This window comes from Limnobacter parvus (assembly GCF_024623725.1).
In the GTDB taxonomy this organism is placed as follows: domain Bacteria; phylum Pseudomonadota; class Gammaproteobacteria; order Burkholderiales; family Burkholderiaceae_B; genus Limnobacter; species Limnobacter parvus.
Map to the genome: position 1 here is coordinate 57,672 of NZ_JANKHG010000014.1, position 57,671 is coordinate 115,342.

Below are 57,671 nucleotides of genomic sequence, written 5' to 3' on the forward strand. Positions count from 1 at the left end.
ACGCAGCCACCGCTGCCAGTGAAAACAACAGCAAAGCCAGCGACATGACATGGGCAGCCCGCATGTCGAAGCTTTGTACGCTGTCGTATATCGAAATGGCCAGGGTTCGAGTTTCCCCCGGAATGCTGCCACCGATCATTAACACCACGCCAAATTCACCCAAGGTGTGAACAAAGGTCAACACCATGGCCGACAAAATACCAGGCCAAGCCAACGGCAATTCAACTTTCAGGAAAATGGCCCAGGTGCTTAAACCGCTGACCTCTGCAGCCTCGTTTAAGTTATGGGGAATGGATTCAAACGCACGCTGTATGGGCTGAAACATGAAGGGTATGTTGAACAGCACAGAAGCCAGCAATAAACCGGAAAAATTAAAGGTCAACGACACACCCCAGTTATTCTGCAACCATTGCCCAATCGGCGAGCCACCACCCACCGCCACCAGCAGGTAGTACCCCATCACCGTGGGCGGCAACACCAATGGCAGTAAAATCGCTGCTTCAAGCCATGCGCGGCCTTTGAATTCGGTTCGGGCCAGCCAACGCCCTGCCCACAAACCCAGCGGAAGCAACACAAGCAAGGTGCTCACCGCGAGTTGTATCGAGAGGGAAAAAGCAGACCAGTCCATCATGGGCCCCCTGGTTTGTCATAGCCATACCGCTTCAGAACTGCCCGCGCTGCGTCGGTTTTCAGGTAATCAAGGAATGCGATCGCTGCTACGTTTTCAGGCTTAATCAAAACCATGCCTTGAATTAAAGGCTGATGCCATTCACGGGAAATCAAGGTGTACTGGGTTCTCGCAACCAGTTCAGGTGCCAAAGCCAGTGACAAGGCCACCAAACCACCCTGAGCCGCCCCGGAGCTTGCAAATTGTGCCGCTTGCCCCACGTTTTCACCAATCACCAGATGTGCTTGAAGCACCCGCCACAAACCCGCATGAATAAGTACTTCTTTGGCGCGCATGCCGTAGGGCGCCATGCTGGGGTTGGCAATCGAAAATTTTCGTATACGCCCATCTTGCAGGGCTGCAGACAAGTCTTTCAACGTGCCGTCAGGTTTTAATTTGCTTCCATGAGGGACAAGCAACACCAGGCGACCCTCAGCGTACGCGTGCACTGGTGGCGTGGCGAATTTTTCATCCACCAGCTTTTGTGGGAAATCCATGTCAGCAGACAAAAACAAATCAAAAGGCGCGCCTTGTTTGATTTGGCTGTAGAAGTTGCCTGATGAGCCATAGGCCACTTTCAATGTGTGGCCGGTGGCTTGCGAAAACTGGGGAATGATTTCAGCCAGGGCATGGCGCAAAGTGGCTGCAGCGGCCACGGTGGCACTGCTGGCTTGCGCGATGCCCGCCCAGGCCAGAAAGAATATACACGCGACGGTTCGAACCATGGCGGAATTCCGGAACTTTAAATGCTGCGTTGATTCACACGTTTTGACAATTCTTCCGCCGACTCTACACGCTCGGAATAACGGTCCACCAAATATTGAGCATGGCCGCGGGTCAGGAAGGTGAACTTCATCAACTCTTCCATCACGTCCACCAGCCGGTTGTAATAGGCTGAGGGTTTCATGCGGTTATTCTCGTCAAACTCCATGAAAGCTTTGGCGATTGAAGACTGATTGGGAATGGTGATCATGCGCATCCAGCGACCCAATACACGCAGCTGATTCACCACGTTGAACGATTGGGAGCCGCCACAAACCTGCATCACCGCCAGTGTTTTTCCCTGTGTGGGTCGCTTTGCACCGCCCGTTAGGGGCAACCAGTCGATTTGGGTTTTCATCACACCAGTCATTGCACCATGGCGCTCAGGTGAACTCCACACCTGCCCTTCGGACCAGTCTGCAAGCTCACGAAGTTCCTGCACCTTGGGGTGCTGCTCATTGGCTTCGTCCACCAAGGGCAAACCTTCCGGATTAAAAAACTTCACTTCGGCCCCCATTAACTCCAGCAAACGCCCGGCTTCTTCGGCGGCGAGACGGCTGAAGGAACGAGCACGCAATGAACCGTACAAAATCAGGATTCGCGGTGGATGCTCCAAGCCATCACCCATCAAAGCACGGTCAGGTTGCTTGAAACAATTCAAATCGAGATTGGGTAAATCTAATGAGTTCATAAAATTCAAATTTCCTTGAAGCATGAAGAACCACTTAAAACCATGCGACCGACATTTCCGAAAAATAGATCACCGCCACATAACGCAGGGTTTTACCAATACCCACCAGCAGGATAAACAGCCACAGGTTCACACGCATGATACCGGCAACCAGGGTTAGTGGGTCGCCACCGATCGGCATCCAGGCCAACAGCAGACTCCACACGCCGTACTTTTGAAACCAGGCCTGCATTTTTTCAATTTGCTCTGGTTTGAAATAGAACCATTTTTTGTGTTGAAAGTGCAGCAGGTAGCGCCCCAAGTACCAATTAACCACCGAGCCCAGAGTATTGCCAACCGACGCCACCAATAACAACAGGCCAGCAGGTTCGCCTGCACGGATCATGGCAAACAACACCACTTCCGAATAAAAAGGCAATATGGTAGCGGCCAAAAACGCTGAAATGAACAACAGGGAATACGACATAGAGCTAAAACGCTTTAAGTGGGTTGCCTGCATTGTTGCACAAGCCATTTGAACAGGCGCAGGTGCTGCGGGCGGTACAACAAGTATTCGGGATGCCATTGCACGCCCAGCCAGTGGCAATTTTGGCTGGGTTCTACACCTTGCACAAACCCGTCCAGATCGCGGGCCACAGTTGAAATGTCGACGCCCAGGGTATCTATGGCTTGATGATGCAAACTGTTAATTCGCAAACGGCTGGCTTTCAGCACACGGGCCAAACAGCTATTTGCGCGCAACACTGCGGTTTTTCTGGGCAACACAGTACCCCGGTTAGAGGTCAGTTGTCGACGCAACCGAATGTCCTGGTGCAGGCTGCCGCCACGGCTTACATTAATTAGCTGGGTTCCACGACAAATGCCCAACATGGGTAGCTTGTGGGCCATTGCCCATTCAATGTGAACCTGCTCCAAAGCATCTCGCGCTGGGTCGTAATGCGCTTTGGGCACTTCATCTTCACCGTACAGCGAGGGGTGTATGTCATCTCCGCCGCTGACCACCAGTGCGTCAATCTGCTCGATCGGCCAATGGTGCTTTACGCTGATTCGACGTGCTGTGCCACCGGCAAGCCACACAGCCAGCCTGATACAGAACCAGGAAGGCGACCACCACTTGGCGTTGCCGGTTACACCGACAACAGGTTTTCGTAAATATGCGCCAGTTCCTGGTGCCAAGGCTCTTCCTTTAAATTAATCAGATTGTCGTTGTAAACAGTCCATTGCTTGCACATGGACGTCAATAAGACCGGGTCAGCAGCGAGGTGTTCAACCACACACCAAATATTCCAGCAATGGGACAATTCCCAATCCGGATTCTCAATTTCACAGTTGGGTAAACGGTAATGAAATGTCGGTCTGGCATTCACGCGCTCATCGGTTACCGCAGCGGAAACGCGCGCATCGTCGATGTACTTGAACAAGGGCAGCAAATCCATGCCACGGTTTCGCGTTGGATTGTGTTCAAGATAATCATCAATGATTTGGGACACGCTCACTGCTTCCGTGTAAGCCATGACAGCTTGCACATAACGCTTTGGATACGAGTCGATGTAAGGCGTAAGGCGGCGCACCGGATCGACTTCGTGCGCTTTGATCAACCAGTTTTGCGCCAGGCAGTAGGCCTGGATATAGGCAACAAGGGTTTCGGAATCAAAGGCGGGCAACTCGGCGTTGATGTGCACCCCAAACGCATAAATCAGAGAATCCGAGGTACCCAACGCACCCGCTTTTTGCAGGCTTTCCACCATGATATCCAGCACTTGCAAATCGCTGACCGGAATGGGTGGACATACAATTTCCAGCGGAACGATTTGACGTGCAAGGTCAGTCATCAGGCTCATGACCATGTCTTCGCTGGCACCCTGCTCCTGAAGGCGCCGCCGCGCCATATTTTTGGCAAAGCTCCAATCGAGCTCAATCTTGAAATGACCAAACTGGGGGTGCCGAACTTTGCACTCTGCCTGCGTGTCCAATTCAATTTCGCCGCTCAACGCGTTGGCCAAGGCGTTGGATGCTGTTTTCAAATCCAGCCCAGCAAACTCGAGTTCAAAGCCGACTGTACGTGGCTCGCCTTTTTCATTCAAAGGCCAGGCGGTTTTGGCGTACTTGCTGTGCATAGTTCAACCTTCAATATAAAAATAAAAAGCGGCAGGCCAGTGAAGCCTACCGCTTTGAGAACGGCTTGGTTGCAGTAGTTGCTTACACCACAGTCAACTTTACATCCACATTGTTACGGGTTGCATTGGAATAGGGACAGACCTGGTGTGCTTTTTCGACCAGCGCATTGGCGGCAGCTTTGTCCATTCCATCCAGCTTAATACTCATGTCGACGGTAATTGCAAAGCCAACACCTTTGGGATTGCCACCAATACCAACAGTCGCGGTTATTTCAGGCTCGGAAGGCAAATTAATTTTATCTTGACCGGCCACGAATTTGATTGCACCGATAAAACAGGCTGAATACCCGGCTGCGAACAATTGCTCGGGGTTCGTGCCGTTACCACCGGCCCCACCCAGTTCTTTGGGAGTGCTTAACTGCACACTTAAGCGTCCGTCTTCAGTGGCTGTGCGACCTTCGCGGCCACCTGTTGACGTGGCTTTGGTTGAATAAACAATTTCCATAATGAGCTCCTGAATGTCGGTAAAACAAATGGAATGCAATAGTTACTGCAATAACGATTAATGCCCATGTTACCTGATCAAGAATGCAGGTACAAGCGGTCAGGGTTTTAACAAGCGATCGCGCAGCGAATCAAGTTCGCCTTTCAGGCGGTGCATTTCCTCAATGGGCATGCCGCATTTTTCGAATACACAGGCATACACACTCAGCGCTTTTTCGCGGATCTGCTTGCCTTCTTCGGTCAGGTAAATTTGCAACTGGCGTTCATCGTCGACGCTTCGGTTGCGGGTCAGCAAACCTTGTTCCGCCATGCGTTTGATCACAGGTGTGAGCGCGCCGGGCTGCTGCCCAAGCTGACGAGCCACATTGATCAAACTAACCCCATCTTCTTTCCACAAGATCATCATGACCAAATATTGAGGAAAGGTCAGCCCCAAGGGTTGCAACAAAGGTTTGTATACCTGGGTGATCGCCAACGACGCGGAATAAAGGGAAAAACAAAGTTGATTGTCCAGCGCAAGAGGGTTTTCAATTTTCATGGTGTGGGCATTTTGACCAGTCAGTGCAAGTTACCCAAGTGTAAGCTTTCAAACGCTTTGAGTTATCCTTGTCTAGGTCAATTCAAGACATTTAATCAAAGCAAATCAACTACTTTGGCAATGGAAAAGGCGCGGTCTTGCGGATTTTTAATTTTCAGTGCGGCCTGAAAACCTGGGCTGTACTGCAATTTGAGTAGTTCTTTGTAAAAATCATAGTCTTTTTGAATGCCCAAAGCAGCACGGCGCATGTTCAATTGGGCTTCCTGAAAAGCTTTGCGGTTTTTGGGAAAATAACGCTCTACATGCGACAAAGCAAATACATCCGCATACAATTCCTCACGGTGGCGTCGCTGAACAGGGCCGAAATCAATGTTTTCTTTCATTTGCACACAGTGGCCCGATTCATGTGCAAAAAAGGCTTCGTACACCACTTGCTTGGGCAAACCTTCGAAAAACTTGAGGTACTGCTCGAAGCTGTGCCAGGTTTTGTCGCGGGTACTGATCATGAAAGTACAACGCTTCAAGGGCGCATTGTATTGAACCATCAAGGGTGACTGGTGCGGTATTTCCTTGCCGATCAACTTGAATTCGACTTCGTAACCATGCATGCGGCCATAACCGCGCGCCACGCTGCCGGCAATGTGATCGATTAATTCAGCATCGTCAAAGTCTTCAAACCCATTGCCCTGAACCGGGCTTGAACACAAGGCAAGGGCACAGGCTAAGGCTGCGCAAGCTTGCTTGAATCGCAATGAACTTCCCACCAGCCTGTCTCCTGCTTGTACTCGTACCCGAGCTGATTTTATTTTTTCATCATGGCTTTGAATGCTTCGCAGGGGTCTTCACGGTCGAAATTGGGCACCTTGTGCGTCACATCAAATTCCGAATCACCACTGCTTTGCTGTTGTTCCAAAAAGCCATGCACTGTTGTTGTTTTTTGAAGTGTAACGGGTAACCATTGAAATACGCCGACATCTTTTTGAACATGGCCATTGCCGGCAATCAGAACCACATCGCGTGCGCTGACCTGTTGTTTGATTACATTGGCCATCCACACGTCGCGCGCAACTTGGGCCGGCACCATTTTCTCGGCCACGCCAGCAGGCAACATATTGCAGTGACCCTGCACAATGTTGTTCAGGTGTTGGCTTTGAAGCGGGTCGGGCAAAGGCTTGTCGAGTTGATAATAGGCAATGGTGTCGGGGTCGAGTGCCGCGGCATAACCACCTTGAACAATCCGGTTGGCATCACTGCGCGACACATTGGCCGCCAGCAAAGGCAGCTGGTAATCTATCGCCAGTTGAATTAAAGGTTCAAACAATTCCCATTGCCACTTTTCTGCCCAGGGCTGGGAAGTGATGCACTGCGCCGTTTTGCACTGGTCTTGGGCGCTTCGCAACAGGCCTTGGTGCTTACGGTCAAACTGTTCCATGGCAATGGCGGGCCGCCAACCTGCTTTTACTTTTTCCGCAATTAAGGCGTAGCGCGCCTGATGGGCATCGGGATTGTCGTGCACCTCGCCCATTAACCAGATTTTGGCATCAGCAGGTGGGTCTGCCGTGGGGCTGGCGCAAGCTGTACTCAAAGCAACTGCAAATGCCACCACGAAGTTTCTGGGTGCTACTGCGAACAACATTAACCCTCCGAACGGGCAGGCAACACAAAATCAAAACTGGCCAACACTGTTTGGGCTTTGCTTTCTCCTATTTGGACCAGTAAAGCAGGGTTGTAAAAGCCGTCTTGCTGATTCAAGGGCTCATCAGGAAAGTAAAGCTGAGTGGTCAGCAAAGGCGTGCCCTGCCCTTGCACTTTCACATGCAGGTGCGGCGTGCGCCGAAAGCTTGAATTGCCATACGCACCAGGCTTGATGGTTTGGAAGCGGAAACGGCCTTGTGAATCGGTGAATTGGTGCCCACGCAATTTGAAGCCTTTGTTGTCGTAGTTGCCTTGCGCATCGCAGCCCCACAAATCGACTATTGCGTTGGCAATCGGTTGGCATTGGGTGTTTAACACGCGGCCCTCTAGCACCAATACTTGCCCAGACAAGCCACTGGTCAAATCGCTGCGCTTGGGAGTTTGGGGGGTGTAAAAAGGGCCTTCGATTTGACGGGGTGTGGGGCTGTCGTCGCAAACCGGGGTTTGCGCCAAAGCCTGGAGGGGGTGGGCAACCGGGCCCACCAGCAAAAGGCCTGCTCCGGCCTGTAACAATTGTCGTCGGGAATTCAGCATGCCACCTCCTACTGCTTTTAGTGCTGGGTGTTGCCCACTATAACCAAAAGTAGCAGAAGCTGCATCCTGATGCTTGCTTTTTAAGCGTTCAGCCAGTTGACGGTTTTTGCCCAAATGGTGTTGGGCGATTCCTTGCCACTCATGATGCCGATGTGACCACCGGGGCCGATGAAGAATTCCGATTTTTCCGACCCCACCACCTTGGTAATCGGCTTGCAACAGGCCACATTGGCAAGGTTGTCTGTTTTGCCTGCAATACCCAGCACTGGGCAGGTGATGTCTTTGAAATTCGCAACAGCCTTGCCCACTTTGAAGTGACCATGTGCAGTTTCATTTTCCAGCCAAATGCTGGCAAACCAGTCGCGCAGCGCGCCGCCGGGATAAGCTTCCAGGCTGTCAATAAATGCAGCCTGATTGGCGTGTTGCGCCACGAATTCTCGGTCATGAAGTTGGCTGACCAGGTTCCAGTAACCTTTCAGGCTGCCGACGGGGTCAAGCAGTTTAAAACCGATTACATTGGCCCAGCCCGGCGTGTACAGCAATTTGGCCGGTACCTTTCGGAAATTGATTCGGGCTGATTTCAACAAATGGGCCAATCGCTTGTACTGCTGACCAATTGGACCATTGGCATGGCCGTCGATTGGTGTGCCGAAGGTCACAATTTTGTTGATGTTTTCGTCTTTGAACAATGCGGTGTAGGCCAGTGCCATGCCACCGCCCATGCTCCAGCCTTGCAGGTTCAGTTTTTGCGAGCCGCTGTGTGCGCGCACTGCATTCAGGCAGGCTGGCAAAAATTCCTTGATGTAATTTTCAAGCGTCAAACCCGCCTGTTTGCGTGTGGGCTTGCCCCAATCAATCAAATACACGTCAAAGCCTTGAGCCATCAAGTAGCGAACAAAACTGCGCTCGGGCAGCAGGTCGTACACGTACATGTTCACAGCCAAGGGTGCAATCAACACCAGCGGAATTTTGTTGCGTTTCTGGGTAACGGGCAAGGTTTCATCGCCCATTGAAATACTTTCTTCAGTCAAGGGCAAGTAGTGGCGAACACTGTAAATACCGCTTTGATGAATAATCTCGAATGGCTGCAAACCGGCACGCACCATGGATTCCGATTTGAACAATCGATCCCAGCCATTGCTGGACATGTGGCTGATGCGGCGAAGACTGAGTGCTGATGACATGGCGTGAACCTGACTAATTGTGAAAATTGGTTTTGTCAGATTCTAACAGTGTGCCAGCAGTAGCAAGTGGTGGAGATGTTCTAAATGTTACCCATCGGTCACCTAGAGTGATATAGCATGATCGCGAGCATGTTGCGTAAGCCTTAAAACCTCACCTGTTTCAACCGCGCGGTACTGTGCGTGCAGTTCATTGCTTTGCCCCATCAGGTCAAGATACTGTTGGCTTAGTTCACCTTGACTGGCTTTGGTCGCGTTCAGTTGCTCCAATAAAACAATCATTTCTCCCTGTAGCGCTTCCTGCCCCTGGCTTACATTGAGTTGCGCTTGCTGATATTCATTTGGGTACTTTTTGCTCAAGGCCTGTTTCCAAGGCTCCCAGTTGGCCAGGTAGGTGTTCAAGTGTTCGTCTGTAAATTTGGACTGAATCTGCTCGCGTGCGCTTTGAATGTCTTGATCTGTGACCTGCCGTGCACACCGATGAAAAATCATGTCGTTCAATTGGCTGGGCAAATTGAATTCTTTGGACAAATTCACCACGTACTTCAAAATGATTTCGGTGGGATCAACAAACCCCACCAAGTTAGATACCTTCTGTTGGGCAATGTTTTTGAGCAACTGCGACCTGTGCAGCCCACCTGCGGTTTGAACCAGCTTTGCCAAATTTGATTCACTCAAACTTTGATGATGAACAATGGCCTCCTCCAGTTCAATGAATGCCAGTGCAATTCGGTCGTCGCAGGTTTCAGTGCCTTCTACGGCAATTGCTGCACAGGCTGACAACACACTGGGTTCTTTTTGCATGTAGTCCAGCATTGCGTTAACCCGTTTTACTACATCGTAAGGCGCCATGGCGTATTGCGCAGTAAGCCGCATGCGGGCCAATTGGCCTGAAAGGGCATTGGACTCAGTGGTTGAGAGGTTTCCAATTGCAGTTTCCAACACAGGTTCATCCTCTGCACCTGTTTGAACATGTCCCTCTGCGCGCCAAGTAGCGATTTCTTTACTCAGCGATTTAACTTCAACTGCTTGATTAAACTGACGCATGTCGTATTCAACACGCGGCCCTTGCTCAGGGTGCAAGGCATGGTGAGCCACAATGGCGTTTTGAAGCTGTTGGCGAACTGCTTGAGATAAAGGATTGAAGTCAAGGCTAGCTATACATGAGCTTGACAAACAAACCAAACTTTGAGGCAACTCAGAAAGATTATTTCGATGAAGTTCGAGATTTTGAAGGCCTGGCAAATTGCCGATTGATTCTGGCAAATCTCGCAGCTGGTTGCCTGAAAGACGAAGTGTCAAAAGCGCTGATAGTGTGGCTATGAACTCGGGCAAACTTTCGAATCGATTCTCGTCAAGCTCAAGTATCGTCAATACTGAAAGTTGACCGACTGATGCAGGCAAACAGTCAAGTTGATTATTTGTAAGGCTAAGATTCCCTAATGCTGAAAGCTGGCCAATGGACTCTGGCAGATTCGCAAGTTGATTGCCTCCGAGGAAAAGGTTCTTTAAAGCTGAAAGTCGGCCGATTGATGTCGGCAAGCTTTGCAGTTGATTACGTATAAGGTAAAGACTCTTTAATGCTGAAAGCTGACCAATTGATGCAGGCAAGGATCGCAGTTTATTACCAGCAAGCCGAAGAGTTTCTAACGTTGAGTGCTGACCAATGGACTCGGGCAGACTTTCGAGTTGATTGAAATCAAGGTTAATCGAACTCACGCCATTCAAAAAGCTCAGGTTTTCTGGCAGCGCTTTTAGGTGCAGCCGCGATAAATCCAATTCGATGTTAGCGTACGGCGGCTTTTGTAAAGTATCGAAACAAGTCAGCATTCTTGTTTTGGCCTCTATTCGGTTTTCACCGGGCAAGGCATCGCGCACATACTCAGTCAGCATGTTGTCTACTTCCACCCGGCTCAAAAGGCGCGGTGCTGCCTCGGTGCTGACCGCCGGTTGCACTTGTTCCACCAAATTGCGAAGATCACCGAGACCAGCAGAATTCACAGAATTTACAAAGTTATCCATAGCTCTTGTTGTTGCGTGATTGTGGTTGAGTAGCCACAAGTGCCAACAAAGTTCAAACAACCGCAAAAAGAACGGGATCGTTTATCTAGCCAGATTTACATTATTTAAGGCCTCACCTCCACTTCATGCCCAGGGTGATACCCAGCAAAAACTGGCGTTCGCTGGCCGGTTCGAAAAACTGCCCGACCCCTTGGTTCACAATTACCGAGCCCACATATTTTTTGTCAAATACATTGTCAATGCGCGCATAAGTTCGCACATTCCAGCCGCCTTCCAGTGGCCAGTCTTTGCTGGCGCGTAAGTTCACTACGCTGTAAGAAGGCGCAAAAGCGTCGTTCGCATCATTGGCAAAAAGTTTGTCGACATAGCGCAATTCAGTTGCGGCTTCATACAGGCTGGAAGGCTTGTAAACCAATTCACCAAAGAATGTTTTTTTCGGAATGCTGGGCAGACTGTTGCCCGCTTGAATGCTGTTCACCGACGTGTCGTAAGTTGCACGAATAAAATTCACTGCAGCGTTGGCCTGCCATTCCTTATTGAACGCATGCTGCAGCGCCAACTCAGCCCCTTCACGGCGAGTGGAGCCCGCATTTTGGAATGCCGTAGCACCACCAATGGCCTGAAGCACTACAATTTCATTGTTCGTATTCACCGTGTACAACGCCGCATTTACTTTTGTTGCCCCGAACTTGGCTTTGACCCCCACTTCCAACTGTTCACTTTTTGCAGCCTCCAGTTGGGCATTAAAATTGGGGCTGAGCGCATTGTTGTTTACATCCACAACCGACAAGTATGCGGTTTCCAGCAGAGTGGGCGTTTCAAACCCCTCGCCATAAGAAATGTAGGTGTTGATATTGGGCTGCAAACGATAGGTAAAACCAATATTGCTGGTGACTTCATCGTACTTTTTACTGCCGCTGCCATCACCGTTGCTCAAAAACTGATCGTTGGCTTCAATTTCAATCGATGAATTGCGCAACCCCGCCAGCACGCTGAACTTGTCGGTGAAAAAGTATTCCGCTTGCAGGTATTGGTCGAACTGGCTGGCGGTGTTGGCTTCATCCCGGTTGGGCGTTGTACTTGCGCCAAAAAAGCCCAGGCGTGCCTGCTCCAGTTCGCCTACCGTTAAGCCTGCATTGAAAAACAAGGGTTTTTCAAACAGGCTGGTTTGGTGTGCAAAACGCAAATCTGCACCGCTGTATTCGTTTTTCAGGTCAATCACCGCCGTGCTGGCCAACACCTGCCTTATTTTTCGGTCGCCATAGTACGGGCTGAAAGTGACACTGGTTTCAGGCGTGAATTGGTGTTCAAACACAATGCCGGTTTGGCTTTGCTCCACGGTTTTATTGGTGTTGTTGGCCACGGCGTTGGTGCCCGCCTGCCTGCGATTACTGGCCAGTTGCACAGCAGTCAAACCCGCCGGGTCTTGTGCCAAGGGAATGTCGACATAGTTCACCACCCAGCTTAAACGCGTATCGCTGCTCAGGTTCCACACCATTTTGCTGTTGAAGTTGTCGCGACGCGCTTTGCTGTGGTCGCGGTAGCCGTCGGTACGAAAAGTGGACGCATCAATCACAATGCCCAGATTCTCATTCCCCTTGTTCAGCTTGATGCCGCTGCGGCGCGTGCTGTCGGTGCCAAACACTTGATTCACTTCAAGCTCAGTGCCGGGGCGCGGATTTTCGGTGGTCAACAAAATAACGCCACCCGAGGAATTGCCATACAGCGATGAAAACGGCCCGCGCAGCACTTCAATGGATTCCGTCGACGAAAGGCTGAAGTGTGAAATTTGACCAGACCCATCGGGCATGGTGGCGGGAATGCCATCGGAAAACAAACGCACCCCGCGTACCCCCGAAGTGGCCCGTGCGCCAAAACCGCGAATGGAAATTTGCAGGTCTTGCGCAAAATTGTTTCGATTGTTGATCACCAAACCGGGCACGCGTGCCAGGGTTTCCGACAGGTTCACCTGAAAACTGGCGGCTTTTTCAAGCGTATTCTGATTGATTTTATCGACCGAAGCAGGCACTTCAAAAGGGTCACGCGCTTCACGCGTGGCCGACACCACGAACTCATCAAGGCTGCTGTTTTGTGCAACTGCTGGGGTCACAAAACCCAATACGGCCAAGGCACTGAACAAAGTTGAACTGCGGTACTTCATTGAAATTCTCGGGCTGATTTAAAACGGCATGGGTAAAGCATGCAGGAATTGCCCTTCAATGTTCTACCCCTCGTCAACAAAAGTGGAATATTTCCTCTGCCCCTAAGGCGCCAACTCTTTGTACAATCCGAGTAACAACTGTTAACCCCCATTATAAAAAGTCAGGAGACACCCGCATGTTGCATGCACTCGAAGTGCTCGCCCTTCGCATTTACATGGCCATTTTCAAAGTGGTTACTGCATTGATGCCGTTCAAATGGCCCCGCATGTTTGAAGGAACCGATTCGTCTTTGGAATTGGTTCGGCACATGGCCAATGCTGGCCACCGCAATGTGTTGGTGGTCACCGATGCCGTGCTGATGAAACTGGGTGTGCTCGACAAAATCAAAACCGAGCTTGAAACGCAGGGTGTTAAATATGTGGTGTACGACGGCGTAGAACCCAACCCCACAGTTGAACAAATTGAGGCGGGCTACCGCATGCTTTCCGAAAACGGCTGCCAGGCCATCTTGGCCGTGGGCGGTGGAAGCCCTATTGATGCGGCAAAAATGATTGGTGCACGCGCCAAAAACAACAAGCCTGTTTTAAAACTGACAGGCCTGCTGCGAGTACACAAAGGGATGATCCCGCTGTTTGCAGTGCCCACCACCGCAGGCACTGGTGCCGAGGTAACCATTGCCGCTGTGGTCAGCGACACGGTGAACAAACGCAAAGTGGCAGCAATGGACATCCGCTTGCTACCCACCGCCGCTGCGCTGGATGGCGCGCTGATGGTGGGCCTGCCTGCACACATTACTTCAGCCACAGGCATGGACGCACTGACGCACGCAGTAGAGGCTTTTGTGTCCCGCAACGCCACCAAAAAAACAAGCGCACAATCACTGGAGGCCACGCAACTGGTAATGAAGTACCTGGAAACTGCGGTGGCCGAGGGTAGCAACCTGGAAGCGCGACAGAAAATGGCACGTGCATCACACCTTGCCGGAATCGCCTTTACGCAGGCGGGCGTGGGCTACGTGCATGGCATTGCCCACAAATTCGGTGCGCTGTACCACACGCCACACGGTTTGGCCAACGCGATAGTAATGCCACACGTGCTGGACTATTCACTGCCCAACTGTGCCGACCGCCTGGCCATTTTGGCCCGCGCCTGCAACATTGGCGACAAGGGTGCGGACGATGTGCACCTGGCCCGCGCATTCATTGCCCGCATCCGCGAAATGAACGAAAAGTTTGGAATTCCAACCCAACTGCCAGCCTTAAAAGCGGCCGACATTCCCGATGTGGCCCGGTCTGCAATTGCAGAGGCCCGGTTCACCTATGCCGTGCCCCGCTACATGAGCCAGCCCGTGGCGGAGGCGGTGATCAAAAACCTACTGCCTAGGCAATGAAAACAGTTTGAAAACTCCTGATCTCCGTGCTGACTGAATATTATATTTTTGTGACCCTGTAACTTTCTTCATGCACTAACGATCTATAGCGTAACTCCGCCTGTATTCCTGGGTGGATTGCACCGTAGACGTTTACATCAAAAAAGGATTCAGGAAATGAAAACAGCACTTGGTTTGGCAGTTGTGGCCGCATTGGCCGCCCTTGGTACACAATCGGCAGTCGCTCAAACAGCAATACCCAGCGAACCTGCGAATGCGGTCAACTTGGTGGATGGCCTGGAAGGTGTGTTTGGCACCCACGCGGGTTTCAGACGTTCCGGCGCGCGCGGTGTGTGCGCAACAGGTGAATTTGTTGGCAACAAGGCCGGCGCTGCCCTGTCGAAGGCCTCCGTGTTTTCTGGAAAAGCCGTTCCTGTGACTTTGCGTTTCTCGATTGGCGGTGGCAATCCGAATGCGCCGGAAAATGGCAAAGGTGTTCGCGGACTGGCAGCACAGTTTGATTTGCCCAACGGCGAACAATGGCTGATGGCCAATATTTCGGCACCCTTTTTTACTGCAGCAACACCAGATGGTTTCCTGGCCTTTCTTGAGGCACGCAAGCCCGACCCAGCAACCAAAAAACCCGACCCCGCGAAAATTGCAGCCGCCGCCGCAAAATACCCTGACTTCAAACCACAAATGGAATGGGTCGCCAAAACCGGCGTACCTGCCAGTTATGGCACCGTGAACTATTGGGGCGCCAATGCATTCAAATTCACCAATGCTGCCGGGAAGACGCAATTCGCGCGCTGGATGTTCGTGCCGGTTGGCGGCCAGCATTTTATTCCGGACAACAAACTGGCTGATCATGCCAAGGTATTTTTGGCCGATGAATTAAAAGGTCGTGTGTCCCAAATTCCGGTGGAATTTGATTTTGTACTGCAGCTGGCGCAGGCCGGTGACCCCACCGACAATGCCACAGTGGCGTGGCCAGATGACCGCAAACAAGTGGTTGCGGGTCGATTGAAAGTAACCGCAGTAAGCGACAAGAGCACCTGCGATGGGATCAACTTCAACCCGCTGGTGCTGCCCACTGGAATTGAACCATCCGATGACCCATTGTTGGCCGCGCGTGCTGGAAGTTACGCCGTGTCTCAAGGTCGTCGTTTGGCACAATAAACAGCATCCCTTTTAGCCTGTACACTGAGAGCCGGAGCCCAAATGGGTTACCGGCTTTTTTATGCAGAACACACGGAGTAGTACATGGAATTATTTGACGCCATTTATCAACGACGCGCCATTAAGGCGTTCGACCCTGAATACAACATTCCCGCAGACGACGAGAAAAAATTGTTCGAGGCGGCAATCCAAGCGCCAACCAGTTTCAACATCCAACATTGGCGCTTTGTGGTGGTGCGCGACAAAGCGTTGCGTGCAGAAATGCGCAAACTGGGCAATGACCAAGCGCAAATCACGGATTCATCTTTGCTGGTCATTATGACCGCCGACATGAAAGCCTGGGAGAAAAACCCCTCGCGATACTGGGCAGACGCACCCAAAGAAGTGGCGGATTTGTTGGTTGGATGGATGGGGCCTTTCCATGAAGGTCGTGAGTGGCTGCAACGCGATGAAGCGCAACGATCGATTGGTATGGCGATGCAAACCTTGATGCTGGCTGCCAAAGGCATTGGCCTCGATTCCTGCCCCATGATTGGCTTCGACATTGAAGCGGTCGCCAACTTGATCAGATTGCCTGCTGACCACGCAATGGGCCCAATGGTGGCGATTGGCAAGGGTACCAAAGCGCCTTGGCCAAAGCCGGGGCAACTCAGCTTGGAAGAAGTGGTGGTTAACAATAAGTTTTAACGCCTGTTAAAACCAAACCACCGCAGTTGCTGTGTCGCCAAGCCGACACAGCGGCCCGCTATTGCCAGTTGGCTGAATCTGCCCATTCTTGCACCCAGTAACACAGAAGGAGACATTCAAAAAAGAAGCACGCTGCATGACACACCACTTTTCAAAACGCACGCTGAATTGTTCAGTGCTGCTGACCTGCCTTGCTTTGGCAGGCTGCCTGGGAGAAAGCAACAACGCTTTTCAAATGAACGGGCGAACCAATCCGAATGAAAGTCAAGGGGCCAATGAATTTGTCGACGCCACTGGTTTGCAGTGTGCACTGACCGACCCCAACTTGCTGATTGGTGAAGGACAAGACAGCCCATCAATCAATCTGACCAGCACACCCAACAACAACACACAACCCAGCGTTGGCTTGAACAGTGGCGCTTGCAGCAACAACACCGCCTTCACCATGGGCACAGGTATTGTCGACATCACCGGCCCTGCAGCGGGTTCAGTGATGATGGGTTATGAAAGCCCCACCCACGCCACCCTTGGCCTGCACACGCGGCAGTTTTCACGGGCGTATGTGATTGGCTCGCCCTGCAATGGAAAACGCGTGGTGTATGTGGTCAACGACCTGGGCATGATTTTCCATGCTGTGCGCCAAGGGGTGTTGAACCAAGTGGCAGCAGACACTGAACTGGCCGCGTTTTACGACGAACAAAACATCATGCTGAATGCCACCCACACCCACGCAGGGCCTGGTGGATATGCACATTTCGCAGCTTTCAATCTATTTCGCTTAGGCCACGATGAAGAGGTTTACAACTTCATTGTTGATGGCATTGTAGAAGCCATTCGCCGGGCGCATGCCAACTTGCAAGCCAACCCCGAACCCGGGCGCTTGCTGGTCAACAACGGCGAACTGCTAAATGCCAATGTGAACCGCTCTGCCATTGCTTACGACCAAAACCCGCAGGAAGAACGCAACCAATATTTAAACCAGCGCGGTGAAAGCCAGAATGTAAACAAGGAAATGGCACTGTTGAAACTGCGCCGTGGCGATGGTACCCCGATTGGACAAATCAACTGGTTTGGCGTGCACCCCACGACCACGGGCAATACCAACCCGCTAATTTCCGCCGACAACAAAGGTTGGGCATCGCTTGCATTCGAAAAGCTGATGGGCACGCGGTATGAAGCGCCTTCCGGTGAAGACACATTCGTGGCGGCATTTGCGCAAACCGATGAGGGCGACAGCAGCCCCAATATTTTCTTCAAAGACAAACCCTTTGAAGAACGCGGTGGTTCTACTGATGAATTGAAAGCAGTCGAAATCAACGGCAGTAAGCAACTGGCCCGTGCATTAACGCTGTACCGCGATGCGAACCAGTTGGTGAAGGGCGGCGTGAACTTCGCGCAATTCCACGTGAAAATGGATGAAGTTGAAATTACTGACCCCGTGGTGCTGAATTCACTTCGCCACCCGGAATCGCTGAACGATGCTGTGAAGAAAACCTGCACCGCCGCCATGGGTGTTTCATTTGGTGCAGGCGCTGAAGATGGCCCTGGCCCCACCGTGGAGGGCGCAAGTTGCAATGACCGAACCGATCCGGGTCGATTGACCCGTGACCTGGCTGCTTTGGCCGCTGGCAAACTGCCGCCTGAGGTGCTGGCCACCGCCGTGTTGTGTAACGTCAGTGCCCTGCCTTTTGATGCTGTGCCGGTGGGCGTTGACCTGGCCTGCCACGCTGAAAAGCCCGTGCTGTTTGTATTGGGTGCACCGCTGAATTTAAGCAACGATGTGTTGCCCTTCCAGTTGTTCACCATTGGCAATGTCGCGGTGTTGGGCCTGCCTTGGGAAATTACCACGATGGCGGGCCGCCGCATTCGCCAAACTGTGCTGGAAGTACTGGAACCACAAGGGATTGACCAAGTCATTATCAGTGGCTTAAGCAATGACTTTGTGAATTACCTGACCACGCGCGAAGAATACTCAATTCAACAATACGAAGGTGCATCGACCCAATTCGGCCCGTGGACACTGGCTGCTGTGCAACAAGAAAGCCGCAGGTTGGCCATGTCCATGACCACGCTGAGCCAGCCACCCGCGGGCCCACCCCGCACGGTGACCAGCAACCCGATCCCGCGCCCGCCGTATATTCCTTTTGATCAGGCACCGGGCGCTGCATTTGGCGATGTACTGGCACAGCCCGCCCCCACAGTGGCCGCTGGCAATACAGTGACTGCGCAATTTCAAAGTGCCCACCCGCGCAACATGAAAACCCGTGGGTTGGCCCTTGTGGAAGTGGAACGAATGAATGCACAAGGCGAATGGGAAACCTTCACCCACGACCGCTCGGCTGAACTGATTTTCCGCTGGCAGCCTTTCGAAGCAACGCCCTACTTAAGCCCGGTTCCGCTGGCTGGTTTTGTGTCCACTGCGCTGGCTGAATGGAAAATTCCTGCAAACACACCCGCAGGTAAATATCGAATCAAACATAGGGGTGTCGCTGTGCCAGCAGGATCGCCCGAAGCATTCGAAGGTGTCAGCGAAGCATTTGATGTAACGGCCACCGGGGCCACATGCAGCGACGGGAGGATGTTGTGATTCATCGGTTTTTAATCAGCGTTGCAACCACATCAATTCTGCTATCTGCCTGCGGTGGCGATTCCAGCAACGGCAGCACAAACACACGCGTGGGCGCAAGCGCAGCCAACGTCACCAATCCGTTTCCTGGCTACCAAAGCACTTTGTACACAGGCACCAGCAATTGGCTTTGCCACCCGGATTTGTTTGGCAACAGCAATGTGTGCAACGGCAACTTTGACAGCACTGTTGTGGCGGCCGATGCCACCGCCATCCCACTGACCTACACACCCGCAACCGAACCCCCAGTGGATTGCTTCTACGTGTACCCCACCACCAGCATCGACCTGGCTGGCAATTCAGATTTGAATGACGATTTGCAAGAGCAACAAACCACCGCCTTGCAATTCGGAAGGTACGGCGAAGTGTGCAGGCAGTTTGCGCCTGTGTACCGGCAACGCACATTGACAGCACTGGGACTGACCACCTTTACAGGCGCGCTGGGCGGCATTGACATTGCACCCAACGCCGGTGAAGTGGCTTATGCCGATGTGCTGGACGCATTCAAGGAATACATCGCCAACCAAAGCGAAGGACGTGGATTTATTTTGGTTGGGCATTCTCAAGGTTCAGGAATTTTGCGCAGGCTGATTGCCGAAGAAATTGAAACCCGGCCCGAGTTGCTACGCCGCCTGATCGCAGCCCACATTCCTGGCACCAATGTGCTGGTGCCCACGGGTCAAAATGTGGGAGCTTCCTTTCAACAAGTGCCTGCCTGCCGCAGCGCAAACCAGATTGGCTGCGTGGTGGCGTATGTAACGTACCGTGCAGGCGACCCCCAGCTTGAAGACCCGCGCTTTGGTTTGAGTGCAGAAGAAGGCACACAAGCACTTTGTACCAACCCGGCCGCACTGGCTGGCGGTCAGGCTGATTTGTTTCCCATCATTCCTCGCCAGCAACCACCCGTGTTCCGGGTTCTGTTAATTCCCCGCGGGCCTGGCGGCCCGTATGTCAACCCCATAAGTAACCTGACCATTCCCACGCCCTACTATTCCATACCGGGCCAGGTGAAAGGGGAATGCAAAGTTGGTCCAAATGGGGTCAGTTACCTAGAGGCCAGCATTGTGGCCGACCCCGATGATCCCCGCGCAGACGATTACCCCGGCGAATTCATTGGTGGCACTAACTGGGGCTTTCATCTGATTGATGTGTCAATTGCCCAGGGCGACCTGGTGCGGCTTGCCCAGCGACAGGCCAATGCGTGGCTTAACGCAGCGCGCTAGAGCGCTCACCTTGACTTCATCGAATTGCAATGTGATCTGCCTACACTGAGCGCGTCGAGTTTTTAACTCGGTGCGCGCGAACCCTTTGTTCGCAATCCTCAGTCGTATCAAGGAAGTTGCAACCATGTACAAATTACACAGCAAATGGCTGGCAGGCGGTGCTTTCTCGCTGCTGGCCCTTTTGGCAGCCTGTTCATCCGACAATGCCACCCCAGTGGCTCCAATTCCGGAAGCCGAATTCACCTTACAAATGCTGCACTTCGCAGATGCCGATGGCGACGACAACCAGGCTTTGAACAGCGTGGCGAACATGTCGGGCCTGATCAGCAGCTTCCGCGCTGAAATGCCAGACAACACACTGGTGCTGAGTTCAGGCGACAACCTGATTCCTGGCCCACGCCTTTCTGCCTCTGAAGACGCAACCCTGACAAACGTGTTCCGCACCGCGCGGGGCATCAATACCCTGCGTGCATCGATTGGACGCGCCGACATCGCATTTCTGGACGCCATGGGCGTTCAAGCCTCTGCCTTGGGCAACCATGACCTGGATTTGGGCACCTCGGAATTCCGTACCATTTTTGGTGCAGACATTCGAGACCTACCTGCCACTCCTGATCCCGACGACCGGGACATCCGTTGGGATGGTGGCCGCTTCCCCTACCTGTCATTCAATGCAGATTTTTCGGCCGATGCAAACCTTGCGGGCAACCTAAATGCCTCGCCCACATTCATTGTTCCGAATGGTGAAACCACTCAAGCCGCTGCTGGCCGTTTGACTGGGTGGGTAACCGCCACAGTCGATGGCGAAACCATCGGCATTATTGGTGCCAGTTCACCCACATTTCCGCAAATTACTTCCTCGGGCGGCATTACGTTCGATGGTGGTAACTCAAGCGGCAGTGTAGTCATTGCCGACTTGATTGCATCCATTCAAACCGGTGTGGACGAAATGACTGCAGCGGGCATCGACAAAATCATTTTGTTGTCGCACATGCAGCAGATCAGTGTTGAAGAACAACTGGCTGCCGGTCTGCGCAACGTTGACATTATTGTGGCCGGTGGTTCCAACACGCGCTTGGGCAATAGCCGCCTGCGCGCAGGCGAGGCATCACAGGGCGAATACCCACGCATTATCCAATCGCCCACCAACCCGGTGGCCTTGGTAAACGTGGATGGCGATTACAAGTACCTGGGTAGACTGGTTGCACCGTTTGATGCAGATGGCCAAATTATTCCCCAGCTAATCGACCGAACCGTGTCTGACGCTTATGCAACCAGCCCAAGCGACGACACCGCTGGCGGTGTCACTCCGATTCCGGAAGTGGTGGCAATTCGCGACGCGTTGCGAAATGTAATTACCGCCAAAGATGGCAATGTGCTTGGCACGTCGGAAGTGTATCTGGATGGTCGCCGCACTTCGGTGCGAACCGAGGAAACCAACCTGGGCAATGCATCTTCTGATGCGAACCTGGCTTACGCCCAGCTGTTTGATGCAACCGCGGTTATTTCTTTGAAAAACGGCGGTGGTATTCGTTCCGACATCGGTTTCATTGAAACCTTGCCAGGCTCTACCACCACCACATTCAAACCCATTGCCGCAAACCCCGGCATTCGTGAAGAAGGTGAAGTGTCGCAGCTGGCAATTGAAAACTCGCTGCGATTCAACAACGGCCTGGTTGTCATTGACGTTACCGCCACACGTTTGAAAGAATTGCTGGAACACGGTGTTGCAGCAGTTGCACCGGGTGCTACACCTGGCCAGTTTCCGCAAATTGGTGGTTTTTCATTCAGCTTTGACGCTACTCGTGCAGCGCGCATGGTGGGTGCTGCGGGTTCCGCAGCCGACGGCACGGGCAGCCGCATTCGTACGGTAAAAGTGGGCAACGACATTGTGGTACAAAACGGAGCGCTGCAAGGTGACCCGAACCGCATTTTCCGCCTGGTTACGCTGAACTTCCTGGCAAATATTTCGGGAACAACCAGCCTTGGGGGCGACAATTACCCATTCCCATTGCTGGCTGACCAAAACCGTTTGAGCCTGGATGTAGCTCCTGCACTTGACCCGATCGCCTTCACTGCGGGGAATACTTTTGCAGCCAAGGGTTCCGAGCAAGACGCCTTTGCACGCTTCTTGCGCCAGTTCACCGATGTAGCGCCGTTCAACTTGCCTGAAACACCAGCAAGCAACGACTTGCGTATTCAGAACCTGGCGATTCGCGCCGACACGGTGGCGGCCCAGTAACAAGTCACATCCGCAGTGCTTTACTCCACATCCGTGCTGCATTCCGCAGCACTGGGTGTGTGGTGGCAGCGCACTTTTTTTAGCAAACTCATCATTCGTTTGTCGTACACGCCTTCTTGCGTCAGCTGCACGCGAGCCTGCTGCATCATCACATTGTATTTTTCTTGATCCGCCGGGGTCACATTCATCCAGTACTTCGCGGGCACCTGCTTTTCAATCGCCTTGACCGCGTCCAACGCCTGGTCGATAAAACCCAAGCCAAACTTGCGCATTTTCTTCAGACGATCATCCAGATCAGGAATTTCCTTCTCCAACCGCGTGCGGTTGATAATTGCGGAGCCAGTCACGTTGAGCAAAGGCATCTTGTACACGCCACCCTTGGTACCCAAACCGCGATAAAGTTCAAGCGGTGCAAATGCCACAGCAGGTGCTGCCACAATATCAACAACCCCGTTGTTAAACTTCTGCGCAAAGTTGGTAATGTCGCTGGGCACAGCCTGCGCACCCAACTGTTGAATCATTTTTGCCTGGCTTTTGTCCCAATCCATTACGGCTACTTTTTTACCGGCCGCCTTCTCAATGGAATCGATTGAGCGGTCATTCACCATCACATACGCCGCACCCAAGGGGGCCATGCCCACCACCTGGTATTTGCCCTGAATCGACAAATCGTACAGTGCGTCGTTCCCCATCAATACTTGCAAGGCAGTTTTCACATGATCGTAAGAAGGCAATGCACCCACCGCATCAAAACTTCCCATGAATTGATTGAACAACCGTGCGCGCAAGGTAGTAATGCCCACCGCCTCACATTGCCCGGTTCGAAATGATTCGGCAGCCACAGTTTCATTGGTGTGGGGAATCAACTCGGCAAAGACATTCCACTTTCGCGCTTCCAGTGCAACATCTTGTGCCACGCTAAACACAGGACCAGCCTTGCCCAAAATGTCGAAAATACAAATCTTGATGTGCAGCGGCTTGTCCAGTGGCTTCATCTCTTTCATCAACTGGCGAGACACATTGCCAATCAGGTTCGGGGGAATCTCCGGCCCCTTGACCTGGGCAAACGTTTGCGACGAAAAAAGCATGCTGGCCAAAGCCAGCGACATGGAAAGCGAGCGGATAAGCATTGTGTTGTCCAGAAAGGAAGATGGCAGAAGGGACTACAACACAGATGTAACTGAGCGGTTACATCTTGAATGAATCAATGCATGGGGTCAATCTTGCAACGCAATATCCGCCGGGCTCCAATGTGATTTTAGGCGTCTAGTTCCCTTGCTTTCTTGGTGCCGAGCCACCTGGCGCCGATACCGGCGGCAATCGGCGTCAATGCAGCGGCGATCAAAAAAGGCCCCGACGCGGCGGGTACCACAATGCCCATGCTGCCCGCCATGCCGGCCATCGAAAGCCCGGTTTTTAAACCTTGCCTTTGCAGATCCTTTTTAAGATTCCTGGCAATGGCAACCCTGTTTTCCGGATTGCCTCGCAAAGCTTCCTGCGCATTCAAGTTGTGGATCTCTAACTTCAGCACACCCGCATTGACAGCCATCAAAAAGTTCATGGCTGCCAATGCGGGCAGTGTTGCAGGAATGCTGTACTTGGCCAAACTGGCAAAACGCGTCAACACATGGTAAGCGGTGGCACCGTCGGCAAGCCATTTAATCGCAGAGTGTCCCGTGGAGTCGCCTGGCAACGGGTTAACAATCGCTTGTTGCTCCACATCGTCGGCAACAACTGCATTCAGGGCATGCGGATTCACGCGAGTGGCCGCCAGCTTGGCAATAAAACCTGCGGCGACTGACACCAACCCAGCCGCACCCAATTGGTGGCGCAGTCCGGGGAAAACAGTAGCCAAAGTTAACGCACAATTGCTGATTGCCGATGTCAGTTGAACCACAGTCAAGTCAGCGAGCAAAGGCAATGTTTCATGCGTGTGCGAATTGTTGTTGGGAGTGGCCTGTTGCGCTGTCATGCTTTGCTTGCGTAGGGAATGTGTGGCCAACGCAGCCAATGCCAGCGCGGCAAACGCACTGACCATGGCCGAGCCCGTGGTCGCACCCAAAGTTGCCTTTCGCAGGGTTTCACTTTCCGGGTACCCAGACATGAACACCGGGTCGGATTCAAAACCTTTGGGTTCAATAAAGCTGGCCAAATTCATTTGGTCCAATAAAATCTGTGTGCCCGGTTGTTGCACATGCTCAAGAATATCCTGCGGAGTTTCGAAGTGATCACGGGCCGTTCCAGGCGTACTGTCAAAAGCAATTCTGTCCACCTGCGCAATACCACGGAGAAACGAATACACAGGAGTTAAGTTGGCCGCGTGGGTCTCAAGGGGTTGTACAACAACACCTGAATCCACATTGCCTGCGAACCCGGGAATCGATGCCGCCCTGGCGCTTAAAACCAGTCGTTTATTGGTCGTCACCGCATCCTTGACCGTAAAAAGAACCTCTCCATCGTTGGTCATCAACACCTTCGAACCAAAGCACGACCTAACCACTTCTGCAAGAGAAACATCATGCAAGTCCAGTCGATCGAAAGTATCCAGATCCAATACAAAAATTCGATCCGGGTTGTTGTCCAGCCACTCATTGACTTCACGCAACTCATCCGCCAAACGAAGTGGAGCACTGCCGTCGCCGAATTGGTGACGCAAGTACCACACCCCATTTTGTTTGTAAGGGTCCATTTGAGCGCCAAGTGCCGGAAGCGATTCAAGAATGGCAACCGTGGACTGGTGTTGATTGCTTAGAAACACAGAAGTGTCGCTGCGGCCTATGTCACTGCCCGCGTTGTGAATCATCACACCACTTGCGTAGCGGATCGGGGAATTGGGCGATGGAAGGTATTTGGGCAGGTCTTTACCTGGCATTACAGTGGCTTGATGCCTGCGTGCCTGAAGCGCAGGCAGAACCCCGATGCTTGAGCTACCCAACAACACGGTCATCAAAGCTGGCTTCAAAATTCGTCTGGCAGCCCTGGTGAAGCGCGAAGGTTGGGTCGACGTAGAAGTTGGAGTAGATACCGCAGAAGGCGAGGCTTCAACACGACGTGGGTCGGTCGAAGGGGAAACAGAGACGGGAAAACGCATATACAAACAGGCCCAATACAACGCAAGGTAAGTGCATTTGAGTCACATTTTCCTTGGTATTTGTTCCAGATCGGCTACACATTCATTTCCAGAGCAGTGGTGGTGGCACTAATCGCGCAGCCACGCCTCCCGGTGCAGTGGCGTCTTTCACGTCACCGAAACGTTCGTTACCCTGCTCCCAATCTTGTTGGGCCTTTGTAATTGCATCTTTGTTGTGCGCCACAAAATTCCACCACATTTGCACGGGCGCATCGAACGGCATGCCGCCCAGCAAAAGCACACGGGTATCTGGCCGCAAAATCAAGGATAAATCAGACAGATCTTTGCCCAGATAAGCAAATTCGTCGGGTGTGAAGACCTCACCGTCAACGCTTACTTCCCCGGTCAATGGCAAAAACCCATATTCAAAATCCGGATTCAGATTCAGCGTTACCAATCCACCTTGCGCACTGAACAGGTCCATGCCCAACATGGGTGAATGCACGGCGGTTGGCGCTTGGTACCCACCGTAAGCACCCGCCAGCAAAGTGAACTGCACACCATCAAGATGCCACTGCGGCAGCTCACGATAGTGCACAAATGCTGGTTCGCAATCGGCCAGTTCTTCAGGCAAGGCAATCCACAATTGGGCGGCATGCAGGCTACTGCCATTCACCACGGAATCTTCAGTGTGCACAATGCCGCGGCCTGCGGTCATCAAGTTCACTTGCCCAGGGCGAATAATCAATTCATTGCCCAGGCTGTCTTTGTGCAGCAATTCGCCTTCGATTAACCAAGTGAAAGTTTGCAGTGCCGTGTGCGGATGTGCGCCCACATGCATGCCCTTGCCGGGCGCAAAATTCACCGGGCCGGCGTGGTCCAGAAAACACCAGGCGCCCACCATGCGCTGGTGGCGACTGGGCAAGGCACGTTTCACCAACATGCCTTCGCCCAAGTCTGCGCTTCGAAGTTCGATTCGCTTGAATTTGCTCATGACGAAATCATAGCGCGTTCCAATTACTTCGTCAGCGCTGTGTAGCTGGTGATCAGGTTGCGATAGTCAGGAATATGATTCGAAAACAATGCACCCAGGCCTTCAATGTCGTTGCGCCAGTCACGGTGCAATTCACAGGCCACGCCAAACCAGGTCATCAATTGCGCACCTGCTGCTGTCATACGCTCCCATGCAGAATCACGGGTCAATTCATTGAATGTGCCTGAAGCATCAGTGACTACAAACACGTCGTAGCCCTCGGCAAGTGCTGACAAAGTCGGGAATGCCACACACACCTCGGTTACCACACCCGCGATGATCAATTGCTTTTTGCCTGTGGCTTTCACAGCAGCCAAAAACTCTTCGTTGTCCCATGCATTAATTTGCCCAGGGCGCGCAATGTAAGACGCATCCGGAAAAATTTCTTTCAATTCGGGCACCAGTGGGCCGTTCGGGCCAGTCTCAAAACTGGTTGTCAAAATAGTGGGCAATTTGAAATACTTCGCAAGATCTGCCAAGGCCAGCACATTGTTTTTGAAACGGTCTGGGTCGATGTCGCGTACCAGCGAAAGCAAACCGGCCTGGTGATCCACCAACAGCACGGCAGCATTGTTTTTGTCGAGGCGAACGTAGGGCTTGCTCATGGTGACTTCCTTTGTATATTGACAGTGAATAATGGCAATATGCTATCTAAACATCAATTGCGTGATAAGCAGCCAATATTTCAACAAATCGTTCTATACCAGGAACAATCAACGGGGAGACTTGCATGGATTTGAATGATTTGTACTACTTCGCCAAGGTGGTTGAACATCAGGGTTTTTCAGCCGCAGCACGTGCCTTGAATGTGCCCAAATCAAAAATAAGTCGCCGCATTGCCGACCTGGAAAAGCGACTCAACACACAACTTCTTTACCGCTCAACCCGTAAGCTCCACATCACCGAGATTGGTAAAACCTACTACCAACATTGCAAAGCCATGTTGATAGAAGCCGAGAGTGCGCAAGAACTGATCGATCAAAATCACTCTGAGCCCCGGGGGCTGATTCGCCTTACCTGCCCGATTGCGCTGCTACATGCCCACATCGGCGACATGCTTGCCGAATTCCTGACAAAACATCCGCTGGTTAACATTCAACTGGAGGCAAGTAACAGGCGCGTGGATGTGGTGGCCGAAGGTGTGGACCTTGCCATTCGGGTGCGCCCCTTGCCGTTGGACAGCAGTGATTTGATACTGAAAGTATTGTCAGACCGTGGACTGTGTTTGGTGGCCGCTCCAAGCCTGATCAACAAAATGGGTTCCCCAATGCACCCGAAAGATTTGGCGAATTGACCCAGCTTGGGTTTGGGGCAAACACAGGGGCAAATTCAACACAGCTTTGAATGGTGCCTTACCCATGCGAACGGTGAACGAATTGTTGTTCCATATTCACCCCGGCTGGTGACCACCGACATGGTTGCCCTGCGTGCCAGCGCCATGGCCGGTATAGGCGTGGTTCAACTGCCTAATTTAATGGTGACCAAACAAGTGGCAAACGGTGAATTGATAAAACTACTGCTCGAATGGTCGCCACGGCGTGAAATCATTCATGTCGTATTCCCATCAAGACGCGGCATGCTACCTGCAGTGCGTGCGCTGATTGACTTTCTTTGCGAAAAGTACGATTCGTTTGAGGAAGACTAAAAAAGCTTAAGCCGAATACATTGAATCCAGGTGCAAAGAAAAAACCCTCTCACTCATATAGTAATGAGAATCGTTATCATATATTCTTTCGTTTTATCCATGATGTTCCATTTCCATGTTTGAGAAGCACTACAGGGAGCTCAAACATTTCTTGCTCAATCGATTGCGCGACCACGACCTGGCCGCAGACGCGGCACAGGAATGCTTTTCCAGAGCTGTCGCCATGCAGCACGAAGGTGCTGCTGTGCTTGATCCGCGAGCGCTGTTATTCAAGATCGCCAACAACTGGCTGATCGATGAGCACCGCAAGCAAAGCAGCCGCCCAGAACTCATGTCGCTTGAAGAAGAGCAGAAACACGGATATTTGCCATCTGCCACCCAGCACGTTGACCCCGAGCAGATTGCCAGCGCCAACCAACAACTGGACAAGTTACTGACAATCATCAATGAATTGCCGCCCCGCTGTCGCGAGGCCTTCATCCTGTTTAAGTTTGACGGATTAAGCTACCAAGAGATTGCTCAACGCATGCACATCTCGCCCCGCACCGTTGAAATGCAACTAAGAATTGCCATGGCAGCCTGCATCAAGGGACTCGAATACAGTAATTTGCCTGACTGATCCGTCAACATTAATAGCACCACTTTACATTGTTCTCAATGCGCCCTTATTCACCCAATCCACACCGCGAAACCTTGACTGAAAGCGAGGCAGACGCAGTGGATTGGACCCTGAAGAAACAACATGGCCCATGGACTGAAACAGAGGAACAAGTCTTTCAAGCGTGGCTTGCTGAAAAGCCATCCAATCAAAGTGCGATGGCCCAATGCGAGGCAGTGGATGCCACGTTGAAAAATCTGCGAGCGGAACAATTGGCGGGCTTGCGAGCACAGATTTTGATTGACAAGGCCATACTTAATTCCTGCTCACCCGCCAAAACCAGTCGCAAATCATTTCGAGTCGCTGCACTGGCATGCCTGCCGGTGGTATTGACTGCGGCAATTTCTGTGGCCTGGTATCAGTTCTGGCCGGTGGAGCAACACCAGTTCCAAACTGCCGTGGGTGAAATAAAAAATGTGAAACTGGGAGATGGAACGCAACTTACACTGGACACCAATACTCACCTTGAAGTTCAGTACACCCGTGCACGCCGCACGGTGGAAATCAGCCGGGGGCAGGTTCGTTTCGATGTGCAACGTGATCCCGGTCGCCCCTTCACAGTGACCGTACCGCAAGCACGGGTGCAAGTACTGGGTACCCTGTTCGATGTTCGCTGGACCCCAGACCACTCGACACCCACAGGGCCCGTCGTCACAGTAAAACAGGGTCACGTGGCTGTTGAGCACTCCATCAAGAACAACGGCCTGCCTTTCAATGACTATGCACACCGAACGGAGCTAGTCGCTGTTCAACAGCTTGCACTGGATGCAAAAGGTAAAACCATTTCACTGCAAAATCTTCAATCCCGCTCTTTGCCTGAATGGACCTTGCACAGAATTACCGTGGTGAATACGCGACTGGATGAATTGCTAGTCGAACTGAACCGCTACAGCAGCACACCCTGGCAACTTGGCCACAAAGAACTGGCCAGCCTTAAGGTGTCTGCCTCGTTTGATGTACGTAACAAGCAAGCAATTTCTGAGGTGCTTAACCAGGCACTGCCCCTTGAGGTCATTCAACAAAACCAACAGCAACTGCTGGTGCGCAAATAAAGCCGAAATGCCACATTTAAAAAAAATCTTCATCAGCCTACAGTAATTCGGTTTTCCCCAACGTCTTCTTAAATGAGAATCATTTCTTATTTTCAAGAGGACACCATGAAATCCCATCGACTCCGCATGCGGGCCCTAACACTGGCCATGTCCATGGCACTAAGCAGCGGCCCTGCACTGGCACAACAAACCCCAAACAACACCACCCAACAAGTCAGTATGTCCAACCAGAACCTGGACCGGGCACTCACTCAATGGGCCAGCACTTACAACACGCAACTGGTGGTTGACCAATCGATTGTGAAAGACCTGCAAGCTCCCGCGCTTAACGGCTGGTACACCGCGCGACAGGCCCTGAATTTGTTGTTGGCGGGCAGTGGCCTTCAAGTGTTTGAAAGTAACGGCAACTATGTGGTCAACAAACCTGCCCCATCAACCACATCAAACAACACACCAAGATTGTCTAGCGTGGTGGTTAGTGCTTCAGGGTTTGAACAGGACCTGACACAGGCGCCCGCCTCTATTTCGGTCATCAGCCGTGAAGAACTTGAAACCAAACAGTTTCGCGACCTGGCCGAAGCCTTGAAAGATGTAGAAGGCATAGATGTGCGTGGCAGCACTGGAAAAACTGGTGGTCTGAACATCAGCATTCGGGGCCTACCCAGCGACTACACATTGGTACTGATTGATGGACGCCGTCAAAACACAGCCGGCGACGTCACTCCTAACGGATTTGGCGACGCACTCACCAGCTTGATCCCCCCGCTTTCTGCGATTGAGCGGATTGAAGTGATCCGCGGTCCCATGTCCACACTGTATGGTTCAGATGCCTTGGGCGGCGTCATTAACATTATCACTCGCAAAGTTGGAAAAACGTGGGGTGGCTCAGTTCAACTGGAAACAGGTATTCCGGAAAACAGCGACGAAGGGGGTACCCAAAAACAGAGTTTCTATGTCAGTGGCCCACTGGTGGAAAACACCTTGGGTCTGGCCATTCGTGGCAGCCTGTTTCGCCGCGATGAATCCACACTGGAACCCAGTAACCCTGGTGGAACAATCAGCCGCCGTGGTCCCTCCCCGGTAGAAACTCGTCAACACAACCTGGGCTTTCGCCTGACTGCAACGCCCAATACCCGCAATGATCTATGGCTTGATTTTGAATCCTATCGAACCAACTACGACAACGACGAATGTCAGCTCGGCACACGCGACTTTCTCAACTGCAACACGGGTGCCCCAAGCAATACAGCGAGCGGTTACGCTGATTCACTCAGCTTCAACCGACAACAGTTCGTGTTGGGCCACACCACCCGCATGCAATTCGGCACTTTGGAAAGCAGCCTGACTCGAAGCGTGACCGAGACAGAGGGGCGCACCATACCCACCACTGCCCGCCCAGCAGGTGATTTGTCGATTGGCACGGCAAGACGCCTTGAAACAAGCAACACAATCCTGGACACCAAACTGGTAACCCCAGTTGGCGATCAACATGTGGTCACGGCCGGGGCACAGTACTGGGATGCCGAGCTTGAAGACGGCTTGGTACCGAACCCCTACACGCAAACCACCTGGGCACTGTTTGCTGAAGATGAATGGCGCCTGCGCGACGACTTGGCCTTGACACTTGGTCTTCGTCAAGACCAACACGATGCATTTGGTGGAAACCTGAGCCCGCGCGCCTATTTGGTGTGGAATACAAGCGACACTTGGACCCTAAAAGGCGGTGTCAGCCGCGGGTTCCGTGCCCCTCGACTAAACCAACTTGCCGATGGCATCAGTGGCATCACCGGTCAAGGCACTGTGGTCAGCATCGGCAACCCCGCCTTGCAACCCGAAATCAGCACGAACACAGAGTTCGGGGCACTCTATGACAATCAGGCTGGCTTCACAGTTTCAAGCACGCTGTTTTATAACCGCATCAAAGACATCATCAGCAGCAATGGGGGCGATTGCACATCCACCGCAATCCCCACTTGCAGCTTTAACCCCACCGCCACCTTCCCCGTAAACCGGGACCGTGCAGACACCTACGGGCTTGAACTGGCCACGCGCATTCCAATCGCCGAGCAGTGGTCAGCCAACCTGAATTACACCTTCACTGAAACAGAACTGGTAGAAGATGGACGGAACGTTGGCGAACTTAGCGATACAGCCAAACACATCGCAAATGCGGCTTTGCGTTGGGACGCAAGCGACAAATGGAATTGGTCACTACGGGGAGAATATCGTGGCGAAAGTCGCCGCTTTGATGGTGACCCTGCCGCACTTACAGGCAACAGTCTGAATGAGTTTCGTGCGTTGGGTGACTTGAAAGGCTACACGATCTTCTCATTGGCCGGGCAATACAAAGTCTCGAACAATGTGACTCTAAATAGCACCCTTTTCAACCTGCTGGACAAAGACTTCCGCGAATTCACGCCTTACTCCGACATCAACGGAAACACGGTATTCGGCAGCCCCTATTTCCGCTCGGCCCAGTCCACCAAAGGCACCTTGCCCGGTGGTCGAACCCTTTGGCTTTCTGCCAATGTCACATTCTGAACAAAGGACACAATCCATGAAACTTGCCATTATTGCCTCGCTCTGTACTGCTCTGTTACCCGGGTTTGTGCAGGCTAAAAACAAACCCGAGGAGGTCACTGTGTATTCCTCAAGGATCGAGCAGCTCCTGAAACCGACGCTCGACCAATACACCCGGGAAACGGGTGTGAAAATCAACCTGCTCACCGATCGAGGTGGCTCACTCACGGAACGATTAAATGCAGAAGGCAAAAGTTCACCCGCCGATATGCTGATTACTGTGGACATGGGCAACCTTTGGAACGCCGCCGAAAAGGGCTTATTACGCAAAGTGGACTCACCCGTGCTAAATGCCAATGTGCCTGATTACCTGCGCGACCCTGGCCAGCGCTGGTATGGACTGTCAAAACGCGAACGCACAATTTTTTACGCGGCAGGCCGGGTAGATCCAAAAAATCTATCGACCTATGAGGACCTTGCTCAACCCAAATGGAAGGGCAAACTTTGCCTGCGTACTAGCAAACAAACTTATACCCAATCTTTGGTGGCTATGCTGATTGCCAAACATGGTGAAGCAAAAGCAGAGCAAATTGCGCGCGGCTGGGTGAACAATCTTGCCACTGATGTTTTCACCAACGATGCAAGCCTATTGAAAGCGATTGCCGCCGGACAATGCGAGGTCGGCATCTCCAACACCTACTACTATGGTCGAATCTTGTCGCGTGAACCCGAATTCGGACAACAGGTCAAATTGTTCTGGGCCAATCAAGCGGACAACGAAGGTGGTGCGCATGTCAACTTGTCGGGAGGTGGAGTAACCACTCATGCACGCAACCCGGAAGGTGCGCGTAAATTGCTGGAATGGCTCTCATCCCAAACCATTCAGACGGCCTACACCCATGGCACCTATGAAAGCCCGGTGAATGTGAAAGCCGATTCAGACCCAATCGTAAAAGCGTGGGGTCAGTTCAAGGCAAGTCCGCTTAATGCGGCAGACATTGGTTCCAAACAGGCCCAAGCCATTCGATTGCTTGATCGCGTTGGCTACCGTTAAAACAGGGGCGTTCAAGGCCCTGCCAATTGCGCTGTTGACCCTCATTCCCCTGGGGGTCATTTTCTATTTGGCCTTGTCCTCGGAAACAAACCTGTGGGCGCATTTTGCACGGTATGTACTGCCATCGGTGGTGGGCAACACCCTGCTGTTGATGGTGTGTGTTGCCGCAGGCGTTCTTGTGGTCGGTGTGCCACTGGCCTGGATTACCGCAGTGTGCGAATTTCCGGGACGACGCTTCTTTCAATGGGCATTGGTCCTGCCTTTGGCCATACCCGCCTACGTGCTGGCTTTTGTGCAGATGGGCATTTTTGAATTCACTGGCCCCGTGCAAACCACCGCTCGTCAACTGTTTGGTGATGGTGTATGGATTCCAGAAATTCGCGGAAGTTTCTGGGGCTTGGTGTTGGTCATGGTGCTTGCCTTTTACCCCTATGTCTATTTGCTCTGCCGCAGTGCTTTTGCGACCCAAGGCCCCCGTGCAATGGAGGCTGCCAGATGTTTGGGCATGGGCCCATATCAGGCATTCTTCAAGGCCGCACTGCCCATGGCCAAACCCTGGGTCGCGGGTGGACTTGCTTTGGTGTTGATGGAAACCCTGGCTGATTTCGGCGCAGTAGTCGTATTCAACCACGATACCTTCTCGACCGCCTTGTACAAGGCCTGGTTCGACATGCACAACCTTGGAACAGCTGCGCAGTTGGCAAGTGTATTAATTTTGACTGTACTGGCAGTTTTCGCGCTTGAACTTCACGCCATGCGGGCACAACGCTTCCATGTCAACAATCCAAACACTGCGCGAATCCCGCTCAAAAAATCACACGCCCTAGTTTGTTTTGGCGCATGCGCGTTTTTGTTTGCATTCGCGTTTGCAATTCCAGTCATACAACTAGTAGTGTGGGCAACAGAGACGTGGCTTGCACAATTGGATCGTCGCTACTTGGAATTCACGCTCAACAGCCTTGTTCTTTCCATTCTGACTGCCTTTATCGCCACTACATTGGCCTTGATTTTGGCGTGGATTAAACGAAACAACTCCGACCGACAAACCTTGTGGGTCACTCGCATGGCGAACCTTGGATATGCACTGCCCGGGGTGGTTCTTGCAATTGGTCTGTACATACCGATTGCCTGGCTGGATGAACAACTGATCGGCCTGCTTCACCCCATGGGTTTCGATGGAGTCCAACTGCTCAAAGGTACTCTGGCCACCTTGTTACTGGCTTTGACTGCTAGATTCATGGCGGTGGCATTTCAATCCACTGACAGCAGCATGCAACGCATTACCCGCAACCAAGAGGAGGTCTGCGCATCCTTGGGCCTTGGAACCGTTCAAACGCTGCGACGTCTGCATTTTCCCCTGCTACGCACAGGAATTCTGGTTGCATTCATGATGGTGGCGATTGATGTAATGAAAGAAATGCCAATCACGTTGATGACCCGGCAGTACGGCTGGGACACACTGGCTGTCAGAGTGTATCAACTCACCTCCGAGTCAATGTGGGCAGAGGCCGCCACGCCCGCCTTGATAATTGTTGGGATTGGCCTGCTGCCGGTGTTCTACTTAATGCGCCAGTCAACACACCAACCAAACCCAATGGGCAAAAATTCCGCATAGACATATCTCTGAAATACTAAAAGTCAAAACTATCAATTACTCCTACCTATAGGGTAAATTTATAAAAACAACTTGATTGATAGCATTTTGGACTCTACACTAAGTTTTAGCAGTTAATAATTAACGGCAACAAAGGAGAGATGTATGTCGAATGATGCAAAGTGTCCATTCACGGGCGAAGGCCCCAAAACAGCGATTGCTGGCACACCCACCAACGCAAACTGGTGGCCCAATGCGCTGAACTTGAAAATCCTGAACCAGAACTCCCCACTGACAGACCCCATGGGCGAAGAATTTGACTACGTCGAAGAAGTAAAGAAGCTCGACGTGCCCGCCCTGTTGAAAGACCTTGAAGCGCTTTACACCAATTCACAAGAATGGTGGCCAGCCGATTACGGCCATTATGGTCCATTCTTTGTTCGCATGACATGGCACGCCGCAGGTACCTATCGTATCGCCGATGGCCGTGGCGGAGCCGGCACCGGCATGCAGCGTTTTGCCCCATTGAATAGCTGGCCCGACAACGGCAACCTGGACAAGGCACGTCGCCTGCTGTGGCCCATCAAGCAGAAATATGGCAAGCAATTGTCATGGGCTGACTTGATCACTTTGGCCGGTACTTATTGCATGGACACCATGGGCTTTAAAACCTTTGGTTTTGCATTTGGTCGCAAAGACGTGTACGAGCCAGAAGAAGTGTACTGGGGCCCGGAAACAGAAATGTTGGGCAACAAGCGTTACACCGGCAAGCGTGAACTCGACAACCCCTTGGGCGCAGTGCAAATGGGTTTGATCTATGTAAACCCCGAAGGTCCGGACGGCAACCCCGACCCCAAGCTTTCAGCACACGACATTCGTACCACATTCGCCCGCATGGCGATGAACGACTACGAAACTGTGGCATTGGTAGCCGGTGGCCACACATTCGGTAAGGCCCACGGCGCTGGCAACCCGGCATTGGTTGGTCCAGAACCTGAAGGCGCACCGATTGAAGAACAAGGCTTGGGCTGGATCAACAAGCACGGCACCGGAAAGGGTGGCGACACAACCACCAGCGGTATTGAAGGTGCCTGGAAGCCCAACCCCACAACTTGGGACATGGGCTATCTGGAAACCCTGTTCAAGTACGATTGGGAACTGACCAAGAGCCCGGCAGGTGCACAGCAGTGGCGCCCCAAAGGCAATGCAGGTGCAGGCACAGTTGGTGATGCTCACGACCCCAACAAGAGCCACCAGCCCATGATGACCACCGCCGACCTGGCACTGCGCATGGACCCAGACTACGAGAAAATTTCTCGCCACTTCCTGGCCAATCCGAACGAATTCGCAGACGCTTACGCCCGCGCATGGTTCAAATTGACACACCGCGACATGGGTCCAAAGGCTCGTTACATCGGCCCGCTTGTTCCAAAAGAAGATTTGATTTGGCAAGACCCCGTGCCGGCTGCTGATTACAAGCATGCAGACGACGCCGATGTGGCAGCATTGAAGGCCAAGGTATTGAATTCAGGCTTCAGCATTGCACAACTGGTTCGCACAGCCTGGGCTTCTGCATCCACCTACCGCAACAGCGACAAGCGCGGCGGCGCAAACGGTGCACGCATTCGCCTGGAACCCCACAAGAATTGGGAAGCGAACAACCCTGCGGAATTGAGCAGTGTGTTGGAAAAGCTGGAAGGCATTCAGCGTGAGTTCAACGACTCGTCAAGTGGCAAGAAAATTTCGCTGGCTGACTTGATCGTGTTGGCAGGTGCCGCTGGTGTTGAAGCCGCAGCCAAGAAAGCAGGCCACAGCATCACCGTGCCCGTTGCTTTGGGTCGCACTGATGCAACGCAGGAACAAACCGACGTGGAGTCTTTCGAAGTGTTGGAGCCCACAGCCGACGGTTTCCGGAACTACGCCCGCAAAGGCCTGGAAGGAACAACCGCCGAGCGTTTGATCGACAAGGCCAGCTTGCTGGGCTTGACTGCACCAGAAATGACAGTGTTAGTGGGTGGTTTGCGCTCCATGAATGCCAACGTGAACGGTATTCAGCATGGTGTGTTCACCAAGCGCCCGGAAACACTGAGCACCGACTTCTTCGTGAACCTGCTCGACATGAGCACCAAGTGGAGCAAGTCAACCAGCGCCGACGGTGTACTGGAAGGCCGTGACCGCACCACAGGTGAAATCAAGTGGACAGGCACCTTGGCCGACATGTGCTTCGGATCCAACTCACAATTGCGTGCAATTTGTGAAGTGTATGCCGGTGCAGACGCCGAGAAGAAGTTTGTAAACGACTTCGTGGCAGCATGGAACAAGGTAATGAATGCAGATCGTTTCGACCTGCACCATTAATTTGTTTTGAGAATAAAAGGCCCGGTGTGAAAGCACCGGGCTTTTTTTATTTGTGTATCAATTGGGTGTATTGTTTGCAGTCTTAATCGAATTCAATAATCAATTTTCAAGTATGTCCACTCCCGTACTTTTCAGCACCTTCAAAACCGCCAGTGGGCATTTGTTCGGTCATGCCGTATTGAACAACCCAGCCGCCCTGAACGCACTTACGCTACCCATGATCGATCTGCTCGATCCGCAGTTCAAAGCCTGGGCCGAAGACGAATCCATTGCGGGCGTTGTGCTAAGCGCAGCAGGCGACAAGGCCTTCTGCGCAGGCGGCGACGTGGTTAGTTTGCACCACGCAAGCGAACGCGTGGGCGCAGGCAAAGTGCCGCCTGAAGCAGAAGCTTTTTTCGAACGCGAATACCGCTTGGACTACCGCATACACACCTACCCCAAACCGATTCTTTGCTGGGCACACGGCATTGTGATGGGCGGCGGCGTTGGGCTGATGGTAGGTGCTTCACACCGCGTGGTCAGCCCCAATGCACGCATCGCCATGCCGGAAATTCACATTGGGCTTTTCCCCGATGTGGGCGGCACCTGGTTTTTGCAGCGCATGCCCAAACGCACTGGTTTGTTCATGGCACTGACCGGTGCCATGGTGAATGCCAACGACGCGTTGACGGGGAATTTGGCAGATACGGTAATACCTCACGAGAAATTTCCTGAAGTGCTGGCTGCAATTGAAAACACAAACTGGGTGGGCAAACATGAAAGTGATTCTGAAACTTTGAACGCACTGTTGACCGGATTTTCTGTAGAGTCCCCGCCTGCCCTGCTTGGTCAACATGCCAATGAAATTGAGGCGGTTGTTCAACACGATTCATTGGCCGAAATTGATACGGCACTGTTGAAGCTGTTGAACCACAGCGACCCTTGGCTGGCCAAAGCCGCACACGCCTATGCACATGGGTCGCCCACCTCGGCTGCGCTTTCATTTGAATTGATGAATCGCAATACCAATGCCGATTTGGCCGATGTGTTGCGGCTGGAATACCAGGCATCTGTAGGTTGCTGTGCGCACAACGACTTTCCAGAAGGCGTACGCGCACTGCTCGTCGACAAAGACAAAGCGCCGAAGTGGAACCCAGCAAATTTAGCTGAAGTATCCACCGACTTGATCACTGATATTGTGAAACCCAGATTCACAGGGCCACACCCACTGCAAGATCTGGGTGGAAACAACTGAAATGTGGTCTGCGTTTTTTGTATCCACTGGCGTTATTGCACTTGCAGAAATTGGGGACAAAACCCAACTTCTGGCCTTTCTTCTTGCCACCCGCTTTAAAAAGCCCGTGCCCATTATTGTGGGCATTACGCTGGCCACTTTAATCAACCATGGTTTGGCCGGCATGGTGGGCGGCTGGATCACCGCCAACGTTGACCCGTCCACCCTTCGATGGGTGCTGGGTGCATCATTCATTGCGATGGCCATATGGACCCTGATTCCCGACAAAATCGAAGACGAAGAAACCCAACTGGCCACCAAGCTGGGCGTTTTCGGCGCCACCTTCATTACTTTCTTTCTTGCCGAAATGGGCGACAAAACCCAGATTGCCACGGTGGCCATGTCAGCCCACTACAACGACGTGCTCATGGTTGTGGCCGGCACCACGCTAGGCATGTTGATTGCCGATGTGCCTGCCGTGTTTGCAGGCGACAAACTGGCCGAAAAAATTCCCATGAAGCTGGTGCACCGCATTGCAGCAGCCATGTTCGCAGCGCTTGGGGTTGCGACGCTGTTTGGGGTTGGGTCGAATTGGGGGTTTTGAAGCTGATCAGTGTGGATCGGTTAAATTCATATTAAAGAGTTCTTTAATACTGCCCACCGTAAAACGTAGACACATTCGTTGACACAATCAATCATTCCAACTAAAGTAGCTACATAAGTAGCTACACATAGTGGGAGTACATATGCAAAGCGAAATCAAACGTTGGGGCAACAGCGCTGCTGTGCGACTGTCCAGCAAAATTTTGACGCAGGCCAAACTGGATTTATCAAGCCCTATCAACATTGAAGTAAGGGATGGAAAAATCGTTATTGAGGCCCTTGCGACCGCCATCAAAAAAGTTAAGTTGCCGTTTTCTGAAGCACAACTTTTAAGTGGGCTAGATGCTTACAGCGCCCATGCCGATGAAATCGCACAGCCATCGTCTGGCGAAATGGGTGTTTGATGGCGCAGTACACACCCGACAGAAATGACATTGTCTGGCTAGATTTTGACCCCACCAAGGGAAAAGAAATTGGCAAGTATCGGCCAGCATTGGTACTGTCTTCCAAATTATACAACCAACAAACTGGACTGTTGATTTGCTGCCCGATTAGTACCAGCGTTCGTGGCGGCCCCACAGAAGTACCAGTGAAAAACCTGGAGAAAGAATCTGTGGTTGCAGCAAGTTTGATTCAAACACTTTCCTGGAAAGACAGAAAAGCCAGCTTTATTGCTAAGGCCGAGAAAGGTGTGATGGATCAGGTGCTTGTTCGGATCATTCCCTTGATTGGCGCTGAAAGCGTGATCGAAAAGTTTGTTGAGTGATGAGGAATGTAAGGGCGGCTTTTCGGCCGGAGCGGCTATGAGACTTTCGACTTAGAACGTCTCCAAAGTAGTCGTGAACCGACGTTGGATAACGCCTTGGCTTTGCGGCGTGCCGGAGCGCCAGCGTAGGTGCGTCCGCCAACAGCCACTGATTAGCTTTTGTTGATAGATGGTTTTGCAACGAGGCTCCACGAGTGAACATCGGGTTCACATTGCATCATCTTGATATCTTTTCTCCCCCAGGATTGAAGCACGCCTTTCAACTCTTCATCGGTAACAGAGCCACCCTTGGTAGCATTTCTGTATAAATGTCGACCCAAGTAAATCTCTTTGAGTGAGTTCTTCGGCACATCAAAGCAGTATAGAGGTCGACCAGAGACGGTCACCTTATTCCATTCACAGTAGCGACCACCACCGGAGTGATAGCCGAAGGGGATATTTTCTATATTTTTTACAACACGGACCTCCTCTTCGTATGCCCACTCGAGAGACTTATACAGAAAAGCTCTCTTCATTAGATTGAAGGCATTCGAGTCAAAACGAAGGCTACCGCCAATATTCATTAGCTCATGCACGTCAATCACGGGTAGATCATTGTGCGGCTTCGTAGCTGAGTAAATCATCTCTCCATATTGGCTTGGAATCACATTGCTTTGCGGGTCTGATAAGCCGGCCGAATCACAATCGAACCCAAGGACTACTCCTTGGTGAGAGTCTCCATAATGCGACCACATAAGCGCGTTCAACGGCTGACGGGTCATAGATAAGACACCGTATTTTCTCGAGAAACGGTTTCTACAAGCATTCGTGGCGGTTTTCGCGCTTATAGACTCATCGCTATCTTTAAAACCAAAGGCTGTGCATTCAAAAGGGTCGTTCAAATCTTCAAGGCATGAAAATCCTAGTGATACGGTATCGATCACCTTTCGGGCGGCACCGAAGGACATGTACTTGTATAGAATCATGAAGCTCTCTCGAAAGAAGCTAACTTGAATTATCGAACAATAACGGTGGATATCCATTTATCCGAACATCGCAAATTATTGCTTTAACTCAAATATTTCATATGGTTGCTAAGCATTGCATGAACGGGATGAAAAATACACCCCGGTTATTGGCCACCAAATGGTGAGCCTAGTATTAGATTCCGAAGATCAGCGTCATCATCGCCTACCCCCGAAGTTTCGAAGTCTGCATTAGCCAATAACGCAGACATGCAAATCATTAGCTCAAATATCCGCTTCGGCCGAACAACAACCCTCTTCTAGCAATCTCTCATCGCCACCCATACACATTTAACCCATCATTTCCAGCCAATTTACTTTAATCCCGCCCCAGGCTATATGTCGCAATTTTCGAAAAACTGCGACATATTTCATTGACCTGTCGCCGTCAGCGACACACACTCCGAATATGTCGCAAAAAGCGGAAAATTAAACCATGTTCCTTTGGAACCCAGGTCAACCTTACAACGAACTGCCCGCTCTGCCACCTTCCATAGAGGTAGAAACCCACCCTGTACTTAAACAGGCAGCGGAGTTGATTCCAAATCAAGGCGTACTTGTTAATGCCATGCCGCTCTTGGAAGCGCAAGCCAGTTCTGAAATTGAAAACATCGTAACCACCACAGATCGCCTGTTTCAATATCAAAGTGCCGGCGAACATGCCGACCCGGCAACTCGCGAGGCACTTCGCCACAGCAGCGGCCTGCTTGAAGGGTTCCGTGCCCTTCAACAATATCCGCTAAATACACGCACCGCAGAACAGGTGTGCAGTCGAATTAAAGGCATTGACATGCAGGTAAGGCGTGTACCCGGCACCGCTTTGGTCAATCAGGCAAGCGGCGAAGTGATTTACACCCCGCCGGTTGGCGAGGATTTACTAAGAACGAAACTGTCAAACTGGGAGCGCTATTTGCGCGAGCAGCGCGAGATTGACCCGCTTATTCGCATGGCCATCGGCCATTACCAATTTGAGGCCATTCACCCCTTCACTGGTGGCAATGGCCGCACGGGTAGAGTCCTCAATAGTCTGTTTCTGATTCAAGAGGGATTATTGACTCTGCCTATCCTGTATCTCAGCCGTTACATCATTCGGAACAAAGCAGACTACTACCGCCTGCTGCTTGACGTAACCCGTAACCAAAGCTGGGAACCCTGGGTTCTATATGTGCTTGCTGGCGTGGAAGACACCGCAAAATGGACCACGGCGAAAATATCTGCCATTCGTGAACTGGCTTCAATTACCCTAATCCATGTGAAACAAACCGCCCCGAAAATTTACAGTCGAGAACTTGTTGACCTGATTTTTGATCTGCCCTATTGCCGAATCCAGAACGTGGTTGAAAAAGGCATCGCAGAACGTCAAGCTGCATCACGCTACTTGAAACAGTTAACGGACATCGGCGTGTTGGAAGAGCGAACAGTTGGGCGAGAAAAACTGTTCATTCATTCAAAGCTAATGCGCTTGCTAACCCAAGACAACAATTCGATTGCTCCATATCAATAAAATCAAAAACTCATGACCAACTCCAACATCTTCAAAGACTGCAACCTTCAAGCAATCGCGATTGCCGACACGGCACCCAACGTTTGGAATTGCACCCCGCAGTTCGTCGGCAGGCTTACAGTGCAGCCCCAACACCTGGACGAATTCAATCACACCAACAACACCATTTACCTGGTGTGGATGCAGGCCATTGCAGCACTGCATTCAGCGCAACTGGGGCTAACCTTTGAAGACTTTGAAGAGTTGGGTTACGGCTGCGTGGCACGCCAGCACCACATGGAATACAAGCGCCCTACTTTCGCGGGCGACACCCTGTGGGTTGCCACGTGGATCAGCCACAATGAAGGCAAAGCTGACATGACACGCCAATATCAATTTGTGCGCGAAAGCGACCACACCACCGTGATGCAAGGCCACACCCAATGGGTGTGCATAGACATGAAAACCGGCAGGCCCAAAAAGCAGCCACCCAGGTTTGTTGAATGTTACAAACCTGTTAATAACAAACCGGATTAAGCACTCAGGATTAACATCAATGGCCAACAATCCACCAACCTTGCCAATTACATTCAGCGGTGCGCCGGGCTCGCCATACACACGCAAAATGCTGGCGCTGCTGCGCTATCGGCGCATGCCTTACAAATACATCGTCAACAACCACTTAAAAGCTGGCCTGCCGGCAGCCAAACCTGCGCTGCTGCCCACGTTTTACTTTACAAATACCGAGGGCGAAACCCACGCAGTTACCGACTCAACGCCATTGATTCGACAACTCGAACCCCTGCAAGAAACCCGCCACGTTGTACCACCAAACCCTGTGGTCGCGATGCTCGATGCCCTGCTCGAAGATTACTTTGACGAATGGCTGACCAAGGCCATGTTTCACTACCGCTGGGCTTTCAAAGAAGACGCAGACCGGGCCAGCCGAATTGTGCCACTGCCCATGAACATACAAATACCCAAGCAAACACTGGATGCCATCGCAGGCGTATTTGGGGAACGGCAAGTGTCGCGCCTTGGCGTGGTTGGATCAAATGCAATTACAAGCACATTAATCGAGCAAAGCTTTGTGCGCCTACTAGAACTACTGGAACAACATTTCACAACACATGCATTTTTAATGGGCAAACGCCCCGGTGCCAGCGACTTCGCCTTGCAAGGTCAACTAAGCCAACTTGCCTTGTTCGACCCAACACCAATGGCGCTGTGCTGCAAAATCGCCCCGCGCGTTGTGGCGTGGGCGCAGCTTGGCGACGACTTAAGCGGCCTGGAACCTACAAATTCCGACTGGCTAGTACCAACCTTGCTGCCCGCAGGTTTAAACCACTTACTCTGTGAAATTGGGCGAACTTATGTTCCGGTAATGCTGGCCAACGAAGCCGCGCTACGTCAGGGTAAAAACCAGTTCAACGCCAAGGTAGATGGGCTGGATTGGCAGCAATCCACATTCCCGTATCAAGCAAAATGTGTTGGCTGGTTGCGCAACAGCTTTGCATTGCTCAATGGTGAAGATCAGGCCAGCTTTGTGCAGCTAATCGAAAACACGGGCTGTGAAAAGTTGTTCACGGAAACCGCGTAATGAAGAAGAAAATCAACTCGCTTCTTCGGTAAGAATGCCAGAGGTCAGCGCATTCTTCAGAAACTGCTTTTCGTAGTGCCGGTTGCGGCGCGCCTTCTTGGCCTTGGCGCGTTTGCCATAGCGCTTGTCCACCACCAACTCATCGAGGTTGGTTAGTTGATCCGAGCTTACGACCTGCTTCATCGAACTTCGCTTAGCCATGTTTGCTGCCTTTTTACTTCCAGCACTAATAGTACATGCGAATGTATTCACTTAAAACCAATTCACTGTCCACAGTCCCAAGCCTGCTGGCGTTACCGAAAGCAGACCGCACCAAAGTGTTGCCACCAGCTTATACAGACAGCGCTACAAAACGAGATCGTAAAGCGGTCAGATTGTCTTGAAGGTGCGCCAATGCTTTTGCACTTGGCTCGATGGATTGATCCATCTCTGACTTAAGTTGCACAAGAAAGGCTTCAAAATCATCTTCGCCAAACCGACGGCAATGCTCGATCAAGATGTACAGAAAAATTTTGGTATCTACCCAGTTTTTATTTTTAATACTGATGTGCAGGCTTTCAGTAAGCAAAGGCAAATCTTCGTTCAACTCTTCAACTTTCGACTTCAATACTTCCTTGTCAAAATCGAAATTTTTCATCGGAATGGGTGAGACTTTCAAATTGAGTTTTGAAAGTATTTGTTCAATGTCGGCTCGCTTGAAAGGCTTGGTAATGTAGTCGACCATACCGGCTTCCTGGCATGCTTGCCGTGTATCGGCCACTGCATCTGCAGTAAGGCCAACGATCGGTAGCCTACGGTGCTCTGGCTTGGACAAGATTCGTTTACAAGCTTCCAATCCGCCCATCACCGGCATGTGCATGTCCATGAAAACCAGGTCGAACTGCTCCTCATCGACCGCTAGAACTGCTTTCATGCCATCGTCAGCGAAACGATGCACCACCCCAAGTTGGGTCAACACATGGGAAACAAATGTTTGATTTACCAAATTATCTTCTGCCACCAAGACGCGCACCAATCTTGATGCTTGACCGAATCGTTCTAGATGATCGGCAAGGGATTCTCTGATTGCACAGTCCATTTGATTTGTTTTAGCCACGGAATTTTGTTCCGATGTAGCCAAGTTCAATGTGAAGCTGAATTCACTGCCTTTGCCTTCATGCGACCAAAGGTGAATATCGCTGCCCATCAATTTCAGCAACCGCTGGGTGATTGTTAAACCCAAACCAGTGCCGCCATACTTTCTGGCGGTGCCGGGTTCCGCCTGCGAAAAAGCTTTAAAAATACTCGACTGCAAATTTTGCGCAATACCAATGCCTGTGTCCCGCACCCGGAAATGGATACCTTCGGGATTAGCTCTTGAGATGAACAAACACACTTCGCCAACTTCCGTGAATTTCAATGAATTGCTCAATAGGTTATTTAAAACCTGCATGATGCGCGCGCAATCACCGACCAAGATGTCTGGCACATCCTCTGCAATTTCACATCGAACTTTTACATCAGGTTTACCATACGAACCCGACACAATTCGAACCAGCGCCTTCACCTGCTCTCGCAAGTGGAAGTCATAAGACTCAATGTCAATGCAATTCGCCTCAATCTTTGAAAAATCAAGAATGTCATTGACAACCCGCAACAAATGATCCGCACTCAGCTGAATTAACCGCAAGTCTTGTCGGGTGTTATCAGGCACGTTGTCGCTGTCCAGAATTACCTCTGTCAGGCCTAGAATACCGGTCAATGGTGTTCTGATTTCATGGCTCATATTGGCCAAGAACTGGGATTTGAGTTCGTTGGAATTGATGGCTTTTAACTTCTCCTGTTCAAGCGCATCACTTTTCGAAAGCAGGGTGACCGATGCCCAACTCAGGCTTTGGTGCAAGGTCTGAAGTTCTTTCGAACCAAAAGTCTGATTGTTTGTTGCACCGTGATTGCCCACAATTTCCTTGGCAAATCTCGTCAGAGCGTGCAGTTCCACAACGATTTTACGTACGAAAATTCCCAAGGCCAACGTAGCAGGAAATATCAATACAAGCGCCAAAATCAAATTTCGTTTCACAGAATCCCACTGCTTGGCTTGCAGTTCAGTCAAATCAAAATCGAGAACGACTAGACCAACGAACTGGCCAGCATCCACGGGCTGAAGCACGGTCAAAAATTCTTCGCTTCGATAGACGGTAGATGATCGATGCGCCTGATCATAGAATGAATCTGAGACCACCATCCGGTCAACATCGTACCGTGCGATTAATTGACCACTTAAAGGGTCTCGAGTGATTTGTGCCAGAACATTGCCCGCTGTGTCTGTGACGGTTGCTGAAAACAACTCGCTGAATCGTTCTGTTTTCAGCAAAAGGGTTTCAATCAGTGAAAAATCTTTTTCCAGAATATATGAGCTGCTGGACACCGCAAGGTTAAAGGCCAACGCTTCGGCTTGCCGGGTAAACACTTTTTCCAGTTCTGCACGCTGATGGATTGTATTAAATACAGTGAATGCTGTCGCCAAAAACAACAATGCGCCAATTCCAAGCACTAGAAGCTGCGTGCCCAGGCCAATGGTCTGTATCACCTGGATTAATTTCTTCATCGTGCGACGAAAGCCTCCAAGCCCAAGCGTTCTAGCGCCTGGTAGTCTTTCGCGTAGTTACTGCGCACGGGGTCTGGAATTTGTATGGAAACACCGGCTTCTTTGTTGCTTTGGATAAACGCAATGAACGCCTTAGTCAGTAGTTCCCTCGTGGCTTCGTCCACCCTGGGGTGTGCCGCGATTGGATGCGGTGGAGCCGGCGGTGTTTCATAGATCACCTTTGTTTTGTCTCGAAGTGTGTCGGCTTCTGCGAAGTAGGTCGCAGCAACCATGCCACCCGCCTGGCCTTCATCGCGCACCACCCCGCGAATCACATTCGGATGTGTTTTCACATACTTTGTTGTGAAGTTAATTCCCATGTCCTTGGTCAACAAGGCGCGCATGTACAAAGAAGCACCAAAGGCATTGGGTGAGGGAAACAGTATGGTTTTTCCTTCCAGACTTTTCAGATCTTCGATCACCTCGCCGTCGCGATTGTTCGCGGAAATTAAAATACCTTTCAGTGGTTTTTTGTCTCGCAAAAGTGGCAAATAGCCCTGGGCCTTTTTTGCCATCACCATGTGATATGGATTGCAATAAATTAGGTCTGCTTTACCTGCCAGAAACTGAGCTTCAAAATCAGAGATATCTTTGGCAAAAATCAGCTCAATTTTTGGAATGCCTTTTTCGCTCAGACCCTTGAGCACGGTTCCCCAAGAATTATTAATCTCGGTTGCCTGATACTGCGGTACCACCAAGAGTCGCAGTGGCTCAAGGCGCTCGCTTGCAAAAGAAAATGGTTGAAAAACAAGTAGAAGTAAGCAGGCAGTACAATTTAGAAATTTTGAACCAGCGAATCTTATAGAATGAATCATGACTACAAGTGTTAAATCATTAAGAATTTCAGTTTAATAGTTTTAGTTCAAACTAAATCCACAAGTTGCTGGCAAAACAAGCACTAATTCAGAGCTTGAGCTTCTCGAAGGCGACAAACGCCACATAGGCAGGCACTAAATTGCGCTTAAGCATGCAGGGCGGTCATTTGACTCCTTCAAGTGCAGCCTGAAGCTGCTGTTCAGTTTTATGTACCCCAACAGTCAAGCACCACCGGCAGGGAGGAAACATTTATGTGCGGACGCTATGTTCTGGAAGGCCCTCTGTCTCGTTTGACTGAACATTTCAACGCGCGCTACACAGGCGATGAATCACAGGTGCGGAGCAGTTACAACATTGCACCCACCGCGCAGGTACCAGTGGTTCGAATCAACCGTGAAGGCGAACGCGTGATGTTGCTACACACTTGGGGATTAATTCCACACTGGGCGACTGACAAAACCATCAGTGCAAAACTGAACAATGCGCGAGGCGAAACGGTGCATGAAAAGCCCTCTTTTCGCACAGCTTTCAAAAAGTTTCGCTGCCTGATTCCCGCCAGTGGCTACTACGAATGGCAAGCGCCACCGCAAGGCAGCAAAGCCCGAAAACAACCCTTCTACATTTACCCCAGCGACCTCTCCCCTTATTTCGCAATGGCGGGTGTTTGCGACCATTGGGTGGACAAATCAACTGGCGAATTGGTGATGAGCACTGCAATCATTACCACCGAACCTTGTGAAGCGTTGAAGGAAGTCCATGAGCGCATGCCGGTGATGGTTCCAAAAGAACAATGGGCTGACTGGCTCGATCCAAAAAATCAGGACATTAAAGCCTTGCGAAATTACATCGTCAGCAGCGAAAACGTGAAATTCCACACCGTGGGTTTTGAGGTAAGCGGTGTGGGGAAAAATCGAACTGATTCGCCTGAACTGGCAAAACCAAACCGGGCAAAATAAGACATACCCGCAAACAACATGTCATACAGATGTTCAGTCATCTGGAGTGATTATTCGAATCGGTTTACGCATCTCCTGGGTATAAGTTGAAGTCACGCCCCAAAAAAATCCCGGAGACATCATGAAGCACAAGTCGATTGCAGTTTTGTTGGTTGCAATGTTGTCATTTGGCTCGCTACCAACCATGGCCGAGCCCTTGCCCAATCAATACATCGTCGTCCTAAAAAGCCACAACACCCTAAGTCAGATACTCAACTTGCCCGGCAATACGCCAATTTCACGATTGCTCGACCGGGTACAAACCGACCTGGGCTTGTCGAACCAACAAATCAACTTTCGCTACCAACGCGCACTTCAAGGATTTGCGGTTACGTTGCCAGATCACCTGGCCAATCAGCTACAGGCCAACGGTCTGGTCGCTTACATAGAGCAAGACCAAACGTACACCCTGAATGCCACAACGCAAAACAACGCAAGCTGGGGCCTGGATCGCATTGATTCGCGCAGCAACACCAGAGACATGCAATACACCTACACGTCTTCCGGACAAAACGTACACGCTTATGTGGTCGATTCCGGGCTGCGGGCGACTCACCGGGATTTTACAGGGCGGGTAGGCAATGGCTACGACGCCCTGTCTAGTACGGGCGGTGGCGCAGGTGGTGGTTTACTGGGTGGCCTGCTGGGCGGTGGCGGCCTGCTCGGCGGCCTGTTTGGCTCTCCCGCGCCTCAACCAGCACCGCCCGCTGCAAACCCAACCAATCCGCTAGACCCGGCTTCAAACCCGGCCGACTGCAATGGGCACGGCACGCATGTGGCTGGTACCATTGGCGGAAGTCAGTTTGGTGTGGCCAAAAACGTAATCCTGCATGGCGTCAGGGTCGTGAATTGTCAGGGTGTGGGTACGTCGTCCGCCACTGTGGCTGGAATTGAGTGGGTGCTCAGCAACCATGTCAAGCCCGCCGTGATGAACTTAAGCCTGGGTGGAGGCGCATCAACTGCAGTGGATCAAGCAGTGCGCACCGCGCACAATGCAGGAATTGTCACAGTGGTCGCTGCTGGCAACGAATCACGCGATGCCTGCTCTTTCTCGCCTTCACGTGAGCCTTCAGCCCTCACCGTTGCTTCTTCCGACATGGCCGACAGACGGTCATCATTCTCGAATTTTGGAAGTTGTGTCGATTTGTTTGCCCCAGGCAGCTCTATCACCTCAGCAGGCATAAGAAATGACAATGACCAGGCTGTGCTTAGCGGAACATCCATGGCCTCGCCCCATGTGGCTGGTGCCGCGGCGAAGTTGCTTTCCGAGGGAGTCGCGCCTCAAAATGTAGCCACCGTATTGAAAAATCAGGCCACCTCTGGTGTTATAAATGACGCAAGCAATTCGGCCAATCTGCTGTTGTATAGCCGTTAAAATACCCAGATAGCTTAAAACTAGCACTAACTCAACAAGGAAATTCGCCATGGGTGTTTGGTTCGACCTGGAAAAAGTAACTGATGAATCGTTTTTCGACACTGCACCCATTCGCTTTGCCTACACCATGCATTTGAACGCCAGCGCAGACGATGTGTGGGCTGGCCTGGTGGCTGACAAACCATTGGCTTGGTGCAAAGCACTGGACGGCCACTACACCAGCGCACGCCCCTTCAAGGTGGGCACCACGCGCGAAGTAGGTGCCAACTTCAACACCATCAAACTAAAAGAACGTTTCTTTATTTGGGACGAAAACAACCGCCGCCACGCGTTTTATGTGGAACAGGCCAATGCGCCGGCATTCAAACAATTTGCTGAATACTACGAGGTAACACCCACTGAACGAGGGTGTCGGTTTGTATGGAAATTCGCCATGGCGGGGCGCAGGGGTTTGGGACTGCCACTAAAACTGATCAGCCCCGCCGCCAAGTTGGCTTTGTTTGACGGCTTTATACGCGACACCGAAAAGCATTTCGGTACCGTGTAACAAACCTTGTTAATTCAACGTACCATCTCGATGCAATTCATCGATTTGGTCGTTCAAGGTACACCAGTCGTAAATAATCCCGATGCCAAACAAGCCCACTGTCAGCAGGTACAGCAAACCTGTAATCCACTTGCGCTGATAAAACCGGTGTATGCCGAACACACCAAGGAAGGTCAGCAACACCCAGGCAATGTTGTAGTTGATGGGGCCTTGTAAAAAGCGTCGATCTGCACTTTTGTCCATGCCGGGGATCAGGAACAAATCCACAATCCAGCCTATTAAAAACAGGCCGAGCGTGAAAAACCAGATGATTCCGGAGATTGGGCGACCGTAATAAAACCGGTGCGCGCCCATAAAGCCAAGAATCCACAGAATGTAGCCGATCACGATGCTGTGGCTGTTGTTGTCTTTAGTCATATAAGTTTGTTGATCGTGGTTAATCCAAACGCAAAAGTAACACAGCAGATGGGCCAATCTACCAGGCTACAAACCAAAAAGAACTTGGCGGGTCCTTCACACGCGGCCCTCGGCACTTTGGAGCGCTTCAGCAAATCAGGAATGAAATTCTCTGGTTCACGCCGACCACAATTCGTAATGTTCACGCAGTATGCTGGCCACATAAATTGGGAGTAAATCATGCAATATTGCTATTTCATAAAGCATCTGGCAGAGGGGCAATACGAACTTCGTTTTCCAGATTTTATCGGCGCCAAAGAATTGTTCTCCTCAGAAGAGGAAGCGCACAAGGAAGCGATGAATATTTTTCTTGAGGCAGTTCAAACACGGTTTGAAAACAAACAACGCGTGCCAGAGCCCTCACCCGTCGACAACTGTCAGGGCACACTCAATGTACCAAGCACTTTTGGCGAACTGATCGTTCAACACAATATGATCATGGAACAGCTTTGCGAAATCCAGGATGTTAACGAATAATAATTTCTACAGCACAGAGTCTTTGGGAAACCCTCTTACTTGAGCTTTCTGCTGAACATACCCGCCAAGAAACCAGCAAACCCCACACCAGCAGACAAAATTGCGACTGTATCCAAACCATAGAACAGGCTTGTACCGTTCAAGGACAGTATCAAGAATGCGGGAATGGTTGCTGCGACTCCCAAAGACACTGCGCTGGATGTTGAAAACTGTTGAGTACGCATTGTGATGCTCCAAAAATGACTGGTTAGTCATTTACAAGTGTACAAGCGTACTCTTAGAGGAAGCCCTACCAAATCAGTGCTGTTTGGTTGTAAAACCAACAAAATCACTTGGCTATTTATTCCACATGACAGTTCTTGGTTTTGACACAATTTTGGAATGCACCTCTTTTGACGAAAACAAAGCCCAATCAAGCAATATGGAGTACAAGCGACTTCCTTAATTGTTGGCCAAACGAATAAAAATTGGGTTTGTTAAAGCCAAAGGCGTTGGATAGGAAGGTGGCACCAAGGGCGGCCGCAACTCTGCCCGAACGCCGCCTTGGGCAAGCGCCGGAACATTGACTGTCACGCTTTGAGAGTCGCCATTCAATATCGAGGCATGCACAGGCGCCCCATTGTGAAACACCAGGAGAATTGCGCCCGCCATGGCTTGCGCAACCTCGATTTCAATCGGCACCAAGTCGGTTAATGACGCCACCACAGTGTCGCCCATCATCACCTCTGCTGATTTAATAACCAGCATTGGGCCTTCGGGATCTTTGGTGATGTACGCGCGGCAGGACCGCAAACTGTCGATAATGGCCCGACGAGAAAGTGATTCCGCCCAAACCACAGTGGTTGGCGTACCAATTTTATAAGGGGTACCCAGCGGATTGCTTCCATCAAAACCGTGAATATCGGAGCCACCGTTTACGCAAAGCTTTCGATTTCGAGAAAGCTCAAGATCCCACTGCCTCAAAGACAAGTCCCCGCTTGATGCAAAAAATTCTGCATTCCAAATTTCAAGTGCATCTGGCAAGGCCCTGGCATCCAGGTCGCTGTCCTGAAAAAATCCCCAGTCGGAACCTGCACCAGGAACTACATAAGGATGTGCCGCAGTCGCGAATATTTTCTTTTCCCGCAACGTTTCAAGCAGGGGAATAATCGGGCTGTCATTCTCGTTCCACAGTGGCGTACGGGCGTATTTGCCAAACTCAGGTCGGAACCGCCAATCAATGTGGTCATTCTCATCAAGACCTACTACAACAAGGTGACCAGGCCCACCTTGCCACGTAGTGACTTCTTCGCCAGCCAACAGCAGAAATTCATCTGGGCTTGCAGAGCGAAGCTTTCTGTTTTGAACCGTCACGTTGTGATCGGTAAGTGCTATGAAATCAAGGCCATTCGCCTTGGCTGCCTCTGCAGCCTCTCGCGGGGTTTTCGCGGACCCACTCGAAAACGCGTCGCTTGAATAAACAGTGTGTACGTGCAGGTCGCCTTTGTACCACCCTGGTTGGTCTATCACCATTTCTGGCACTGGCTCAATGACTGGTTTGGTTAAGTTAACAATGTCCGCATCAACAATTCCGTTTTGCGAAAACATTTTGACTTCGACAAACGCGGTTCCACCGAAATTCAAAAAATTGGGTACTGCAATTTGCCACTCGCCACTTGGCAAATCCCCTGCTGTAAATCCCAAGGTGGCGGCATCGCGCTGGACGAAAATTTCTCTGCGTTCCTCTCCTGTAATTCCACGGAAATCACTTAGCTGAAACTTTGCACCGCCTGGCCCGAAAAGACCCAGCCCCAGCTTTGTATCCGGTGACCCATCGACAAAGCGAGCCTCCAAACGTTGTATGCCAGCGGGAAGATTAAATGGCAAGTAAAGCGTTTCCCCGGGAATTCCTACCGGGCCTGACAACACAACCGTTTGTTCAAGGCGCGGAAATGCTTGTTGCTCGAAGGTTGCAGTCCTTGAAGTGTTTGTTGTCGTACTGTTGCCATCGCCCATGCATGCCGCAACCACGAAGCAATTCAACGCCAAGGCTAGATTACCAAGCAATTTGGTATTTTCAACAAAAGACACCGGCAGATCCTCCATGGCTTGCTAAAGCAGCTATTCAGGATTGGTACTTGCACATTGCTGAATTGGACTTGTCAACGCGCACTAAATGACAAAGTACGAAATATTCATAAACCGTTTTAGGAGCCGGGTGTCACAAAACAAAAAGGACCTAGCGGATCACTCACGCTAAGTCCTTGATTTTATTTGGGGCGATGTATGGGGCTCGAACCCACGACCCATGGAATCACAATCCATTGCTCTACCAACTGAGCTAACACCGCCACCGTAAACTGGTCTAAATTCTTGGCCTGCCCGGAGGGGTTCGAACCCCCGACCCTTGGCTTAGAAGGCCAATGCTCTATCCAACTGAGCTACGGGCAGAATTTGCATTGTAACTCGCACACGCGAATGGGTATTTTTCTAAACCCACTGGTCAAGGATAGAACATCCTTTAAATTCGATGGTCGGGGCAGAAGGATTTGAACCCTCGACCCTCTGGTCCCAAACCAGATGCGCTACCAGGCTGCGCTATGCCCCGACAAAGAAGCGGAATTCTAAAGCCAATTCACGCTGTCGTCAAGACACTTCAAGCGATCTACCTAAATCGAATCACTACACCGAGTGAAATTAATTCGAACTTCGTCGCCTCAAGTCCCACCCAATATAAAAACCACAACAACCACCAACAATAACTACATCATGAGACTCAATACAATTCCACAACATATGGGAAGGATAACTCTTGCCCAAGACGCGCCCAACACGAACTCGTTGGGCCACTTTATTCTTCGCAACAGTCAAATCGCGCTGCCCTTTCAGTCGGCCATTGCTGCCGACCCAGAGCATCAAGAAAAATATTGGGATGAAAAAGTCACAAACGTTCTCGACAAAGAAATCATCAGCTTCATGGAAAATACGCATGCATCAGACACCCAGGCACCAAGCTTCACGCGCTACGGCATACCAGCCGCCGCTTACAAAGCATGGGGCGATTGTGTTCAAGAGCCCGCCGTCCATGCCCTGTACTCGGGCATTCCAGTTTCGCGCAAACAACTGAATACATACTTCGCAGAAGGCAGAAAACGGCTTGCCCAAGAGGCCGCTGAAATTACTGCCATGATGAAAAATCAGGATCTCGATGGCGTCAAGGCCAAATTCAACACCGATTTTTTCGGCGCAGACCGACTGGTGAAGCTGCTAACACCACTGGGCGACGATGGTCCATACGAGCCCCATTCACACCGAGCCATTGACTTGATGAAAAACGGCAGCAAAGAAGATGTATTCAGAAGAATTGGGCACCTCACCCTGGACAAAGACACCTTGCGATTCGCCATAAGCAATGTAAACGATTCACCAAAGCCCGACGCACTGGCATTGTTGTTTTCGGTCAAAGTCGGAAAACTGAGATTGGACACCACCTCTACCTACTTAAGTGCCAGTTTCGGCAAGCAGAAAGGAATCGACATGCCTTCGAACATGAGTCGGAACTGGAATAAAGAGATCCCGGAGATATTCTGGCGTCATTCACCCGTTCAAAATATTCCTTATCTGGAGACATTGTGCAGCCAATGCTATGAATCAATCGTTGACGAAAAACACCTTCCCATTGATTTGATCGACAAAATTCTGCACCTACATTACCTCGAAAGCCACCTTTGCAAGTTCGCCCGTGGAAGCGCCGCGATTAATGGCTGGCAAACTGAAAGTTTGTTGAAAGCGTATGGGGCTGGTCAACTTGAAATGCCAGAGAATCTTGACTGCCTAGCGCTTTCACACAATCTGTCCAGCGACTTCATACAAGAAGTGCATGACAAATACCCCGAGTTCACGAAGATTCTCATAAAAATCCGACAACCAGAAACACTGCCCATGCAGCTTTGTGATGCAATCAAACACAGAGACGATTCAACAAGCCAATTGCTTCTTCAAGACTTGCTTACCGTTGAGCTTATGCAAGTTAAATCGCCCTCGGGATTGGGTTTGATGCAGCTGGCTGCGAAATACGACAACTCGTCAATGGTCAACCAACTGGTCAATGCCGGTATTCCTGCCAGCCACAGCCACGACGAGCGCACGCCTTTGATGTTAGCCATTCGAAACAACGCCATTCACTGCGCCTTGCAACTTGTTGAACGTATGGCCCCCCATGAAATTGAGCCATTAATACCAGGTCGAAATCACCCACTCCACCATTTAATTATTGCTGATCAACCGGAGTGCGAGTTGTTACTTTTGGCAGAAGCACTTTGCATGAAATTAGCCAAAAACAATCAAAACCTGAATTCGCCAGACAGTCGAGGTGAAACCCCTGCCCAACTCGCAAAGAAAATGGACAAACCGCTACTAGAAAAAATCATTGAAACTCAAGCACAGCATTTCCGTTGATACGTGCACCGGGCGAATCTTGATTCAACCCGCTTTTGGCAAGGCATCCAGAATTTGCTGCACCAGGTGGTCAGCCAACTGTTTGCTGGCCGTTTCCACCATCACACGCAGCACGGGCTCGGTACCTGACGGGCGAATCAACAAACGCCCATTGGTGCCAAGCTCGGCCCTTACAGCCTCGCAAACACCTTGAACCTTGCTGTCGTTGGCCCAGTCGTAGCCAGATGGCAAGCGCGCATTCTTAAGTACCTGCGGCAGCATGGCCACCGGTTTTAAAATATCGGCCAAAGACATGCCCAGATTGCGCACTGCGCGCAGCACCTGCAAGGCACTCACAATGCCATCACCTGTGGAATGGCGGTCTAGTACCAACAAGTGGCCAGAGCTTTCACCGCCCAGCTGCCAGCCATTGGCCTGAAGCTTTTCAAATACATAACGGTCGCCAACCTTGGCCCGCTCGAACGGCACATCTAGTTGTTTCAAAGCCAATTCAAGGCCAAGATTGGTCATCAACGTACCTACAACACCATCGACTTTGCCTTGCATATGCAGGCGTTCAGCCACCAAGGCAAACAGCAGCTCATCACCATTGAAAATTCGGCCACTGCCATCCACGCAAATCAAGCGGTCGGCATCACCATCCAGTGCAAAACCGTAATCAGCCTTGTGTTCATACACCGCCCTGGCCACGAAGTCTGGGTAAGTGGCACCCACGCCGCGGTTAATGTTCAACCCATCGGGCTGATCTGCAAGAACCACCACTTCGGCACCCAGTTCACGAAACACCGCTGGCGCAATTTGGTAGGCTGCACCATTGGCGCAATCCACAACAATTTTCAGGCCACGAAGGTGCTTATCGCGCGGAAAAGTGCCCTTGCAAAACTCGATGTATCGGCCAGCCGCATCGTTCAAACGCTTAGCCTTACCTAACTCTTCAGAAGACTTGCAGGGCGCATGCAAGGCCAATTGAGCCTCAATTTCCATTTCCCAGGCGTCAGGCAACTTCGTGCCTTCACCGGAAAAAAACTTGATGCCGTTGTCTTGGTAGGGGTTGTGTGAGGCGCTTATTACCACCCCTGCCGACATGTTCAAAGCGCGGGCCAGGTAAGCCACGCCAGCTGTCGGCATGGGGCCCACCATTACCACATCCACACCCACAGAAGTAAAACCTGCTTCAAGGCAGCTTTCGAGCAGATAACCGCTTACACGGGTGTCTTTGCCAATCAGAACACGGGGACGGCGGCCATCGCCTTCATGCTGGGCCAACACCGTGCCGGCGGCCTGACCCAAGCGCAATACAAAATCGGGAACCATGGGGATTTGACCCACAGTGCCGCGAATGCCGTCTGTACCAAAATATTGTCTGCTCATTGAAAATCTACAGTTAGGTGAATTGTCACAGTTAGCCTGATTCTACGGTAAGGCCGTAGATGGATCACTCCATTTGTACCCGACTGTGGCTCAAGTACGACCCAAATAATCAATCTTGCTTAGTTTGCAAAAGCTTTCAAGATGCGCGGGGTCGTCAATGCCGTACACACCCAAATTTGAACCCGGGGTAAACAGGGCATGGATACGCTCATTCGATCGCTGTTGTAGCCAGCCAAAAGCACTTTGCCGCTTTGCTTCCAAATCGGGTCGCCAATGCTGCCCCTCGTACAACTTGCCCACTTCTTTGTACAGGTGGTAAACCGGAATCAGATTGTGCCGGGGGTGAAATACCTGATAACCCTTGGCATGAGCGCGCAGGGAAAGGCTTTGTTCCTCACCCCGGAAATACAGGTAGGGGTCGTAAGGCACTTGCTGGGTAAAATTGCCGGTGGTGAACAGAAAACAGGCTGCTACATGAAAACCGGGCAAATGCTGTGTTTGTTCTGATTCAGCGGGTTCACGAAACACTTTGAACTGCAACACTGCGCGGTCGGCGGTCAACTTGCTGTCCAGATTCCGATCAATCCTGAAAATGTCATTCGACTTAATCGGCTCATCTGCCAACGCCCTGCCCTGTGCATCAAACCTGAAACCGGGTGGATATGTGCTGATCAAGGGCTTGGGGTGGGTGTGTTTAAGCTGCTGGTGCTGCTGAATCA

Annotated in this window: 51 protein-coding genes, 3 tRNA genes and 1 pseudogene (2 of these 55 cut by a window edge); 25 read left to right on the forward strand and 30 right to left on the reverse strand. The window is 51.4% G+C overall.

Annotated elements, in window-relative coordinates; all coding sequences use genetic code 11:
- The 14 genes from modB to NSP04_RS02625 all read right to left on the reverse strand — a co-directional run.
- A protein-coding gene (gene modB, locus NSP04_RS02560) for a molybdate ABC transporter permease subunit (RefSeq protein WP_306815216.1) crosses the window boundary here: on the reverse strand, positions 1 to 631 show its 5' portion. The gene continues 38 nt to the left of window position 1, outside the view; 631 of the gene's 669 nt are visible here — the first part of the coding sequence; it begins with the start codon at positions 629 to 631; its stop codon lies beyond the left edge, outside the window.
- A complete protein-coding gene (modA, locus tag NSP04_RS02565) occupies positions 628 to 1,392 on the reverse strand; it encodes a molybdate ABC transporter substrate-binding protein (RefSeq protein WP_257510775.1) in 765 nt (254 codons plus the stop codon). Before modA ends, modB begins: the two co-directional genes overlap by 4 nt.
- Positions 1,393 to 1,409: 17 nt before the next feature.
- The gene (gene arsH, locus NSP04_RS02570; protein WP_257510776.1) at positions 1,410 to 2,120 is read right to left on the reverse strand and encodes an arsenical resistance protein ArsH; all 711 of its coding nucleotides are present in this window, start codon (positions 2,118 to 2,120) and stop codon (positions 1,410 to 1,412) included.
- 34 nt (positions 2,121 to 2,154) lie between these two features.
- Positions 2,155 to 2,619: a YqaA family protein gene (locus NSP04_RS02575; RefSeq protein ID WP_257510777.1), complete on the reverse strand. Its 465-nt coding sequence runs from the start codon at positions 2,617 to 2,619 to the stop codon at positions 2,155 to 2,157.
- Positions 2,601 to 3,296, reverse strand: coding sequence for a gamma-glutamyl-gamma-aminobutyrate hydrolase family protein (locus tag NSP04_RS02580; protein ID WP_257510778.1), 696 nt, complete (start codon positions 3,294 to 3,296; stop codon positions 2,601 to 2,603). Before NSP04_RS02580 ends, NSP04_RS02575 begins: the two co-directional genes overlap by 19 nt.
- Positions 3,248 to 4,237 carry an amidoligase family protein gene (locus NSP04_RS02585; protein WP_257510779.1) on the reverse strand — a complete coding sequence of 330 codons (990 nt, stop codon included), beginning with the start codon at positions 4,235 to 4,237 and terminating at the stop codon, positions 3,248 to 3,250. Before NSP04_RS02585 ends, NSP04_RS02580 begins: the two co-directional genes overlap by 49 nt.
- An 82-nt stretch (positions 4,238 to 4,319) precedes the next feature.
- Complete coding sequence (locus NSP04_RS02590) at positions 4,320 to 4,742, reverse strand: organic hydroperoxide resistance protein (protein ID WP_257510780.1); 423 nt, start codon at positions 4,740 to 4,742, stop codon at positions 4,320 to 4,322.
- 99 nt (positions 4,743 to 4,841) lie between these two features.
- Positions 4,842 to 5,279 carry a MarR family winged helix-turn-helix transcriptional regulator gene (locus NSP04_RS02595; protein ID WP_257510781.1) on the reverse strand — a complete coding sequence of 146 codons (438 nt, stop codon included), beginning with the start codon at positions 5,277 to 5,279 and terminating at the stop codon, positions 4,842 to 4,844.
- A gap of 95 nt (positions 5,280 to 5,374) precedes the next feature.
- Positions 5,375 to 6,043 carry a hypothetical protein gene (locus NSP04_RS02600; RefSeq protein WP_257510782.1) on the reverse strand — a complete coding sequence of 223 codons (669 nt, stop codon included), beginning with the start codon at positions 6,041 to 6,043 and terminating at the stop codon, positions 5,375 to 5,377.
- Between the two features lie 38 nt (positions 6,044 to 6,081).
- On the reverse strand, positions 6,082 to 6,915 hold the full coding sequence (locus NSP04_RS02605) for a ChaN family lipoprotein (RefSeq protein ID WP_257510783.1): 834 nt from the start codon (positions 6,913 to 6,915) through the stop codon (positions 6,082 to 6,084).
- Positions 6,915 to 7,508 (reverse strand): dioxygenase family protein, encoded by a 594-nt coding sequence (locus tag NSP04_RS02610; protein ID WP_257510784.1) that lies wholly within the window; start codon positions 7,506 to 7,508, stop codon positions 6,915 to 6,917. Before NSP04_RS02610 ends, NSP04_RS02605 begins: the two co-directional genes overlap by 1 nt.
- 80 nt (positions 7,509 to 7,588) lie before the next feature.
- Positions 7,589 to 8,692, reverse strand: coding sequence for an alpha/beta fold hydrolase (locus tag NSP04_RS02615; RefSeq protein ID WP_257510785.1), 1,104 nt, complete (start codon positions 8,690 to 8,692; stop codon positions 7,589 to 7,591).
- Positions 8,693 to 8,794: 102 nt separating this feature from the next.
- Entirely contained in the window at positions 8,795 to 10,711 is a 1,917-nt protein-coding gene (locus NSP04_RS02620; protein ID WP_257510786.1) for an NEL-type E3 ubiquitin ligase domain-containing protein, read from the reverse strand.
- 112 nt (positions 10,712 to 10,823) lie between these two features.
- Positions 10,824 to 12,872, reverse strand: coding sequence for a TonB-dependent receptor family protein (locus NSP04_RS02625; RefSeq protein WP_257510787.1), 2,049 nt, complete (start codon positions 12,870 to 12,872; stop codon positions 10,824 to 10,826).
- 176 nt (positions 12,873 to 13,048) lie between these two features.
- On the opposite strand from NSP04_RS02625, the gene NSP04_RS02630 reads away from it, so the two are divergent.
- The 6 genes from NSP04_RS02630 (at position 13,049) to NSP04_RS02655 (ending at position 22,199) form a co-directional block, all read left to right on the forward strand.
- Positions 13,049 to 14,263 carry an iron-containing alcohol dehydrogenase gene (locus tag NSP04_RS02630; RefSeq protein ID WP_257510788.1) on the forward strand — a complete coding sequence of 405 codons (1,215 nt, stop codon included), beginning with the start codon at positions 13,049 to 13,051 and terminating at the stop codon, positions 14,261 to 14,263.
- A gap of 156 nt (positions 14,264 to 14,419) precedes the next feature.
- A complete protein-coding gene (locus tag NSP04_RS02635; RefSeq protein WP_257510789.1) occupies positions 14,420 to 15,421 on the forward strand; it encodes a catalase family peroxidase in 1,002 nt (333 codons plus the stop codon).
- 84 nt (positions 15,422 to 15,505) lie between these two features.
- Positions 15,506 to 16,108, forward strand: a complete 603-nt coding sequence (locus NSP04_RS02640) for a nitroreductase family protein (protein ID WP_257510790.1) — start codon at positions 15,506 to 15,508, stop codon at positions 16,106 to 16,108.
- A 136-nt stretch (positions 16,109 to 16,244) separates the two neighbouring features.
- Positions 16,245 to 18,695, forward strand: coding sequence for a neutral/alkaline non-lysosomal ceramidase N-terminal domain-containing protein (locus tag NSP04_RS02645; protein WP_257510791.1), 2,451 nt, complete (start codon positions 16,245 to 16,247; stop codon positions 18,693 to 18,695).
- Positions 18,692 to 19,957, forward strand: coding sequence for a DUF3089 domain-containing protein (locus NSP04_RS02650; RefSeq protein ID WP_257510792.1), 1,266 nt, complete (start codon positions 18,692 to 18,694; stop codon positions 19,955 to 19,957). The genes NSP04_RS02645 and NSP04_RS02650 overlap by 4 nt, the downstream gene beginning before the upstream one ends.
- A gap of 124 nt (positions 19,958 to 20,081) precedes the next feature.
- Positions 20,082 to 22,199, forward strand: a complete 2,118-nt coding sequence (locus NSP04_RS02655) for a bifunctional metallophosphatase/5'-nucleotidase (RefSeq protein WP_257510793.1) — start codon at positions 20,082 to 20,084, stop codon at positions 22,197 to 22,199.
- A 20-nt stretch (positions 22,200 to 22,219) separates the two neighbouring features.
- Here NSP04_RS02655 and NSP04_RS02660 read toward each other — a convergent pair whose 3' ends face one another.
- From NSP04_RS02660 to ycaC, 4 genes are all read right to left on the reverse strand, one after another.
- Positions 22,220 to 23,329: a putative solute-binding protein gene (locus tag NSP04_RS02660; protein WP_257510794.1), complete on the reverse strand. Its 1,110-nt coding sequence runs from the start codon at positions 23,327 to 23,329 to the stop codon at positions 22,220 to 22,222.
- A 128-nt stretch (positions 23,330 to 23,457) separates the two neighbouring features.
- Entirely contained in the window at positions 23,458 to 25,290 is a 1,833-nt protein-coding gene (locus tag NSP04_RS02665; RefSeq protein ID WP_257510795.1) for a PI-PLC domain-containing protein, read from the reverse strand.
- 82 nt (positions 25,291 to 25,372) lie between these two features.
- Positions 25,373 to 26,263, reverse strand: coding sequence for a pirin family protein (locus NSP04_RS02670; RefSeq protein ID WP_257510796.1), 891 nt, complete (start codon positions 26,261 to 26,263; stop codon positions 25,373 to 25,375).
- A gap of 23 nt (positions 26,264 to 26,286) precedes the next feature.
- Positions 26,287 to 26,907 carry an isochorismate family cysteine hydrolase YcaC gene (gene ycaC / locus NSP04_RS02675; RefSeq protein ID WP_257510797.1) on the reverse strand — a complete coding sequence of 207 codons (621 nt, stop codon included), beginning with the start codon at positions 26,905 to 26,907 and terminating at the stop codon, positions 26,287 to 26,289.
- Between the two features lie 125 nt (positions 26,908 to 27,032).
- On the opposite strand from ycaC, the pseudogene NSP04_RS02680 reads away from it, so the two are divergent.
- The 11 genes and pseudogenes from NSP04_RS02680 (at position 27,033) to NSP04_RS02730 (ending at position 39,765) form a co-directional block, all read left to right on the forward strand.
- A pseudogene (locus NSP04_RS02680) lies at positions 27,033 to 27,947 on the forward strand (LysR family transcriptional regulator).
- A gap of 115 nt (positions 27,948 to 28,062) precedes the next feature.
- On the forward strand, positions 28,063 to 28,566 hold the full coding sequence (locus NSP04_RS02685) for an RNA polymerase sigma factor (RefSeq protein ID WP_257510798.1): 504 nt from the start codon (positions 28,063 to 28,065) through the stop codon (positions 28,564 to 28,566).
- Positions 28,567 to 28,604: 38 nt separating this feature from the next.
- Entirely contained in the window at positions 28,605 to 29,657 is a 1,053-nt protein-coding gene (locus NSP04_RS02690) for a FecR family protein (RefSeq protein WP_257510799.1), read from the forward strand.
- 105 nt (positions 29,658 to 29,762) lie between these two features.
- Positions 29,763 to 32,198 (forward strand): TonB-dependent receptor domain-containing protein, encoded by a 2,436-nt coding sequence (locus NSP04_RS02695; RefSeq protein WP_257510800.1) that lies wholly within the window; start codon positions 29,763 to 29,765, stop codon positions 32,196 to 32,198.
- 16 nt (positions 32,199 to 32,214) lie between these two features.
- Positions 32,215 to 33,231, forward strand: a complete 1,017-nt coding sequence (locus NSP04_RS02700; RefSeq protein WP_257510801.1) for an extracellular solute-binding protein — start codon at positions 32,215 to 32,217, stop codon at positions 33,229 to 33,231.
- Positions 33,164 to 34,846, forward strand: a complete 1,683-nt coding sequence (locus tag NSP04_RS02705) for an ABC transporter permease (RefSeq protein WP_257510802.1) — start codon at positions 33,164 to 33,166, stop codon at positions 34,844 to 34,846. Before NSP04_RS02700 ends, NSP04_RS02705 begins: the two co-directional genes overlap by 68 nt.
- A 144-nt stretch (positions 34,847 to 34,990) precedes the next feature.
- Complete coding sequence (gene katG, locus NSP04_RS02710; protein ID WP_257510803.1) at positions 34,991 to 37,183, forward strand: catalase/peroxidase HPI; 2,193 nt, start codon at positions 34,991 to 34,993, stop codon at positions 37,181 to 37,183.
- 112 nt (positions 37,184 to 37,295) lie between these two features.
- Positions 37,296 to 38,417 (forward strand): enoyl-CoA hydratase/isomerase family protein, encoded by a 1,122-nt coding sequence (locus NSP04_RS02715; RefSeq protein WP_257510804.1) that lies wholly within the window; start codon positions 37,296 to 37,298, stop codon positions 38,415 to 38,417.
- Between the two features lies 1 nt (position 38,418).
- On the forward strand, positions 38,419 to 39,000 hold the full coding sequence (locus NSP04_RS02720; RefSeq protein ID WP_257510805.1) for a TMEM165/GDT1 family protein: 582 nt from the start codon (positions 38,419 to 38,421) through the stop codon (positions 38,998 to 39,000).
- A 142-nt stretch (positions 39,001 to 39,142) separates the two neighbouring features.
- A complete protein-coding gene (locus NSP04_RS02725) occupies positions 39,143 to 39,403 on the forward strand; it encodes an AbrB/MazE/SpoVT family DNA-binding domain-containing protein (protein WP_257510806.1) in 261 nt (86 codons plus the stop codon).
- Entirely contained in the window at positions 39,403 to 39,765 is a 363-nt protein-coding gene (locus tag NSP04_RS02730; RefSeq protein WP_257510807.1) for a type II toxin-antitoxin system PemK/MazF family toxin, read from the forward strand. Before NSP04_RS02725 ends, NSP04_RS02730 begins: the two co-directional genes overlap by 1 nt.
- Positions 39,766 to 39,917: 152 nt before the next feature.
- Here NSP04_RS02730 and NSP04_RS02735 read toward each other — a convergent pair whose 3' ends face one another.
- On the reverse strand, positions 39,918 to 40,730 hold the full coding sequence (locus NSP04_RS02735; protein WP_257510808.1) for a DUF2971 domain-containing protein: 813 nt from the start codon (positions 40,728 to 40,730) through the stop codon (positions 39,918 to 39,920).
- Positions 40,731 to 41,205: 475 nt separating this feature from the next.
- Between NSP04_RS02735 and fic the strand changes: the two genes are divergently transcribed.
- Genes fic through NSP04_RS02750 form a run of 3 tightly spaced genes read left to right on the forward strand, consistent with a single transcriptional unit; the run spans position 41,206 to position 43,852 of the window.
- Positions 41,206 to 42,273 (forward strand): protein adenylyltransferase Fic, encoded by a 1,068-nt coding sequence (gene fic / locus NSP04_RS02740; protein ID WP_257510809.1) that lies wholly within the window; start codon positions 41,206 to 41,208, stop codon positions 42,271 to 42,273.
- A 12-nt stretch (positions 42,274 to 42,285) separates the two neighbouring features.
- A complete protein-coding gene (locus NSP04_RS02745) occupies positions 42,286 to 42,789 on the forward strand; it encodes an acyl-CoA thioesterase (RefSeq protein WP_257510810.1) in 504 nt (167 codons plus the stop codon).
- Between the two features lie 19 nt (positions 42,790 to 42,808).
- Entirely contained in the window at positions 42,809 to 43,852 is a 1,044-nt protein-coding gene (locus tag NSP04_RS02750; protein WP_257510811.1) for a glutathione S-transferase N-terminal domain-containing protein, read from the forward strand.
- A 12-nt stretch (positions 43,853 to 43,864) separates the two neighbouring features.
- Here the strand turns inward: NSP04_RS02750 and NSP04_RS02755 are convergent, their stop codons facing one another.
- The 3 genes from NSP04_RS02755 to NSP04_RS02765 form a co-directional block, all read right to left on the reverse strand.
- Positions 43,865 to 44,053, reverse strand: coding sequence for a hypothetical protein (locus tag NSP04_RS02755; protein ID WP_257510812.1), 189 nt, complete (start codon positions 44,051 to 44,053; stop codon positions 43,865 to 43,867).
- 130 nt (positions 44,054 to 44,183) lie between these two features.
- On the reverse strand, positions 44,184 to 46,439 hold the full coding sequence (locus NSP04_RS02760; protein ID WP_257510813.1) for a hybrid sensor histidine kinase/response regulator: 2,256 nt from the start codon (positions 46,437 to 46,439) through the stop codon (positions 44,184 to 44,186).
- Positions 46,436 to 47,293: a phosphate/phosphite/phosphonate ABC transporter substrate-binding protein gene (locus tag NSP04_RS02765; RefSeq protein ID WP_257510814.1), complete on the reverse strand. Its 858-nt coding sequence runs from the start codon at positions 47,291 to 47,293 to the stop codon at positions 46,436 to 46,438. Before NSP04_RS02765 ends, NSP04_RS02760 begins: the two co-directional genes overlap by 4 nt.
- Positions 47,294 to 47,545: 252 nt before the next feature.
- Here NSP04_RS02765 and NSP04_RS02770 point away from each other — a divergent pair, with 252 nt between their 5' ends.
- The 3 genes from NSP04_RS02770 to NSP04_RS02780 all read left to right on the forward strand — a co-directional run bounded on the left by NSP04_RS02770 (position 47,546) and on the right by NSP04_RS02780 (position 50,211).
- A complete protein-coding gene (locus NSP04_RS02770; protein WP_257510815.1) occupies positions 47,546 to 48,250 on the forward strand; it encodes an SOS response-associated peptidase in 705 nt (234 codons plus the stop codon).
- Between the two features lie 121 nt (positions 48,251 to 48,371).
- Positions 48,372 to 49,664 (forward strand): S8 family peptidase, encoded by a 1,293-nt coding sequence (locus NSP04_RS02775; RefSeq protein WP_257510816.1) that lies wholly within the window; start codon positions 48,372 to 48,374, stop codon positions 49,662 to 49,664.
- 49 nt (positions 49,665 to 49,713) lie between these two features.
- Positions 49,714 to 50,211 carry an SRPBCC family protein gene (locus NSP04_RS02780; RefSeq protein WP_257510817.1) on the forward strand — a complete coding sequence of 166 codons (498 nt, stop codon included), beginning with the start codon at positions 49,714 to 49,716 and terminating at the stop codon, positions 50,209 to 50,211.
- A gap of 9 nt (positions 50,212 to 50,220) precedes the next feature.
- Here NSP04_RS02780 and NSP04_RS02785 read toward each other — a convergent pair whose 3' ends face one another.
- Complete coding sequence (locus tag NSP04_RS02785; protein WP_257510818.1) at positions 50,221 to 50,628, reverse strand: NINE protein; 408 nt, start codon at positions 50,626 to 50,628, stop codon at positions 50,221 to 50,223.
- 219 nt (positions 50,629 to 50,847) lie between these two features.
- Between NSP04_RS02785 and NSP04_RS02790 the strand changes: the two genes are divergently transcribed.
- The gene (locus tag NSP04_RS02790; protein WP_257510819.1) at positions 50,848 to 51,144 is read left to right on the forward strand and encodes a hypothetical protein; all 297 of its coding nucleotides are present in this window, start codon (positions 50,848 to 50,850) and stop codon (positions 51,142 to 51,144) included.
- 35 nt (positions 51,145 to 51,179) lie between these two features.
- On the opposite strand, the gene NSP04_RS02795 is transcribed toward NSP04_RS02790, so the two are convergent.
- The 5 genes from NSP04_RS02795 to NSP04_RS02815 all read right to left on the reverse strand — a co-directional run bounded on the left by NSP04_RS02795 (position 51,180) and on the right by NSP04_RS02815 (position 53,731).
- Positions 51,180 to 51,368: a hypothetical protein gene (locus NSP04_RS02795; RefSeq protein ID WP_257510820.1), complete on the reverse strand. Its 189-nt coding sequence runs from the start codon at positions 51,366 to 51,368 to the stop codon at positions 51,180 to 51,182.
- A 217-nt stretch (positions 51,369 to 51,585) separates the two neighbouring features.
- Complete coding sequence (locus NSP04_RS02800) at positions 51,586 to 53,214, reverse strand: CehA/McbA family metallohydrolase (protein ID WP_257510821.1); 1,629 nt, start codon at positions 53,212 to 53,214, stop codon at positions 51,586 to 51,588.
- A gap of 184 nt (positions 53,215 to 53,398) precedes the next feature.
- Positions 53,399 to 53,474, reverse strand: a tRNA-His gene (locus NSP04_RS02805).
- 23 nt (positions 53,475 to 53,497) lie between these two features.
- Positions 53,498 to 53,574: transfer RNA gene (locus NSP04_RS02810), tRNA-Arg, on the reverse strand.
- Positions 53,575 to 53,654: 80 nt separating this feature from the next.
- Positions 53,655 to 53,731, reverse strand: a tRNA-Pro gene (locus NSP04_RS02815).
- A 188-nt stretch (positions 53,732 to 53,919) separates the two neighbouring features.
- On the opposite strand from NSP04_RS02815, the gene NSP04_RS02820 reads away from it, so the two are divergent.
- Positions 53,920 to 55,581 carry an ankyrin repeat domain-containing protein gene (locus NSP04_RS02820; RefSeq protein WP_257510822.1) on the forward strand — a complete coding sequence of 554 codons (1,662 nt, stop codon included), beginning with the start codon at positions 53,920 to 53,922 and terminating at the stop codon, positions 55,579 to 55,581.
- A 24-nt stretch (positions 55,582 to 55,605) separates the two neighbouring features.
- Here the strand turns inward: NSP04_RS02820 and glmM are convergent, their stop codons facing one another.
- Entirely contained in the window at positions 55,606 to 56,952 is a 1,347-nt protein-coding gene (gene glmM, locus NSP04_RS02825) for a phosphoglucosamine mutase (RefSeq protein WP_257510823.1), read from the reverse strand.
- Between the two features lie 90 nt (positions 56,953 to 57,042).
- Positions 57,043 to 57,671, reverse strand: the 3' portion of a protein-coding gene (locus NSP04_RS02830) for a GlcNAc-transferase family protein (RefSeq protein ID WP_257510824.1). Its footprint extends 328 nt past the window's final position; only the last 629 of its 957 coding nucleotides appear in the window; its start codon lies beyond the right edge, outside the window — the gene reads right to left on this strand; it ends in the stop codon at positions 57,043 to 57,045.

Bases quoted from the DNA above. Each gene is read 5' to 3' on its own strand.
- modA (WP_257510775.1), bottom strand. From the start codon at position 1,392: ATGGTTCGAACCGTCGCGTGTATATTCTTTCTGGCCTGGGCGGGCATC.
- arsH (WP_257510776.1), bottom strand. From the start codon at position 2,120: ATGAACTCATTAGATTTACCCAATCTCGATTTGAATTGTTTCAAGCAA.
- NSP04_RS02575 (WP_257510777.1), bottom strand. From the start codon at position 2,619: ATGCAGGCAACCCACTTAAAGCGTTTTAGCTCTATGTCGTATTCCCTG.
- NSP04_RS02585 (WP_257510779.1), bottom strand. From the start codon at position 4,237: ATGCACAGCAAGTACGCCAAAACCGCCTGGCCTTTGAATGAAAAAGGC.
- NSP04_RS02590 (WP_257510780.1), bottom strand. From the start codon at position 4,742: ATGGAAATTGTTTATTCAACCAAAGCCACGTCAACAGGTGGCCGCGAA.
- NSP04_RS02595 (WP_257510781.1), bottom strand. From the start codon at position 5,279: ATGAAAATTGAAAACCCTCTTGCGCTGGACAATCAACTTTGTTTTTCC.
- NSP04_RS02605 (WP_257510783.1), bottom strand. From the start codon at position 6,915: ATGTTGTTCGCAGTAGCACCCAGAAACTTCGTGGTGGCATTTGCAGTT.
- NSP04_RS02610 (WP_257510784.1), bottom strand. From the start codon at position 7,508: ATGCTGAATTCCCGACGACAATTGTTACAGGCCGGAGCAGGCCTTTTG.
- NSP04_RS02615 (WP_257510785.1), bottom strand. From the start codon at position 8,692: ATGTCATCAGCACTCAGTCTTCGCCGCATCAGCCACATGTCCAGCAAT.
- NSP04_RS02620 (WP_257510786.1), bottom strand. From the start codon at position 10,711: ATGGATAACTTTGTAAATTCTGTGAATTCTGCTGGTCTCGGTGATCTT.
- NSP04_RS02625 (WP_257510787.1), bottom strand. From the start codon at position 12,872: ATGAAGTACCGCAGTTCAACTTTGTTCAGTGCCTTGGCCGTATTGGGT.
- NSP04_RS02630 (WP_257510788.1), top strand. From the start codon at position 13,049: ATGTTGCATGCACTCGAAGTGCTCGCCCTTCGCATTTACATGGCCATT.
- NSP04_RS02635 (WP_257510789.1), top strand. From the start codon at position 14,420: ATGAAAACAGCACTTGGTTTGGCAGTTGTGGCCGCATTGGCCGCCCTT.
- NSP04_RS02640 (WP_257510790.1), top strand. From the start codon at position 15,506: ATGGAATTATTTGACGCCATTTATCAACGACGCGCCATTAAGGCGTTC.
- NSP04_RS02645 (WP_257510791.1), top strand. From the start codon at position 16,245: ATGACACACCACTTTTCAAAACGCACGCTGAATTGTTCAGTGCTGCTG.
- NSP04_RS02655 (WP_257510793.1), top strand. From the start codon at position 20,082: ATGTACAAATTACACAGCAAATGGCTGGCAGGCGGTGCTTTCTCGCTG.
- NSP04_RS02660 (WP_257510794.1), bottom strand. From the start codon at position 23,329: ATGCTTATCCGCTCGCTTTCCATGTCGCTGGCTTTGGCCAGCATGCTT.
- NSP04_RS02665 (WP_257510795.1), bottom strand. From the start codon at position 25,290: ATGCGTTTTCCCGTCTCTGTTTCCCCTTCGACCGACCCACGTCGTGTT.
- NSP04_RS02670 (WP_257510796.1), bottom strand. From the start codon at position 26,263: ATGAGCAAATTCAAGCGAATCGAACTTCGAAGCGCAGACTTGGGCGAA.
- ycaC (WP_257510797.1), bottom strand. From the start codon at position 26,907: ATGAGCAAGCCCTACGTTCGCCTCGACAAAAACAATGCTGCCGTGCTG.
- NSP04_RS02685 (WP_257510798.1), top strand. From the start codon at position 28,063: ATGTTTGAGAAGCACTACAGGGAGCTCAAACATTTCTTGCTCAATCGA.
- NSP04_RS02690 (WP_257510799.1), top strand. From the start codon at position 28,605: ATGCGCCCTTATTCACCCAATCCACACCGCGAAACCTTGACTGAAAGC.
- NSP04_RS02695 (WP_257510800.1), top strand. From the start codon at position 29,763: ATGAAATCCCATCGACTCCGCATGCGGGCCCTAACACTGGCCATGTCC.
- NSP04_RS02700 (WP_257510801.1), top strand. From the start codon at position 32,215: ATGAAACTTGCCATTATTGCCTCGCTCTGTACTGCTCTGTTACCCGGG.
- NSP04_RS02705 (WP_257510802.1), top strand. From the start codon at position 33,164: ATGCGGCAGACATTGGTTCCAAACAGGCCCAAGCCATTCGATTGCTTG.
- katG (WP_257510803.1), top strand. From the start codon at position 34,991: ATGTCGAATGATGCAAAGTGTCCATTCACGGGCGAAGGCCCCAAAACA.
- NSP04_RS02715 (WP_257510804.1), top strand. From the start codon at position 37,296: ATGTCCACTCCCGTACTTTTCAGCACCTTCAAAACCGCCAGTGGGCAT.
- NSP04_RS02720 (WP_257510805.1), top strand. From the start codon at position 38,419: ATGTGGTCTGCGTTTTTTGTATCCACTGGCGTTATTGCACTTGCAGAA.
- NSP04_RS02725 (WP_257510806.1), top strand. From the start codon at position 39,143: ATGCAAAGCGAAATCAAACGTTGGGGCAACAGCGCTGCTGTGCGACTG.
- NSP04_RS02730 (WP_257510807.1), top strand. From the start codon at position 39,403: ATGGCGCAGTACACACCCGACAGAAATGACATTGTCTGGCTAGATTTT.
- NSP04_RS02735 (WP_257510808.1), bottom strand. From the start codon at position 40,730: ATGATTCTATACAAGTACATGTCCTTCGGTGCCGCCCGAAAGGTGATC.
- fic (WP_257510809.1), top strand. From the start codon at position 41,206: ATGTTCCTTTGGAACCCAGGTCAACCTTACAACGAACTGCCCGCTCTG.
- NSP04_RS02745 (WP_257510810.1), top strand. From the start codon at position 42,286: ATGACCAACTCCAACATCTTCAAAGACTGCAACCTTCAAGCAATCGCG.
- NSP04_RS02750 (WP_257510811.1), top strand. From the start codon at position 42,809: ATGGCCAACAATCCACCAACCTTGCCAATTACATTCAGCGGTGCGCCG.
- NSP04_RS02755 (WP_257510812.1), bottom strand. From the start codon at position 44,053: ATGGCTAAGCGAAGTTCGATGAAGCAGGTCGTAAGCTCGGATCAACTA.
- NSP04_RS02760 (WP_257510813.1), bottom strand. From the start codon at position 46,439: ATGAAGAAATTAATCCAGGTGATACAGACCATTGGCCTGGGCACGCAG.
- NSP04_RS02765 (WP_257510814.1), bottom strand. From the start codon at position 47,293: ATGATTCATTCTATAAGATTCGCTGGTTCAAAATTTCTAAATTGTACT.
- NSP04_RS02770 (WP_257510815.1), top strand. From the start codon at position 47,546: ATGTGCGGACGCTATGTTCTGGAAGGCCCTCTGTCTCGTTTGACTGAA.
- NSP04_RS02775 (WP_257510816.1), top strand. From the start codon at position 48,372: ATGAAGCACAAGTCGATTGCAGTTTTGTTGGTTGCAATGTTGTCATTT.
- NSP04_RS02780 (WP_257510817.1), top strand. From the start codon at position 49,714: ATGGGTGTTTGGTTCGACCTGGAAAAAGTAACTGATGAATCGTTTTTC.
- NSP04_RS02785 (WP_257510818.1), bottom strand. From the start codon at position 50,628: ATGACTAAAGACAACAACAGCCACAGCATCGTGATCGGCTACATTCTG.
- NSP04_RS02790 (WP_257510819.1), top strand. From the start codon at position 50,848: ATGCAATATTGCTATTTCATAAAGCATCTGGCAGAGGGGCAATACGAA.
- NSP04_RS02795 (WP_257510820.1), bottom strand. From the start codon at position 51,368: ATGCGTACTCAACAGTTTTCAACATCCAGCGCAGTGTCTTTGGGAGTC.
- NSP04_RS02820 (WP_257510822.1), top strand. From the start codon at position 53,920: ATGGGAAGGATAACTCTTGCCCAAGACGCGCCCAACACGAACTCGTTG.
- glmM (WP_257510823.1), bottom strand. From the start codon at position 56,952: ATGAGCAGACAATATTTTGGTACAGACGGCATTCGCGGCACTGTGGGT.